A 56,226-nucleotide genomic window follows, 5' to 3' on the forward strand; every position below is an offset into this window, starting at 1 on the left:
AACGCCGCCCCGAACACCACGAAGCCATGGTCCGCTGGGCCATGATCCACACCATCAGCAAGCGCCTCACTCGCTAGTTCAGGAACAGGCTCTCAGACTGTGCTTGCCTTCGGTGGCAGTCTGGAGAATGTCCCCGACTGGCCGGAGCCAGCTCGCTCGAAGCTGTCGGCGGAGCCGCGCCCGGAGCTAAGACTACTGTCGACGGGGGCAGAGGTTTGAGCAAGTGACTGCGTTTGTACATCGCTGCGGTCTGGTCATGGCTGCTCTGTCCTCACTCCACCGACTATCAACAGGTTGAAGGGGTGAGGACAGAGGCTCTCCCGGCTAGTTCGATGCAGATGGCCAGCGCACGGTGACCACTACGGCGTCCGTGATGGCTTCCCAGGAGTGGTCGATGCCGGGGCCCCAGACCGCGTAGTCGCCTTGCTTGGCGAGGTCGACGGTGCCTTCGGTGAGGTGCAGGCGGAAGTGGCCTTCGACGAGGAGCAGCATCGTCGTGCGCTGGTCGTCGGTGGTCCATTCGGGGCGCTTGTCGCCGGCGGGATGGGTGCCCCACTTGACTTCGAGGTCCTTGGTGGAGCGGACTCCGCCTTCGGCGGGGTCGATGAAGTGGCCGAGCAGCCAGCCGCGGGTTTCGCTGCCGTCTTCTGCAGCGTTTCCGTGGTGCCAGTTGCGGCTCACTACCGAACCTCCCATTCGATCGACGGCAGACTCACCCGGTCGCCGCCGATCTGGGCGAGCCGTCGAAGTCCTTGCAACAGGGCGAAGAGCCCTTCGTTGCTCCACGCTACATCAGCGATGAGCTCGGAAATCAGGTCGCCGTCACGGCTCGAGTACTGGTGCAGGCCCGCCGCTTCCCAGTTGGCTTCGACCCGGCCTCCGTAGCGCTCCCAGAACTCCTCGTCGTCGATGACGATCAGGCTGGCGAACTCGAAGTTGCCGTTCAGGAGGTTCAGGCCGAACCCGGTGCACTCCATGCGGAGCCGGCTGGGGTCCTCCATGAGCCATCGCATCGGCTCCGACACCCGGCTCGGGTGCATCGGGTCGGCGGAGCGCTGCTCGTTGGTCGTGTTGTCGATCTCGTCTCGGCCGAAGAGCTCTTCCTCGACTTCCCGCCGCAGAGTCGCGCCGATCTGAGCGTCGACGCGCAGATCGGTCATCGGCTGGTGGAAGCCCTTGGGGATGACCGCCAGCCGGCGTGCTGCGTTGAGCACGTTGCCCGAGCGCTCTTGCACCAGGAGCACGTAGTCGGCCTCGCCACGGAACGGGCTGGCAGGCCGGGCGATCGCGAACAGTGCGAGCGGCCCGCCGGCGCAGAGCCGGTTGGCCACGTCGGTCACCGAGTCGGTGTCGGGCAGGTATTCGTCGCGAAGCGGCAGCGACTGGTGGGCCGTCGTGGCGTCGGCTGAGATCGCGTCGATCAGCTCGCCCTCGAGCAGGTCCATGGTGACCGCGTACTCGACGAACCGCGACGTGCCCACCAGCCCGTTGATCGCGTCCGGCGATGGGGAGATGTCGAGCAGGCGGTACAGCGGTTTGTCGACCAGCCGCGTCCCCATGGCCAGGGTCTCGGCGAGTCGTTGCGCTGCGCGGCCGGCAGCGCCGGGGTCGAGTTCGGCGAACATGTCGCGCGCTGAGTTCGTGGCCTTGAGCCGGTCGTGCGCCGCGAACAGCGGGCACGCGAGATCGAGCCAGTCAGGGCAGGTCAGAACGCTCGTCTCGGTGCTGGCATCGTCGTAGCGGGCCGCGTACCGGCCGTGCTCGCCGGTCTTCGTGCCGTAGTACCTGCCGAGCACTTCGGCGATGCTGCGTTGATCAACGCGTCCCCGGCGGCCAGCCCTGTCCTCCAGCTCGCTCACGTCGAGCCGGGCCAACCGCGATGCGACCTCCCTGCGCGCGGTCCCGGGCGTCCATCCGGCGTGCTCGTCCAGCCATTCGAGAGCAGAGCCGATGTCGGGATCAGCGCTGAGGCGCTTCTCGGCATCCGCCGCCGCGGCCTCATCGACCGCCGGCTCTGCGGGCGCATCGGCGGTGTCCTTCAGCAGCTCCGCGAACCGGTTCTTGATCGCGTCGTCTTCCTGGGCCAGGGCGGTGTCCAGGGTGCGCTGCATCTCCGACTGCGGCCGGCGGTTCGGCTTCTCATGCCAGCCGGCGACCGTGCGCAAACCGATCCCCAGGTGGGAGGCGAACTCGTCGTTGCTCATCCGCATGGCGGCCTGCAGCGCGCAGGCGGTTCGCCCCGTCCAAGTGGACACCAAATTCATCGCGTCCGGCCCTCCGCGGTGGGTTTGTGCACTGGTTGAGCATCGTTTGAGCACTGGCTGAGGGGTTTTTCCGCATCGGTTTCCCGGCCGCTTCGGCCTGGAATTGAAGGCATGGAAAACGAAGCGATCAGCAAGCGGAACCACCCGGCGCTAACGGTTCTTGCGGACGTGCTCGATGACCGTCGCGAGGTCGCCCTTGAGGTCGTCGAGCCGCTCGGTGATCTCCTCCATGCGCTGCTCGAGCGAGTCCAAGCGGGACCAGACCGTGTCGGCGCTGTCCGAGATCGGTTCGTCGGCTTCGGGCGGCTTTCGGCCCTGCAGCAGGAAAAGCAGGTGCTGGGGGTGCCAGCCGAGCGCGATCGACAGCGACTCCAGCGTGCGGGCGCTGCGTCTGCGCTCCACCACGTGGTGCTGGATCTCGCGGACGATCGCCTGCGAGACGTTCGAACGCTCCGCGAGCTCCCGCTGTCGCCAGCCGAGCTCGTTCACGCGCCCGTTGATGGCCTTGGCGACCGCCGCCCAGTCTTCCGACACCTATTCCTCCGCGCTCCGCCTCCGCGCAGAGGTTAGCCGTTCCGTGACGCATTTCGTGACATGACCGCGCCTGAAAAGGCGCGGCCCGGAATTCTCATGCTTATTGAGAGCTGAAATCAGTAAATAACTGATGAAATCAGCTTCCAAATCTTCTGAAGGGCTTTCTCCGATGGGTACCTCCACGTCGAAAAACGGCCGCCGCGACTTTTACTCGGTCCGCCGGGCCGCCTGGATCCTCAACCTCCACCCGTCCTCCCTCTCCCGCGCGATCCGAGTCGGTGAACTGCGAGCCGAACGCAGGAGCGGTCGACTCGCCATCCCCGCGAGCGAGTTGACCCGACTCCTGGCCGGGGCAGCGGCGTCCCAGGGCGGAGGTCGGAAGTGATGACCACCTACAACGACCTCTGGCTGATCGGGATCGCGTGGCGCTTGGATCGCCTGCGCTGGGCGCCGACCCAGCTGCTCGGTGACTGCGTCCGCGGGAACGGGCTCTGCATGAGGGAGTTCCCGGCCGAGCCCGCGTGGCAGGACCAGCGTCTGACCGACCGCGAACTCGCCGGCGCGATGTGCCAGGGCTGCCGGGTCGCCGACGAATGCCTCGAACTGGAATTCCGCACCGGAGGCGCCGACACCGTCGGCGTCTGGGGCGGGATGTCCGCGGACGACCGTCGGGAACTGCACCCGCACTGGCTCCGCCGCGGTGAGCGTGCTGAGAGGGGTGTTGACCGATGATGCTCCAGCTGACTCCCGTGGAAGTCCTGGCCGTGCTCGGCGGCTTGCTCGCACTGGTCGTGGTGTGGCGGGCGAGCGCCAAGGCGACCCGGCGAGCGAGCGAAGCCGCGCGGTCGAGCGTCCGGCTGATGTCCCTGACGGGGCGGGTGCTGGTCACGGCTGCGGCGATCGTCGGCGTGCAGTGGATCGTGATCAAGCACCCCGGCAGCGAAGGCCTGCTGCTCGCAGTGCTCGGTGTTCCGGCTCTGTTCGCGTCGTACACGCTGACCAGGGCGCTGACCGTGACCGCCGTCGAGATGCCGCAGCAGAAGAAGGGGCGGCGCCGATGAGCGCGCCGCAGACCGCGGGTGAGCGGCGCCGGCCGCTCACCCGCCCCGACGCCGAAGTCGTTGAGCAGGTTCGCAAGCAGGTCGACCGGTTGTGCTGGAGCGGAATCCTGCTCGGCCTTGCGTTCACCATGACCAACGTCCAGAGCTTCGCCGCGAACGGTGCTCCGGTTTGGTCGCTGCCGTGGCTGGCCGCGTGGCTGCTCGACCCGATGGTGTCGCTGGTGCTGCTGGCGATCCTGCGGGCCGAGCAGGTCACGGCCCGCTGCGGGATCCGCACCGGTGGCTGGGTTCGTGGTGCCAAGTGGTTCACGCTCGCGGCCACGTACGTCATGAACACCTGGGGTGCCTACGCGGCTCGCAGCGCGGACATGGTGGTGCTGCACTCCGTGCCGCCACTGGTCGTCTTCGTCGCGGCCGAGGCGGTGACCGACCTCCGCGACAAGCTCACCGCAGCCGTCCGCGCGGCGTCCGTGAACGCCGACAGCGAGTCGGCGCCGGAACCGGTTGTCCGTCGTTCACCGGATCCCAAGCGGCGCATCACCTTCGACGAGTACCTCGGCCGAGCTCGCGAGGAATGGCGTCCGGACATCACCGTCACGCCGGCCTGGATCCGCGAGGTCACAGGTTGTTCGCGCGGACTGTCGTCCAGGCTCGCGGCTGCTCTGACCGCGGAGGTGGAGCAGCGATGAACGAGAACACGACGCCTGCCTCGGCGGTGACGGGAGAGGTGGAACGGCACATTTTCGACGCCGAGCTCATCGATGAGGTCCCGGAACCCGAACCGCAGCTCACCCGTGGGCAACGGTTCATGAACTGGTGGCTGCGTTCACCGCGCGTGCCCGCCGGGTTGAAGTCGCGCCGAGCTGCCAAGCACGCGCTCGTGGACGCGTTGGCGTTCTTGATCCGAGCGCCTTGGCGGTTCATCCGGTCCGTCGGACGGGGGCTCGTGGCCGCGGTTCGCGGTTGGCGGCAGTGGGTCCGCGTTCACGACTACCGCGAGGCCGCCGAGCAGTCCGAGAAGCTGGCCGACAAGTTCGTGGAGATCCGCGAACTCACCCTGTTCCGCTGGAAGGTGACCGGTGCGGTCGTGTTGGCCGCCGGCGCTGTGCTCGCTGTCGGGTGCGCCGTGTACGGCGGACGTGCCATGTGGGCCGCGCTTGGGCTCACTGCGATCGCACTGGCCGTGTACGGACGCAGGAAGGACGGGGCGCCCGGGCGCAAGCCCGTGCTCGCCGGGCCCCGGACGCTGACCTGGACCATGGATCCGCAGATGCTCGTCGACGCGTTCCGGGACGCGAAGCTGATCGGCAAGGACGAGTCGCTTCGCCTCGTCGAACGCGCAGCCCACGACGGCTCCGGTTGGGCCGTCACCGTCGACCTCCCGGCGACGCGCAAAGCTGCCGACGTCCTCAAGCGTCGCGACGCACTCGCATCGGCACTGGCCGTGGACGAGCTGCAGCTGATCGTGGAGCGAGTCCGGGGGAGAGGCGGTCATGCCGGCCGGGTGTTCCTGTGGGTGGCGGACGAGGACCCGTACTCAGGTCCCGCGCTGCGGTTCCCGCTGCTGGACATGGAGTACTGGGATGCCTGGCGAGCCATTCCGTTCGGACGGGACGCTCGCAGTCGTCGGATCGACCTGCAGCTCGTGTGGACGTCGCTGATCGTCGGATCGATCCCTCGGCAGGGCAAGACCTGCGCCAGTCGGTTGCCCGCTGCGGGCCTGATCCTCGACCCGTTCACGCAGCTGTACATCTTCGACGGCAAAGGCGGAAAGGACTGGCAGGCAGCCGAAGCAGTCGCCCACCGCTACGTCTGCGGCGATGAGCAAGAACAGGCCGAAGCCGTCCGCGACCACCTGGTCGAGCTGGTCGCCGAGGTGCAGGCGCGGTTCTCCCGGATGTCCGCGCTCGACGACGAGATCTGCCCGGAGTCGAAGATCACCCCGGCCATCTCGCGGGATCGCGAACTGGGCATGCCCATCACCGCCGTGATCATCGACGAGGTTCAGGTCTACCTGGAGAACCCGGCCAAGGAGGAAGTCGGAGGCAAGAAGACGACTCTTGGCGCTTACATCGCGGATCTGCTGACCTACCTCGCCCGGAAGGGGCCGGCCGTCGGGATCGTGGTCGTCCTGGCCACGCAGCGACCGGACTCCACCACCATCCCGTCCCGGCTGCGCGCAGTGCTGGGCTCGCGCTTCGCACTCCGGGTGATGGACTGGCGGGACTCCAACATCGTCCTCGGCGAGCAGATGAACACCCGGGGCTTCGACGCCTCGACGCTGCTGCCGAGCCACAAGGGCGTGGGCATCCTCCGACCCGATGGCGAGGCCGAATCCGGTGGCGACGCGGTCGCGGTGACCGTGCGGACCTTCTACATGGACAACGCCGGGTGGAGGTCCATCTGCGAGCGCGGCCGGGCGCTGCGCGAGGCCGCGGGAACGCTGAGCGGCCATGCGGCCGGTGACGACAGGCCGCGGGCGATCGACCGGGCGGCGGTCGTCAAGGCGCTGGGCACCGGGTCTGGTGGATCCGACCGCGCGCTCGTGGACCTGCCTGAGCCGCTCGCGTCCGTCGTGGACCACCTCGGAGACGAGCTCGACCAGCGCGAGTTCGTGCCGAGCGCCGAACTGACCGAAGCACTGGAAGTCGATCCCGGCACCTTCGCCAAGCAGATGGGACAGCTCGAGTGCCGACCGACCAGACACCGCATCCCCGATCACACCGGGGATCTCCGGCGGGTGCGCGGGTACTTCACCGCCGACATCCGCGCCGCTGTCGAGCGCATGTCTGATGAAATCAGCTCGAACGGTGAGGCGGAGGCTGATCAGGAATGACAGCCGACGGCCGGAAGGCCGATCCCGTCACGGTTCGGGTTCCCGACGAGTTGCCTGTACTGACGCAGGAAGCGAGCCGCATACTGCTAGCGGTACTGATCGAGCTGACCGAGGTCGAGGCTCTGGAACGACCTCTGGACGAAGGGAACACATGACTGCTGAAATCAGCGGAGATCCCTGGTCGACGCTGGACGATCTTCTCGGCGTCGACGCGGTTGAACCTGTTGAGGAGGGGATCGGTCCGGTGGCGTTCTACGGGCGCTGCTCGACCGAGGACAACCAGGACCCCGAGACATCGCTGGGGTGGCAGCTCGGGAACGCCAGCAAGTTCGTCGAGCCGTTGGGCGGCACGATCGCGGCCGAGTACTTCGACATCGGCCAGTCGCGGTCGGTGCCCTGGGAACGGCGTCACGAGGCTCGGAGGCTGCTCACGGCGTTGAAGGACCCGAACCGCGGGTGGAACGCGGTCGTGGTGGGTGAGGGGACGCGGTGCTGGTTCGGCAACCAGTTCTCGCTGATCGCTCCGAAGTTCGCCGCTTACGGGGTTGAGCTGTGGGTGCCTGAGCTCGGTGGGAAGTTCGACGCCCGGAACCCGTCGCACAAGATGCTGATGAACGTGCTCGGCGGGATGAGCGAGTCGGAGCGTCAGCACGTTCAGGCGCGGGTGCGAGCGGCGATGGACGCGCAGGTGCTCAACGAAGGACGTCACCAGGGCGGCCGGGCACCGTACGGCTACAAGGTCGTCGATGCCGGTCCGCACCCGAATCCCTCGCGGGCGGCTGACGGGTATCGGCTGAAGGTGCTCGCGATCGACGATGAGGTCGTGGATGTTGTGCGCCGGATCTTCTCCGAGTACCTGGGCGGCAGGGGTGATCGAGCGATCGCCAATGGGCTCAACCGCGACGGCATCCCCTGTCCCTCGGCTCGGCGCCCGGAGCAGAACCGGCATCGTCTGGCTGATGGGTGGCAGGGCAGCACGGTCAGGGCGATCTTGGACAACCCGCGCTACACGGGCTACGCGTTCTTCGGCCGGTGGACGCGGCAGGAGACGCTGCTCGACCCCGACGACGTAGCGGCGGGCCACGTGATCAGATTCCGGCGAGCCGGTGCCGAGTCGGTGGTGAGGTCGCGCAAGCCGGCTCACCCGGAGATCGTGTCGGTGGAGACCTTCGTCGAGGCTCAGTTGCGAAGGCGCTCCAGGGCAGCGGGTGGGTTGGCTGCGCGGCGCAAGCTCGAGCGCGGACCGAAGAGTTCGACCAAGCGTGCCTACCCGCTGCGCGGACGTGTCCGCTGCGCCTACTGCTCGCGTCGAATGGAGGGGAGTCCTCGGGGGCCGCGCACCTACTATCGCTGCTCGGCGCGCACGCTCGTGCCAGGTTCGGCGGTGTTGGAACGTCACCCGAAGAACGTGTACCTGCCAGAAGCGCCGGTGGTGGAACTGCTCAACGCCTGGCTCGGTGGTCTGTTCGATCGGGCCAACCGGGACCGCACCGTGGCCGGCCTCTTGGAATCTCAGCGGAAGGGTTCTTCGTTGAACGAGCGGGAGGTCGTTGAACAGCGGCTGAATGATGCGGAGCGGAAATTGCGGCGGCTGCAGGACGCGATCAAGGCCGGAGTCGATCCCGTGGCTCTGGTCGAGTCGGTCAACGAGGCCCAGGCGGAGAGGGAAGCCGCTCAGGCCGAGCTCGCCAACGCGCCGAAGCCCGACGCTCTGACCGATGCCGATCTCCACGCTGTGCTCGACTCGCTCGGTGATGTCGGGAGAGCGTTGAACAGGGCTGACCCGTACAAGCTGCAGGAGCTCTACGAGAAGATCGGCCTGGAAATGACCTACGACCCAGATTCGAGGTCGGTCGAAACCGCCGTGAATCTGGGCCGTAGTGTTAGTGCGCGTGTCCGAGGGGGGACTTGAACCCCCACGCCCATTAGTAGGGCACTAGCACCTCAAGCTAGCGCGTCTGCCATTCCGCCACTCGGACATCTCGGGTCACCGCCGTTTCCGGGGCGTTCCCGCTGTGTTGTGTTAATAGATTAGCTCATGGTCAACAGGCCCGTGCAGGGACCCCCCTCTTTGCGTCTCGGGTGATAGAAATGCCTGGTGAGCGAGCACAACGGGATCTCCGGTAGTGATCAGGAAGCGGGGTTGGCGCTGGCGCAGGACGAGGTCGTCCAGCTGGCCAGCGACCTCATTCGCATCGACAGCACGAACACGGGTGACGCCGACACCCTCGTGCCCGAGCGGGCGGCGGCCGAGTACGTGGCCGAGAAGCTGAGCGAGGTCGGGTACGAGGTGACCTACGTCGAGGCCGGCGACCAGGTGGGGCGGGCGAACGTGGTGGCGCGGTTGCCCGGGGCCGACCCGTCGCGGGGCGGACTGCTGGTGCACGGGCACCTCGACGCCGTGCCCGCGGATCCGGCCGAGTGGTCCGTGCACCCCTTCTCCGGGGCCGTGCAGGACGGCTACGTGTGGGGGCGCGGGGCCGTGGACATGAAGGACATGCTGGCGATGAGCCTGGCCATCGCCCGCCGCTACAAGCGCGACGGCATCGTGCCGCCGCGCGACATCGTCTTCGCGTTCGTCTCCGACGAGGAAGCCGGGGGCTTCCAGGGGGCGCAGTGGCTGGTGGATCACCGGCCGGAGCTGTTCGAGGGCTGCACCGAGGCCATCAGCGAGGTCGGCGGGTACTCGCTGACGCTCAAGGACGGGGTCCGGGCCTACCTGGTGCAGACCGCCGAGAAGGGCATCCGCTGGCTGAAGCTGCGGGTGCGGGCCCGGGCGGGGCACGGGTCGATGGTGCACTCCGACAACGCCGTCACCCAGCTGTCCGAGGCCGTGGCCAAGCTGGGGCAGCACCGGTTCCCGCTGATCATGAGCGACAGCGTGCGGGAGTTCCTGGACGGGGTCAGCGAGATCACCGGCTGGGACTTCCCCGAGGACGACCTCGAGGGCTCGGTGGCCAAGCTCGGCAACATCTCCCGGATCATCGGGGCGACGCTGCGCGACACCGCCAACCCGACGATGCTCACCGCCGGGTACAAGCACAACGTCATCCCCTCGGTCGCCGAGGCGGCGGTGGACTGCCGCATCCTGCCCGGCCGGGAGGAGGCCTTCGACCGGGAGCTCGCCGAGCTGCTGGGCCCCGACGTGGAGCGCGAGTGGGTCGGGCTGCCGCCGGTGGAGACCAAGTTCGAGGGCCGGCTGGTCGAGCAGATGCAGGCCTCGCTGCTGGCCGAGGACCCCGGCGCCAAGGCGCTGCCGTACATGATGTCCGGCGGGACCGACGCGAAGTCCTTCGCGCGGCTGGGCATGAACTGCTACGGCTTCGCGCCGCTGCAGCTGCCCGCCGACCTGGACTTCTCCGCGCTGTTCCACGGCGTCGACGAGCGGGTCCCGGTCGACGCGCTGAAGTTCGGCGTGCGGGTGCTGGACCGGTTCATCCGCAACAGCTGACTGTCGGTGGCGTCTGGTTTCATCTCCCGTAGTTGATCATCGTTTCGGGAGGTGTCGCGTGGACCTGGCGCGCTTGGTGGAGAGCTACCTGGAGCACCTGCAGGCTCGGAAACTGGCCGCCAACTCGCTGCGCGCCTACCGCCGCGACCTCGAGTCGGTGGCCGGTGAGCTCGCCGAGCTCACCGGCACGCCGTCGGACCGGCTGCCCGTCGCCGACCTCGACGCCTCGGTGCTGCGCTCGGCGTTCGCGCGGTTCGCCGCCCAGCGCTCGGCGGCGACCGTGACGCGGGCCTGGTCGACGTGGAACGGGTTGTTCGGCTTCGGCGTCATCGAAGGCGCCGTGCCGGGCAACCCGATGCAGGTGGTGCCCAAGCCTCGCAGCGCCCCGGCCACGCCCAAGCCGCTGCAGGGGGAGGAGACCCCGGAACGCCTGCTCAAGCAGGTCGCCTCCGGGGTCCGCAAGGCCCGCAACCCGTGGCCGGAGCGGGACCTGGCGATCCTGGCGACGCTGCTGTGCACCGGCGTGCGCTCGGCGGAGCTGCTGGAGCTGACGGTGGCGTCGCTGGCCGGGCGCGGCGGCGACCGGCGGCTGCACGTGCAGGGCAAGGGCGGCAAGAGCCGGTCCATCCCGATCGAGGACAGCCTCGACGGGCTCATCCAGAACTACCTGCGCACTCGCAAGCGCCGCTTCGGCAACCGGCTGCCCGGCGCCGAGCCGCTGTTCGTCGACCACCGCGGCGAGAAGCTGCAGCGCGGCGGCCTGCAATACCTGGTGCGCCGGTCGTTGCAGGCCGCGGGCGTGTCCGACCGGGTGCAGCCGGGGGCGATGGTGCACGCGCTGCGCCACACCTTCGCCACCCGCCTGGCCGAGGACGGTGCCAGCGCCGCCGAGATCGCCAAGCTGCTGGGGCACTCCTCGATCAACTCCAGCCAGACCTACATCGACGTCACCGCCCGCGAGCAGCGTCTGTCGGTCAAGGCCAACCGGACCCACCGGGTCCTCGGAGAACTCGGCTAGCCCCAGGCCGCGGTCTCGGCGAGGCCGATGCGGGCGCCCCACGGGTCGGTGAGCAGCATCGTCTTGCCCAGCACCGGGTGGGTGCGGCGCTGGACCTCGCCGTCGCGCTCGGCGGCGTAGCGCTCGATCTCGTCGAGGTCGGTGACCGCGAGGTAGCACAGCCAGCCCGCATCGGTGGTGCCCGCGCTGCGCCCGGCCACGGCGCGGCCCGCCGAGGTGTAGGTGTTCCCCTCGACCTCCCAGCCGAGGGTGTCGGCCCAGAACGCGTCGGCGCGGGCGGTGTCGGTGGTGGTCAGCTCCGCCCAGCACGGTTCTCCCGGGCGCGGTTCCGGGGCCATCGGGCCGTGCTGGGCGCGACCCTTGGTGACCTGGGCGAGCGCGTCGTCCGGGCCGGTCAGCGAGCAGTCCATCGGCGCTCCGGCGAACACCAGCCGGAACCCGGTGCTCTCGTCGGCGCGGGGTTTGCGGATGAACGCGCAGCGGCGGTTGCCGACCCAGCAGTCCAGGCCGGGACCGGCCGGGACCGGGGACCAGTCGAGGACGGCGCGGTAGAAGAAGGCAGCATCGATCGGGTCGGGACTGAGCAGGTCGACGCGGCGCAAGCCGCGGACCGCGGGACGTGCGGGCACCGTCGTTTCCTCGCCACCGGGGTTCATCTCATCTTGCCACCCGGTCATGTCGTCTCAATGCTCCGTTTGCCCCGGGGCCGGGGCGGGTTCCTCGGTGATCAGCGGAGGCGTTCGAGCTCGGCGGCCACGTCGACGACCTGGGCGGCGAGCTTGCGCACGTCGGCGTGGTCGGCGTCGTCGTCGACCGCGGTCACCACGTCCTCGGCCGCGCAGCGCAGCTGGAACAGCCGGTCCTGCAGGTCGGCGAGCTCGACGGCCGAGAGCACGACCGAGTCCTCGGGGAGCCCGCCGCGCTGGACCGCCGTGCGCCGCTCGTAGGCGCGCTGCCGGCACGACTGGGCGCAGTACAGGCGCGGCCTGCCCTGGCGCCCGGAATCGGGCACGCGCCTGCCGCACCAGGCGCAGTGCCGCACCTGGCGAGCTCGTCGGGTCGGCTCGACGGGGTTGTCCACGCTGATCACGTTAGTCAATCCCGGTGATCTTCACCGACCCGCCACACCGAGGTGACGTCCACCGGCCGGTCACCCGGCGGTCACCTGGGTGAGGGACAGTGGGACGCGTGACGCATCCCTTCCTGGACGGGCCGTGGCCGCGCGCGTTCGCCCACCGCGGCTGGCACCTCGGCGATCTCGCCGAGATGGAGAACTCGCTGAGCGCGTTCCGCGCCGCCGCGGACGAGGGCTACCGCTACGTCGAGACCGACGTGCACGCCACCGCCGACGGCGTCGTGGTCGTCCACCACGACGCGAGCCTGCAGCGCACCACCGACCGGACGGGGGAGATCGCGCGGCTGCCGTTCTCCGAGGTCTCGCGCGCCCGCATCGGCGGCCGGGAACCGGTGGCGAGCCTGGACGCGGCGCTGGAGGAGTTCCCGGACCTGCTGTTCAACATCGACGTCAAGGCCGACAGCGCCGCCGGACCGGTGCTGCGGACCCTGCGCAGGCACAACGCCTGGGACCGGGTGTGCCTGGCGTCGTTCGACGACCGGCGGCTGAGCCTGCTGCGCAAGGTCGGCGGCGAGCGGTTGCTGACCTCCACCGGTCAGCGCGGGGTCGCGGCGCTGTGGGCGTGCTCGCGGGCCGGGATGTGGTTCCGGCACAAGCTCATCCGGGGAGCGGCGGTGCAGGTGCCGGTGCGGCACCAGGGCCTGGAGGTCGTCGACGAGCGGTTCGTCGCGCTGGCGCACCGCTGGGGCGTGGAGGTCCACGTGTGGACCGTCGACGATCCGGCGGAGATGCGGCGGCTGCTGGATCTCGGCGTGGACGGGCTGGTCACCGACCGCCCCGACCTGCTGAACCGGCTGCTGCGCGAACGCGTTCTCGGATAACCGGAAGAAACGTGTGCGAGTGCGTCTCATGCGCACTCCGGTTGCCAGTATGGTGCCTCCAATCGAGTGATCCACTCCGCCGGAGGACCGAACGGGATGAGCGTGATGGACAGCGAAGCGGGACCCGGGTCCGCGCAGCGTCGCCGGGAACAACGCGGGTGGTGCTGGTACGACTGGGCGAACTCGGTGTTCCCCACGTCGGTCACCACCGTCTTCCTCTCGCTGTACCTGACCTCGGTGGCCACCGCCGCCGCCAAGGCCGACGTCGCGCGCAACGGGCTGGGCGCCTGCGCCGGCGACAACTCGCTGGTCCACTGCGACATCTCGCTGCTGGGCCTGACGTTCCCGGCCGGGTCGCTGTGGGGCTACCTGCTGTCGGTGGCCACAGTGGTGCAGGTCGTGGTGCTGCCGATCACCGGCGCCATCGCCGACCGCACCCAGAACAAGCGGCTGATGCTGGCGGTCTTCGCCTTCGGCGGCGCGGCCACCACCGGACTGCTGGCGCTGGTCGCCGGGCAGAACTGGCAGCTGGGCGTGGTGCTGTTCATCGTCGCCAACATCTGCTACGGCGCCTCGATCGTCGTCTACTACTCGTTCCTGCCCGAGATCGCCGACGCCGACGAGCGCGACCGGGTCTCCACCCGGGGCTGGGCGATCGGCTACCTCGGCGGCGGCACGGCGCTGGCGCTGCACCTGGTGATCTACCTCGGGCACGACTCGGTGGGCCTGTCGGAGTCGGCGGCGGTGCGGCTGATCTTCTTCTCCTCGGGCATCTGGTGGGCGGTGTTCACGCTGCTGCCGCTGACCGCTCTGCGCCGCCACCAGGCGCCCGAGGGCGGTGAGAAGGGGGCCGCCGCGGTCACCGCGGGCTTCAAGCAGCTGCTGCACACGCTGCGCGAGGCCAGGCACTTCCCGCTGACTCTGGCGTTCCTGGGCGCCTACTGGATCTACACCGACGGCATCTCCACGGTCTCCCAGGTCTCGGCGCAGTACGGCAGCCTGGAGCTCAAGCTGCCGCAGGACTCGCTGATCGTGACGCTGCTGATCGTGCAGTTCATCGCCTTCGTCGGCGGCGTGCTGCACGGGGTGCTGGCCCGCCGCATCGGTGCGAAGAAGACCATCCTGGTCAGCCTGGCGTTCTGGTTGCTGGTGCTGGTGGCGGCCTACTTCGTGCAGGCCGGGCAGCAGATGCAGTTCTACGGGCTGGCCGTGGGGATCGGTCTGGTCCTAGGGGGCACCAACGCGCTGTCCCGTTCGTTGTTCAGCCAGATGATCCCTCCGGGCCGCGAGGCCGAGTACTTCTCGCTCTACGAGGTGGGGGAGCGCTCGACGTCGTGGCTGGGGCCGCTGGTGTTCGCCGGGGTCGGTCAGGCCACCGGTTCGTTCCGGCTGGCGATCATCTCGCTGGTGATCTTCTTCGCGGTCGGCCTGGTGCTGGTCGCGCTGGTGCCGGTCCGCCGGGCCATCGAGGCGGTGGGCAACCGCGCGCCGGAACTGCTCTGAGTCATGTGCGCAGCGTGATCAGGCGTGTTCGCCTCGCGATCGCGCGCGCGTTGCTCCATGCTGGTGATCTAGGTGGTGCGGGGAATCCGCGAAAACGGAATATGCCAGTACGCTGCGTTGTGATCACGGGGAGGATCATGGCACTACGAGCAGTCACGCCCAGGGCAGGTCCATCGGCCGTACGGGTCGTGATCTGCATCCCACAATGACTAACAATCCGGGGTCCTGCTTGGCGATGGTGACCGGACATCTGGCACTATCACCCGTTCGAACCCACCTGTGGATTGCTGTCGGGAGGCCACGTCACGAACGTGCCCCGGCCGCGTCCCTAGGAGGACGGCCGTCGTTGACGGGTGAACAATGTCACCGACGGCGACCAGCAGCACGACACCGGGAACAGGCGACGGGTACTCCGTCGTTGCACAGGGTGAGCACAACCGCTCGGGAACTGCGCCCGAGCCGAAGGGAAAGGAACCGTCATGGCCGACCGCGTTCTGCGTGGCAGCCGGCTCGGAGCTGTCAGCTACGAGACCGACCGTAACCACGACCTCGCACCGCGCCGGACGGTGCGCTACGCCTGCCCCAAGAGCCACGAGTTCGAGGTGCCCTTCTCCGACGACGCCGAGGTCCCGCCGACTTGGGAATGCCGCCTGCACGGCACCGAGTCGAAGATCATCGACGGCAACGAGCCGGAGCAGAAGAAGAGCAAGCCGCCGCGCACCCACTGGGACATGCTGCTCGAACGGCGCACGATCCCTGAGCTGGAAGAGCTGCTCAATGAGCGGCTGGACCTGTTGAGGACTCGTCGGGGTCGTTGATTTTTTGATATTCGCATGGCAAGCGCCCGGGCTGATTTTGCGGCTCGGGCGCTTACGTGTGTTCGGGGTTGGGTTTAAAGATCAACTACTCTGTGGTCTTGTTGCTTGGCGGTGCGGGTAGCGGAACCTGACACGCCTTCTGGCTCCGGGATCCGAGGCTTATGTATGCCAATACACGGCGCGTCGGCTGTCCTCCCCAGAAGACGTGTCAAAACCCGCGGCGGTGCAAGCGTCTGAGGTGGTGAAAGAGAAAGCGCCTTCGGCGCTTGCCTGACGTCACGGGAGTAGTTGTCGGGCTGTTTGCGCTGCTTGTTGTGTTCTTCTGCGGAGGCCCCAGCTGGTGACCCTGAGCAGGGCTTCTCGGACGATGTTGGCGTCCATCTTGGACGTGCCGAGTTCTCGTTCCACGAAGGTGATGGGGGCTTCTGCTACCTGGAAGCCCGCTTCTACCGCGCGCAGGGCCAGGTCCACCTGGAAGCAGTAGCCCTGGGAGGCGACGTTGTGCAGCTGGAGGGTTTCCAGGACCTCTCGGCGATAGACGCGGTAGCCGGAGGTGATGTCGTTGATCGGGACGCCCAGGGCCAGCTTGGAGTAGAGGTTCGCGCCCCTAGACAGGAACTCGCGGTACCAGGGCCAGTTCACCGTGCGGCCGCCCGTGACGTAGCGGGAGCCCAGGACCACGTCGGCGCCCGTGCCGCGCTCGCCGAGCATGCCGACCAGGCGCGGCAGGTCCTCCGGGGCGTGCGAACCGTCGGCGTCCATCTCCATGATCGCCGTGTAGTCGCGGGCCAGGGCCCACTCGAAACCGGCGACGTAGGCGGCCCCCAGACCGGCCTTCGCCGTGCGGTGCAGGACGTGCACCCGGTCGTCGTCGGCCGCCAGCCCGTCGGCGACCTCACCGGTGCCGTCGGGGCTGCCGTCGTCGACGACCAGCACGTTCGCCGCGGGCAGCGCGTCGAACAGCCGCCGCACGATCGGCCCCAGGTTCTCCCGCTCGTTGTAGGTCGGGATCACCACCAGCACCTTCTCGGCCGGTGCTCGCCTCGTCATCCACATCCTCCTAGCCGGTCGTCGCCGACCGGCCGCGCACTCGTTCGTCGATCAGGCGCCGGACTTCCGCGACCGCCACCCGGCGGCCGCGATCGCGCCCACCCCCAGCACCGCCAGTGTCCACATCGGAACCGAACCGAGCTCGGTGGCCGGGGTCCGATTCGCTCGCAGCGCAACGTCGGCGATCAGGTTCTGCTCGGTGAACAGCTCCGTCTGCGCGGTCACCGACCCGTCCGGCGCCACCACCGCGCTGACCCCGCTGGTCGCGCCGACCAGCACCGAGCGGCCGGTCTCCACCGCGCGCAGCCGCGACATCGCCAGCTGCTGGTAGCTCATCTCCGAATGGCCGTACCAGGCGTTGTTCGTGGGCACCGCCAGCAGCGTGGCGCCCCGCGCCGCGGCCGGGCCGAACACGTCGTCGTAGGCGACGTCGTAGCAGACGCCCACGCCCAGCTTCAGGCCCGCGACGTCGAGCACGCCCGGCTGATCGCCCGGGACCATGTCGGACTGGAAGCGGTCCACGAACGGGCTGACCAGGCGCGCGACCTCGCGCATCGGGATCGTCTCGGCGAACGGCACCAGGTGCTGCTTGATGTAGCGGTCGCCGAAGCCGGTGTCGGGGTCCCAGCGCACGATCTCGTTGTGCAGCTGCCCGTCGCGGTCCTGGCCGAGCCCGCCGACGACCAGCGGCACGCCCAGCCGGGAGGCGATCGCCGACAGCTCCGGGTCGCTGCGCGCCGGGCCCCAGCTGCCCACCTGCTCCGGGAACAGCACGAGATCGGGCTTGGGCACCCGGCCGGCGCGCACGTCGTCCACGAGCTTCTCGGCGGCGTGCACGTGGTTGTCGTGCAGCACGTCGTCCTCGTAGAGCAGGCCCAGCCCGAGGTTGGGGGCGTTGCCCTGGACGATCGCCACCCGCGCGGTCCCGGCGTTGGCGTCGGTGCCCACCAGCGGCCAGCACGCCAGCCCGCCCAGCAGCGGCACCGCGATCGCGGCCACCGGCACCGCCCAGCGGCGCGGGGCGCGGATCAACACCGCCAGGCCCGATCCGGCCAGGGCGACGGCGAAGGAGACCAACGAGGCACCGCCGATCGCGGCCAGCGACAGCATCGGACCGGTGTCCTGGGTGAAGGCCAGCCTGCCCCACGGGAATCCGCCGAACGGGAACGCCGAGCGCACCGACTCGGCGGTGACGAACACCGCCGCCATCCACACCGGAGCCGCCGGCAGGCGGCTGACCAGCGCCATCCCCGCCCCGCCGAGGCCGATGAACAGCGCCTCCACCGCGGCCACGCCCAGCCAGGGCCAGGGGCCGAAGTCGGCGCCGAGGAAGTCCTGCAGCCAGCCCAGCAGCGGCAGCAGGAACGCGAAGCCGAACACCAGGCCGTAGCCGAAGCCCGCGCGCGCCCTGCGGTGGCGCACCACGGCGCCCAGCACCGCGATCGCCAGCGGCGCCACCCACCAGGCCTCGCGCGGCGGTGAGCCCGCGTAGAGGGCGAACCCGGCGGCGATCACCGCGACGAGGCGCAGCGCCCACGCGGCCCGCGGTCCGGGAGTGCGTCGAACCGGCTGCGCGACGTCCTGCGCAGGAGCCGTGGGGACTACCACCCGATCAACCTTCTCGGAGCTCTCGGCCCCACCCCGGGACCACCAACGTTGCCGGCGCACCCCAGGCGCGCCTCGACCCAAATGTACGCGCCGGACCGCGCGCTCCCGCCCCGGCCGTCGTCACACCGGCAGCAGGGTGGAGACGAGGTGGGTGAGGCGGCGGGTGTTGCGGCACTCGTGCATCTCGGCGATCGCCGCGTACTCCAGCGCCGCCGAATCGCCCGTCGACCAGCGGTTCTCCGGTTCCGGGTTGAGCCAGAACACCCGCCGGGAGCGCTCCTTGATCAGGTGCAGGGCCTCCAGGTTGGGGTTCCAGCCGTTGGTGCGGGCGTCGCCGAGCACCAGCACCGAGGTGCGCGGCCCGACCGCGTCCAGGTGGCGCTCGGTGAACTCGCCCAGCGCCTGGCCGTAGTCGCTGCTGTCGTGCCAGCCGGTCACCTCGGCCTCGGTGAGCACGCGGCGGCCGAGCTCGGCGGGATCGGCGGCGCCCGGTTCGACGAGGTGGGTGACCTCGTCGGTGCGGTTGACGAAGGCGAACACCCGCACCTTGCTGAACTGGTCGTGCAGCGCTTGGACCAGCAGCATCGTGAAGTTCGCGAATCCCGCCACCGAGCCGGACACGTCGCACAGCAGCACGAGCTCCGGGCGGGCCGGGCGGTGGTTGCGGTAGGCGGGGCGCAGCGGGACGCCGCCGGTGGACAGCGAGCGGCGCAGGGTGCGGCGCAGGTCGATGCCGCCGCGGCTGGCGCGGCGCCGCCGGGCGGCCATGCGGGTGGCGAGCTTGCGGGCCAGCGGTTGCACGGCGCGGCGCAGCTCGGCGAGCTGATCGCGTCCGGCGTTGAGGAAGTCGACCTGGTCGGCGCTGGGGGTGATGGCGTGCTTGGCGACGTGGTCGGTGCCGCGCAGCTCGGCGGAGCGGCGGCGCGCCTCGGTGCGGACCTTCTCGCGGAAGCCGTCGATGCGGCGGCGGATCTCGTCGCGGTCGAGCCGGTCGGTGAAGTCCTCCTCGGTTCCCGCGCGCATGGCCGCGAGCACGCGGGCCAGCAGCGTCTGCGGTTGCAGCCGCTCCAGCGTCTGGTGCGCTGACCAGCCCTGCGGTCCGCCTTCGCCGCCGAAGCCGCCGAGTGCGTCCACCGCTTCCCCGGCCAGCTGCGACAGGGCGCCGGAGTCGTCGTCGGCCAGCGCCTGCACCAGCCGCTGCTCCAGGTCCTCGGGGTCGCCGTCGCGGGCGCTCTCGGGTGCGCCGACGCCGCTGGGGAAGTAGAGGTCGAAGGCCGCGTCGAAGACCGTGCGCTGCCCGTCGGTGCGCAGCAGCGCGGCGGCCAGGCCCTCGCGCAGCCGTTCCCGGTCGGCCAGGCCCAGGACCTCGGCGGCCGCGGCGGCGTCGACGGTCTCGCCCGGGCCGATGCGCACGCCCTGCTCGCGCAGCGCCCCGGCGAAGCCGACCAGGCGGGCCCGCAGGCTCACGGCACGACCAGCTTCTCGGCGGCCCTCCGGACGTCGTCCTGGTGCTTGAGGACCACGCCGAGGCTGTCGCGCACCACGTCCTCGTCGAGGGTGTCGGCACCCAGCGCCAGCAGCGTGCGGGCCCAGTCGATCGTCTCGGCCACCGACGGCGACTTGCGCAGCCCCATCCCGCGCAGCGCCCCCACCAGCTCCACCACCGAGGAGGCCAGCGCCTCGTCGAGGCCGGGCACCTTGAGCCGCAGGATGCGCTGCTCCAGCTCGGGGTCGGGGAAGTCGATGTGCAGGAACAGGCAGCGGCGCCGCAGCGCCTCCGAGAGCTCGCGGGTGGCGTTGGAGGTCAGCACGGCGAACGGCCGCCGCGAGGCGCTGACCGTGCCGAGCTCGGGGACGGTGACCTGGAAGTCGCTGAGCACCTCCAGCAGCAGGCCCTCGACCTCGACGTCGGCCTTGTCGGTCTCGTCGATGAGCAGCACCGTGGGCTCGTCGCCGCTGATGGCCGTCAGCAGCGGCCGGGGCAGCAGGAACTCCTCGCTGAAGATGTCGGTGCGGGCCTCGTCCCAGGTCTCGTCGCGACCGGCGGTGATGCGCAGCAGCTGCTTGGCGTGGTTCCACTCGTAGAGCGCGCGGGCCTCGTCGATGCCCTCGTAGCACTGCAAGCGGACCAGGCGGGCCTCGGCGACGGTCGCGACGGCCTTGGCCAGCTCGGTCTTGCCGACCCCGGCCGGTCCCTCGACCAGCAGCGGTTTGCCGAGCCGGTCGGCCAGGAACACCGTGGTGGCCACGGAGTTCGAGGCGAGGTAGCCGGTTCCGGCCAGCTGCTCGACGACGTCGTCCACCGACTCGAAGATGCCCGTTCCGACGTCGCTCACCGCGCGCTCCCCTCACCGAGTGCCGTACCGAACGGTTGCTCAGTTCGCGCGGCGATGTCCCGCGGAAGTGATGCCGGTCACCCGCAGCGGAAGGTGATCTCGTGCAGGCCGGTCGCGCCGTCGGGGATGACGCCCTGGCGCGCCTCGGTCTGCGGGGTGCCGGTGCGGTCGGTGGCCCGGCACTGCACGACGTGCTCGCCCGGCGCCAGGTCGAGCCTGGCCCGCCACATCCGCCAGGTGTCGCGGCCGACGTCGGTGGCCAGTTCGGCGGGCTGCCACGGCCCGCCGTCGACGCGGATCTGCACGGCGTCGATGCCGGTGTGCTGCGCCCAGGCGATCCCGGCGACCGTCACCGGACCGGCCGGGACCTGCGCGCCCCGCTGCGGGCGGTCGATGCGGGACTGGGTCTTGATCGGGCCGAGCTGCGACCAGCCGCGCTGCTGCCAGTAGGCCTGCCGGTCGAAGGTGGTGACCTCGGCGTCGACCAGCCACTTGGTGGCCGAGACGTAGCCGTAGAGGCCGGGCACGACCATCCGCACCGGGAACCCGTGCCGGGTGGCCAGCGGCTCGCCGTTCATCTCGAACGCCAGCAGCGCGCCCCGGTCGGCTTCGAGCAGCACGTCGACGGGCGTGCCCGCGCTGTAGCCGTCGCTGCTGGTGGTGATCAGCTGCTGCGCGCCCGGCCGAACCCCGGCCTCCAGCAGCAGGTCGCACACCGGCACGCCGACGAAATGGGCGGTGGAGATGAGGTTCCCGCCGACCTCGTTGGACACGCAGGCCAGCGTGATCGTCCGGGATTCCAGGCGTCGGTTGAGCAGGTCGGTGAACGACAGGTCGAGTTCGCGCTCGACCATGCCGTGCAGCCGCAGCCGCCAGTCCTCGGCGCGCAGCCGGGGCACGACCAGGGCGGTGTCGATCCGGTAGAAGTCGCGGGTGGGGGTGAGGAACGGCGGGGTGCCGTCGGCGACGAAGTCGGCGCCGGCCGGGATCGCGGGTGCCGGCAGCTTCGGCAGCCGCGCGGCCACCTGCTGCTGCGAGGTGGCGGTGCCGGACTGCTTGGTGGTTCCGGCGACACCGGCCAGCCCGGCGCCGACCACGACCAGCCCCGAGGTGGCCAGGAACCGGCGGCGCTCGAACTCGGTGGGCTCCGGTCGTGAGCCGAGCCGGTGCAGCCCGGCGAACACGCCCACTCCCACGATCAGCGACACCACCGCGGGCAGCGCGGCGCCCTCGGGCCGGCTCAGGGCGGCGGCGAGGCCGACGAGCCCGAACGCGCCGATGATCAGCGCGCCCGGCAGCACCCGGTTCCGCGACAGCAGCCCGGCGGCCACGGCGAGGGCGGCGATGACCACGGCCATGCCGGTCAGCAGCGCGATCTTGTCGGCGGTGCCGAACAGCGCCACCGCGAACTCCTTCACCCCGGGCGGCACCAGGTCGATGAACGCGCCGCCGACGGCGACCGGGGGAGAGGTGCGGGGATCGCCGAAACCGGCCACCAGGTGCCCGGCGGCCAGCGCCGAGCCCGCCGCGATGAGTCCGATCGCGGCCGCCCGGCCGCGGGAGAGCGAGGTCATGGCTCCATTCGAGACCTGTCGCCAGCGAAGCGCCAGGGGCGGGGGCGAGGCGTAAGGGAGCCGAAAGTTCTTGTGGATCGATGACATCGCGGCCCGATCGCTCCCGGCCCGGCCGGTGCGGTCCTAGCGTCGGGGCGTGCGCATCCTGCTGACCGGCGCCGCCGGCTTCATCGGCTCGGCCGTCGCCGACGCCCTCACCGACCGGGGTCACGAGATCGTGGCCCTCGACGCCCTGCTGCCCCAGGCCCACGGGACGGTGCCCGACACCCGATTCCCGTTGGTGCGCGGCGATGTTCGCGACGCCGAGCTGCTGCGGGGCCTGCTGCCCGGGGCCGACGTCGTGTGCCACCAGGCCGCGATGGTCGGCCACGGCGTCGACCCCTCCGACATGCCCGGCTACGCCGCCCACAACGACCTCGGCACGGCCGTGCTGCTGGCCGCGATGCACGAGACCGGGGTCCGGCGGCTGGTGCTGGCCTCCTCGATGGTCGTCTACGGCGAAGGCCGCTACCGCTGCGCCGAGCACGGCCACGTCCGCCCCGGGCAGCGGCGTGCCGAGGACGTCGAGGCGGGGCGGTTCGAGCCGCCGTGCCCGCGCTGCGGGAGGCCGCTGACCAGCGAACTCGTGCCCGAGGACGCGCCGCTGGACCCGCGCAGCACCTACGCCGCCACCAAGCTCGCTCAGGAGCACCTCGCCGCGGCGTGGGCGCGGCAGACCGGGGGAGATGTGCGGGCGCTGCGCTACCACAACGTCTACGGGCCGGGGATGCCCAGCGGCACGCCCTACGCCGGGGTGGCCTCGCTGTTCCGGTCCGCGCTGCACCGGGGTGAGGCGCCGAGGGTGCTGGAGGACGGGCGGCAGCGACGCGACTTCGTGCACGTGCGCGACGTGGCCGCCGCCAACCTCGCGGCGGCGGAAACCCCTGCGCCGCAAGGGGAACTGGACGCGGTCAACATCTGCTCCGGAACCCCGCGCACGATCGGTGACCTCGCCGAGTCCCTCGCCTCGGCCTGCGGCGGTCCGGCGCCGGAGATCGTCGGCGGGGCGCGGCCGAACGACGTCCGCCACGTCGTGGCCGATCCCGCCAAAGCCCGCCGGGTGCTGGGGTTCCGGGCGCGCGTCGGCTTCGCCGACGGGGTGCGCGAGTTCGCCGCGGCGCCGCTACGCGACGCCGTCGGCCAGGGGTAGCCGGACCTCGAAGCGGCAGCCGGGGCCGTGGTTGCGGGCGTGGATCTCGCCGCGGTGGGCCTGCACCAGTCCGCGCGCGATGGCCAGTCCCAGCCCGGCGCCCTGCTCGCCGTCGCCGCGGGCCTGATCGCCCCGGTAGGCGACCTCGAAGACCCGCTCCAGCTCGGTGTCGGCGATGCCGCCGCAGGCGTCGTCGACCCGCAGCCACGCCTGCGCCCCGTCGTAGCCCGCGGAGAGCACCACCGAGCCGTGCGGCGGGGTGTGCCGGATGGCGTTGGACAGCAGGTTGCGCACCACCCGCGCCAGCTCGGCGTCGCTGCCGGACACCACCGGCCACTGCTCGGTCTCGGTGGCCAGGCGCACGCCCCGCCGCTGCGCGCGCGGGTTCTCGGCGGCCACCGCCTCGCTGACCACGTCGTGCAGCGGGACCGCGCCGAGCTCCAGGTGCAGGGCGCCCGCGGTGATGCGGGAGAGCTCGAAGAGGTCGTCGACCATCCGCGACAGGCGTTCGGTCTCGCCGCGGATGCGGTCGGCGTAGGAGCAGACCTCGCCGCGCTCGTCCACGACGCCGTCGGCCAGGGCCTCGGCCATCGCGCGGATGCCCGCGAGCGGGGTGCGCAGGTCGTGGCTGATCCAGGCGACCAGCTCGCGCCGTGAGGCCTCGGCGGCGCGCTCGCGGGCGCGGGCCTCGCGCTCCCACACGCTGCGGCGCGCGATGGTGCGGCCCAGCACGACCGCGATCGGCACGGTGATCACGCCGACGGCGGTGCAGATGACCACCACGGTGGTGAGCAGCGGGCCGAACATGAACCCGGTGACGCCCAGGACCCCGGCCAGCGTCGCCGCCAGCGGCACGACCACCAGCACCGTCAGCGTGGTGGCCAGCGAGCGGTGCCGCAGCAGGTACAGCAGTCCGGCGCCGATCAGCGCGACCGGCAGCGACAGGCCGATCGCGTAGGGCGCGACGTGGGTGAGTTCGGTGAGCAGGTCCATCAGCCGGCCTCGGGGTCGTAGCGGTAGCCCACGCCCCACACGGTGCTGATCCGGTCGGGGCGGTCCGGGCGCGGCTCGATCTTCTCCCGCAACCGTCGCATGTGGACGGTCACGGTCGACTGGTCGCCGAAGTTCCAGCCCCACACCGATTCCAGCAGCTCGGCCCGGGTGAAGGCGCGGCGCGGGTGGCGCATGAGGTGGGCCAGCAGGTCGAACTCGCGGATGGTCAGCGACAGCTCCACCCCGTCGAGGGTGCAGCGGCGCGCGCCCGGGTCGAGCACCAGCGAACCGTCCACGATGGACTCCTGCGCTGCCGGGGGCGCGTGGGTGGCGCGGCGCAGCACCGAGCTCACCCGCAGCACCAGCTCGCGGGGGCTGAACGGCTTGACGACGTAGTCGTCGGCGCCCAGCTCCAGGCCCGCGACGCGGTCGGATTCCTCGCCGAGCGCGGTGAGCATCACCACCGGCACCGGCCCGTGCTCGCGGACCCGTCGGCAGACCTCCGGCCCGCCCAGGCCGGGCAGCATCAGGTCCAGCACGATCAGGTCCGGTCTGCGCTCGGCGTGGCAGCGCAGCGCCTCCTCGCCGTCCCCGGCGAGGAACACCTCGTAGCCGGCGCGCTCCAGGTAGCGGCGCACGACGTCGCGCACCGCGTGATCGTCGTCGACCACCAGCACCCGCATCCCCATCACCATCCCGTCGCGATCAGGTGCTCGACGGCCAGCGCCGTCACCGCCTGCGCGCCCAGCCACCAGCGCCGGGAGGCGGCGGGCAGCAGCGCACCCGCCACAGCGAACCACACCCCAAACGGCAGCCAGATCCGCTCGACCTCAGCCTTGCTCAACCCCGACGCGTCCGCCACCACCACGGCCACCCCGGCCGCCACCACCAGCCACCGCGCCGGGGAGGAGTTGCGGGAGAAGGCGGTCGCGGCGAGCGGCCCGGCGGAGAGCAGGAGGGCGCCGAGGTTGCCGAAGACCCAGTAGGCGTAGGGGCGGCGGGCGAACTCCCCTTGGTGGTAGCGCTGGATCACCAGGTCGTAGCCCTCCGGCCACCAGAACCCGGACGCGGTGAACGCCGCCACGACCAGCGCCACGCCCACCGTGGCGAGCAGCAGCGAGCGCCAGGAGCGGGTGAGCGCGACGACCGCGAGCGCGAGCACGGCGACGAGCGTGAGCCCGTAGCTGAGGTACAGCGAGAAGCCCAGCACCGTCCCGGCGAGCAGCGCGCGGCGGTGCGCGAGCAGCGCGATGCCGACGGCGGTGACCCCGGTGAACAGCCCGTCGGCCGACACACCCATCCACACCGCGCCGGGGAACAGCACCACGAACGGCACCACCGCGCGGGCCGTCGGCTCGTCGGCCAGCGCCTTGACCGTCGCCGGGACCGCGACCGCGGCCAGCGCGCCGACCAGCAGCGTCACCACCGACGCCCAGGTGCCGCCGCCGAGGCCGAGGCGGTCCAGCCAGGTGTAGACCAGCAGCACCCCGGGCGGATGTCCCGACACGTGCACCGTCCACGACCCGGGCTGACCGGCCAGGACGTGCCGGGTGAACTCGCCGAGCATCACGCCGATGTCGTGCACCCGGGGCACGTCGTGCAGGTACTCGGTCCAGTCGGTGAGCCGCTCGGTCACCCCGCCGCGCCACCCGCCGACCAGCGCCAGCGACACCGTCCACGCCAGCGCCGCCGCGTAGCTCGCCGCCAGCAGCCGGCGCCACGGCAGCCGCGCCGACACCGCCGGGCCCCAGGCGATCACGGCTACGGCGACCGCCACGGCCAGGGGAGTTCCGGGGCCGACGTGCGGTGCCCAGAACCCGAACAGCGGGGCGGCGTCGGCGTGCAGCGGCACACCGGTGCGGTTGAGCAGCGCACCGGTGATCGCCGTGGCGGCGACCACCAGCGCGGCGGCGGTCAGGGCGAGCAGGTCGGCGCGTCGGGGCACGGCCGTGAAGGTAGCCGCGCACCGGAGCGATTCCCACGTGTCGCGGCGATCCGTCAGAACCTCGTAAGAACTTCCCCGGCGTAAGGATTCGGTAAGCGCCGCAGCGGTTTTCGCGTCGTCCACTGTGCGCTTGCATGGGTTCCGTGAACGAAGTCGACGTCGTGCTGCCCTGCCTGGACGAAGCCGCCGCCCTGCCGGAGGTGCTCGCCGCGCTGCCACCCGGGTACCGGCCGCTGGTGGTGGACAACGGCTCCCGCGACCGGTCCGCGGCGGTGGCCGCCGGCCTCGGGGCCACCGTGATCGCCGAACCCCGCCGCGGCTACGGGGCCGCCGTGCACACCGGACTGCTCGCCGCGCGCACCGAGATCGTGTGCTTCACCGATTGCGACGGGTCCCTGGACCCGGCGGTGCTGCCCGAGCTGGTCGCCCGGGTGCGGGCCGGGGCGCAGCTGGCGGTGGGCCGCCGCGTCCCGACCACCCCGGGTGCGTGGCCCTGGCACGCCCGCGCGGGCAACGCGCTGATCGCCGCGCTGCTGCGGCGCGACGGCGTGCCGGTGCACGACATCGCCCCGATCCGCGCGGTCCGCCGCGCCGACCTGCTCGCCCTCGGGGTGACCGACCGCGCCTTCGGCTACCCCCTGGAACTGCTGCGCCTGGCCGGGCGCGCCGGGTGGCGGATCGCCGAGATCGACGTCGACTACCGGCCCCGGGCGGCCGGCACCCGCTCGAAGGTCTCCGGATCGGTGCGCGGCACCTGGCGGGCCACCCGCGACATGGCGCGGGTGCTGCGATGACCGCGCTGCTGATCGTCGCCAAAGCGCCGGTGCCCGGGCTGGCCAAGACCCGCCTGTGCCCGCCGGCCACGCCCGAGCAGGCCGCCGAGCTCGCCGCGGCCGGTCTGCTCGACACCCTCGACGCCGTGCTGGCCACCCCGGGCGCGCACCCGGTCGTCGCCCTCACCGGCGACCTCGACCGCGCCGCCCGCGCCCCGGAACTCCGGGAACGGCTGAGCGCCACGACCCTGCTGACCCAGCGCGGTGCGGACTTCCCGCACCGCCTGGCCGCCGCCCACGCCGACACCGCGCGGCTGGGGCTGCCGGTGCTGCAGATCGGCATGGACACCCCGCAGGTCACCCCCGCGCTGCTGGCCGAGGCGTGCGAGCGGCTGCGCGGCGCGGAGGCCGTGCTCGGCCCGGCGACCGACGGCGGCTGGTGGGCCATCGGCTTCCGCGACCCCGGCGCGGCCCGGCTGCTGGCCGGGATCCCCACCTCCCGCGCCGACACCGGCCGCCGCACCCTGCACGCGTTGCGCGGCGCCGGTCTGCGGGTGGCCGCTCTGCCCGAGCTCACCGACGTCGACACCATGCCCGACGCCCGCGCCGTCGCCGCCGCGATCCCGGGCAGCCGCTTCGCCGAGGCCCTGGCCGGGTGCGTGCGGTGAGCGGCGAGTTCGACACCGCCCTGCGCGGCGCGACCGCCTCCCTGCGCACCAGCGACGGCGCGATGCTGCCGCTGCCGGGTCGGCGCTGGAACGCCGAGCCCGACGCCGCCGACCGGTACGTCCTCGCCGCCTGCGGTGGCCCGGTGCTCGACGTCGGGTGCGGGCCCGGCAGGCTCGCCGCCGCCCTGACCGTCCGGGGCGTGCCGTGCCTCGGCATCGACAGCTCGCCGCTGGCGGTGGCGATGACCCTGCGGCGCGGGGCGATGGCGCTGCGCCGCGACGTCTTCGGCCCGTTGCCGGGCGAAGGCGTCTGGAGCGAGGCGCTGCTCGTCGACGGCAACATCGGCATCGGCGGTGATCCCCGGGCGCTGCTGGAGCGGATCCGCCGGGTGCTGCGGCCCGGGGGAGCGGTGTGGGTGGAGGTTGAACCGCCCGGGGCCGGGATCTGGTGCGGCACCGGCACCGTCGTCGACGCCGCCGGACCGGGCCGCAGCTTCGGCTGGGCGAGAGTGGGAGCCGAGGTCGTCGCGGGTCTGGCACCCGGGTTCACGACGCGCGTGCTGGAGGTCGAGCGGCGCTGGTTCGCGGAGCTGCGCAGCACGTCTTGACCGGTGCCGACCGGGGAACGAAGATCGCCGCCTGCGTGGAACAATAAGTCCAGTGTGGACGATCGGAAAAACGGTACCGGCGAGGATGAATCGGACGTAGTGCGCCAAAGGTCCTCGTCGGGCTGTGATTTTGCTCCAAATGGCGTGTTTTTCCGCCCGAATTGCTCGGGTTCGTCCCGCTGGTCTCATTGGGGCCGGTTTTCCATACAGTATTCTGCATGCACTTGTCCGGTTCTCGGATGAGCGCGCAGCAGTCGGTGTGAGGGGACGCGCATGAACTTCCCGGTGTGGGTGTGGGCGGTGACGCTGATCGCGCTGCTCGGCCTGATCGCGGCCGACCTGCTGATCGTGGGCCGGCGGCCGCACGCCGTCGGCGTCAAGGAGGCCAGCCTGTGGGTGGCCTTCTACGTCGCCCTCGCGGCGATCTTCGGCGGGCTTCTGTTCGCCTTCGCCGGGTCCACCAGCGGCGCGGAGTTCTTCGCCGGGTACGTCACCGAGTACAGCCTGTCGGTGGACAACCTGTTCGTCTTCGTGATCATCATGTCCCGGTTCGCGGTGCCCCGCGAGCACCAGCACCGGGTGCTCTACATCGGCATCCTGATCTCGCTGGTGCTGCGCGCGGTCTGCATCGCCGCGGGCGTGGCCGTGCTCGCCGCGTTCAACTGGGTGTTCTACCTGTTCGGCGCGTTCCTGATCTACACCGCGATCAAGGTCGCCCGCGACGCCGGCGACGACTCGGAGGACGACGACGGCAGCGGCATGATCCGGGCGCTGCAGAAGTTCGTGCCCACCACCGACACCTACGACGGCGGCAAGATGGTGACCCGCGTCGACGGCAAGCGGAAGTTCACCCCGCTGCTGCTGGTCGTGGCCGCGCTCGGGCTGGCCAACGTGATCTTCGCGCTGGACTCGATGCCGGCCATCTTCGGGCTCACCAAGGACGGCTTCATCATCTTCACCGCCAACGCCTTCGCGCTGATGGGGCTGCGGCAGCTGTACTTCGTCATCGGCGGCCTGCTGGACCGGCTGATCTACCTCAGCTACGGGCTGGCGGTCATCCTCGGCTTCATTGGCGTGAAGCTGATCATCGAGGCGCTGCACGGCTCGCACGTCGACGAGATCCACTTCGCCGTCCCCGACATCGGCATCGCCGCCTCGCTCGGGTTCATCGTGCTCACCCTGGCCATCACCACCGTCGCCAGCCTCGCCCGCTCGCGCACCAAGCGGCAGCCCGAGGAACCGGCACCTGAACCGGTGACGAGCGGGGCCGAAGCGGAATAAAGCACGCCGCCCGGCGTTGTCCGGGCATGGCGCGCAAACCGCCGGAACGGGTCCTGGCCGAGCACCGGGACGAGGTGCAGCACCGCATCGAGTCGCTGCAGCGGCACCTCGCGTCCATCGTCGAGCAGGCGGCCTGGACCACCAACGACGACGAGCACGACCCCGAGGGCGTCACCATCGCCTACGAGCGCGCCCAGACCCAGGGCCTGCTCACCGACGCCAAGGAGGAGCTCGCGGCGCTCGACCAGGCGGCCCAGCGCATCGAGTCCGGCACCTACGGCCAGTGCGAGCGCTGCGGCAAGCGCATCAGCCGAGAACGCCTCGAAGCCCTGCCCGCGGCCACGCTCTGCATCCGCTGCGCCTCGGCTCGTCGCTGAGGGTCAGTCCTTGCCGGCCGCGAGCCGGGACAGGCGGGTGGGGGTGGGCCAGCGGACGTGGTGGACCCAGCCGGCCTTCTCGAACAGCCAGATGACCCGCGCCGAGATGTCGATCTGACCTCGCTGCACGCCGTGCCGGGCGCAGGTCGGGTCCGCGTGGTGCAGGTTGTGCCAGGACTCGCCCATGCTCAGGATCGCCAGCGGCCAGAAGTTCGCGGCCTTGTCGCGGCTCTTGAACGGTCGCTCGCCCACCAGGTGGCAGATGGAGTTCACCGACCAGGTCACGTGGTGCAGGAACGCCACCCGCACCAGACCGGCCCAGAAGAACGCCGTGAGCGCGCCCCAGGCGGTGCCGGTGATCAACCAGCCCATCAGCCCGGGCAGCAGGAACGTCGCCACCGTCAGCGGGCCGAACAGCTTGTGCACCAGGCGCATGTCGGGGTCGGCCAGCAGGTCCGGCACGAAGCGCTCCTGGTTGGTCAGGTCGCGTTCGAACACCCAGCCCATGTGCGCGTGCCAGAACCCGCGCACCAGCGCCGCGGGGGAGGTGCCGAACGCCCAGGGGGAGTGCGGGTCGCCCTCGCGGTCGGCGAAGGCGTGGTGGCGGCGGTGGTCGGACACCCAGTGCAGGATCGGCCCCTGCACCGCCATGCTCGCCACCACCGCGAGGGTGATGCGCAGCCAGCGCTGGGCGCGGAAGGCGCCGTGGGTGAAGTAGCGGTGGTAGCCGACGGTCACGCCCAGGATGGTCAGCACGTACCAGCCCGCGGCCAGCGCCACGTCCCACCAGCGCAGCCCCCAGCCCCAGGCCAGCGGCACCGCCGCCAGCAGCGCCAGGAACGGCCCCAGGATGAACACGTACACCGACAGTTGCGGGCCCCACGGCCTGCGGCCGGCCAGGACGGGTTTGGGTCCGGTGATCTCGGCGGCGTCCAACTGGCTCTCCTCACCTCGGGTGCGGCGGGCCCGCACAGTTCACCCAACCCCGGCAGCGCTGGTGATCGCAAGAAACCGGGCCGCAAGCGGCGGTGAACTCCGCACGACCGGTACGTCGCATTCGGTAGGACGGGTGTCGCTCCTGAGCCGACGACGCGAGCCGCGGTCGAGCCGATGCTGGTCTCACCGACGAAGAAGGTGAGCAGAGATGGTGACCGAACTCCTGATGCAATGGGGACCCGGCGGTCCCGGAATGGGCGGGCACGGAGGTGGCCCGTTCTGGATCTTCGGACTGGTGTGGCTGGTGCTCATCGCCGCGCTGATCGGCACGGTGATCTACGCGCTGCTGCGCAGGACCCGTCGTCCCTCGGCGACCGAGAGCGCCCGCACGATCCTGGCCGAGCGCTACGCCCGTGGCGAGCTCACCGGCGAGGAATACCGAGAACGCCTCGGCGAACTCCGGTGATCTGGTGAGGGCTCCGGTGATGTGGTGGGGACTCCAGTGATGTGGTGAGGAGACTCCGATGATGTGGTGGGAGGGGACAGTTTTCATGAAAACTGTCCCCTCCCACGGCCACGAGAGACCCCCACGAGGATTCCGTCCCCCACGAGTGGGGAAGTTTTCATGAAAACTTCCCGGTCTCCGGGGGTGGACAGTTTTCATGAAAACTGTCCACCCCTTCAGCAACGTGAGGTGAGTTCCTCGTCCGCGGGGGACGTCGTCGTGTCAGTTGTTGCGTGCGGCCTGGCGCGAGCCGGGCGCGGAGAGCCGACCGCGGGCGTTGACCAGCGCGGTTCGGGCGTTGGCGCGCTCGCCTTGAGCGAGGTGCTCGGCGGCGGAGCGCACCGCGGTCACCGCGTCGGCCGACACCTCGATCTGCGGGTGCTCGTCGAGCAGCCCGACAGCGCGGGTGAGTTCCTGGCGGGCGCGGTCCGCCGGGTTGTTCGGCTTCGTCAGCAGGTCGATGAGGGCTGTGTCCACCGCGTCGCGCAGGGCCGCCTCGGTCGAGCTGTGCGGTAGTGCAGTCACGGGCCGGGAGTCTATGCGCTGAACGGCACAATTTTCGTCGCCGATGATCACCCACATGGGTGGATCTCGTCGTCTTGGTGCAACGGAGCGCTGAAACAGGCCCGTCTTTTGTTGCTTTTCCTTCCGAACTCTCACCCAGAAAGTGATCGCTGCGCGTCACCGCGAATACGCGCGGGTGAACACGGGGTGGTCCGGTGTCCGCGTGCGCATTTCGCCTGGGTAGGCATCTTTCGGCGGTTTGTCCGATCTTCCTGTGCGCTGGCGCACACTTAGTTGCGTCATGCAACTAACTTGTTATCGTCACTGTCTGTACCGATTTCTGCTCAGCGCGTTCTGCGCGAGTAACCGGAACGAATGAGGCCCCCGGGGTGGCGCGGGGCCGGAAGGGGTGCAGCGTGACAACTGGCCAGCAATGGGACATCGTGACCAGCGTCGGTCTGACCGCGCTGGGCGTGGCGGCCGCTCGGGCGCTGGAGACCCACCGCGAGGACCGGCTGATCTCCGACCCGTACGCGGCCGCGTTCGTCAAGGCCGCCGACGCACCGGCACCCATGCCGACCTCCCCGGCCGAGGTCGCGGCGCTGCCGGAGGACTCCATCTGGGCGCAGGCCAAGATGGAGGACTACATGGGCGTGCGGTCCCGCTGCTTCGACGACTTCTTCCTCGAGGCGGGCCAGGCCGGGATCCAGCAGGCCGTGATCCTCGCGTCCGGGCTCGACGCGCGCGCCCAGCGCCTGGACTGGGCGGCGGGCACCACCGTGTTCGAGATCGACCAGCCCAAGGTCCTGGAGTTCAAGCAGACCGTCCTCGACGGACTCGACGCGGCGCCGAAGTGCGCCCACCGGCCGGTGGCGATCGACCTGCGGGAGAACTGGTCGGCGGCGCTGACCGAGGCCGGGTTCGACCCGTCCAAGCCCACCGCCTGGCTGGCCGAGGGCCTGCTGCCGTACCTGCCCAAGGAGGCCGAGCAGCAGCTGCTGGAGACCATCGACCGGCTCTCCGCGCCGGGCAGCCGGCTGGCCGTGGAGGACTTCGCCAACGTCGGCCAGATCTTCGAGGACGAGAACATCGCGGACTTCGGCAAGGAGTGGGGCCTGGACATGCGCGAGCTCCTGCACTCCGACGACCGTCCCGAGGCTCCCGACGTGCTGCGCGGGTTCGGCTGGAAGACCGAGGTCGAGGGTTCCGAGGCCAAGGCCGCCCGCTACGGCCGCGACCTCTCCGGCCTGTTCGGCCAGATGACCCACGCCAGCCGCTTCGTCGAGGCGCACAAGCCCGAGTGAGTCCGGTGTCCCCGAAAGAGTCCGCCGCACGGGCTCTTTCGGGGAAAACCCGATGGCCGCCCTCCGATGCGCCTAGCATCGGATCCATGGCGGAACAGGACTGGGACATCATCAGCGGCGTCGGCCGCACCGCGCTGGCCGTGGCGACCCTGCGCGCCATCGAGACCCACCGCGCCGACCCGCTCATCGACGACCCCTACGCCGAGACCCTGGTCCGCGCGGCCGGTCAGGGCGAGGCCTTCCCGACCACACCGGAGGCCCTGGCCGCGCTGCCCGACGACGAGCGCGGCTGGGCCGCGCGCATCGACCACTACGTCGGCGTCCGCTCCCGCGTCTTCGACGACGCCCTGCTGGAGGCGACGCGCGCCGGAGCGCGCCAGGTCGTGGTCCTGGCCGCCGGACTCGACGCCCGGCCCTACCGGCTCGACTGGCCCGCGGGCACCGTCGTCTTCGAGCTCGACCAGCCGAAAGTCCTGCGGTTCAAACGAGAAGTCCTCGCCGACGTCGAACCCGCCTGCGACTACCGGCCGATCGGCATCGACCTGCGCGAGGACTGGCCCGCGGCCCTGGCCGACGCGGGCTTCGAGGCCGCGACACCCACCGCGTGGCTGGCCGAAGGCCTGCTGTCGTACCTGCCCGCCGAGGTTCAGCGCCGGTTGCTGGCCTCGGTGTCCGAGCTGTCCGCGCCCGCCAGCCGGGTGGCCGTCGAGGAGTTCCGCGACACCGCGCAGCTGCTCGCCGACCCGCAGGTCGCCGAGTTCGGCCGCACGCAGGGCATGGACCTCAACGAGCTCGTGCACGCCGGGGAACCCGCCGCCGAGGTGCTCGACGAGCTCGGCTGGCTCAGCCGGGTCGAGGCCAGCGGCGACGCGGCCACCCGCCTCGGCCGCGATCCGGGCCTCGCGGCGGGCCCGATGTTCGGCATGACCCGATTCGTGACCGCGGTGAAACCCGGGTGAAGACGATCACCGAGACCGGGCTTGCAAGATCGGAGTAGCCTGGGACTCCGACAGTATCCGCGAGCGAAACGGGTGAGCTCGGTGTTCTTCACAATTCTCGGGTGGATCGTCTTCGGACTGATCGCCGGCTTCATCGCCCGGGCCATCGTGCCCGGCAAGGACGACATCGGCCTGCTGATGACGATCGTCGTCGGCGTCGTCGGTTCCGTGGTGGGCGGCTTCCTCGCCGGCCTGTTCACGGTGGGCCTGCGCGGTTTTCACCCCACCGGCTGGATCGGCTCCATCATCGGTGCCGTGATCGTCCTGGTGATCTACAACCAGATCACCGGTCGCAAGCGCCGCATCCGCTCATAGTTTGCGGCCGACGCCCGCGAGCGCGGTGAAGCGCTCCGGGTTGTCGCCGACCTCGGAGGGCGAGACCGGTCGCCACTGGGGCAGGAACACCAGCCCCGGTTCGACCAGCTCGAAACCCTCGAAGAACTCGCCGACCTCGACTCGCGAGCGGAACGTCATGGGAGTGGCGGTCCGCTGCTTGTAGAGGTCGGCGTGTTCGTCCGCCATGTCGGGTCGTCCTTCGGCGGTGGCGTGCGAGATCGCCAGGTAGCCGCCCGGCGCCATCGCGTCCCGGTAGCGGGCGATCATCTCGCGCGGGCGGGACTCCTCATCGACGAAGTGCAGCAGCGCCACCATCATCACCGCCACCGGCTCGTCGAGGTCGAGCAGAGCGGCGACCTCGTCGGAGTCCAGCACCTGGTCGGGTTCGCGCGCGTCGGCGCGCACGATGTCGGCGTCGGGGTTGTCGGCCAGCAGTTTCTTGCTGTAGGCCACGGCCACCGGGTCGGTGTCGACGTAGACCACCCGCGTGCCGGGCGCGGCCAGCTGCGCCACCTCGTGCACGTTGCCCACGGTCGGGATTCCCGAACCGAGGTCGAGGAACTGGCGGATTCCCCGCTCGACGCAGAAGTGCACGGCCCGGCGCAGGAACGCGCGGTTAGCCTGCATGATCTGCGGCAGCTCCGGCCACAGCGCGATCGCCTCGTCGCCCATCTCGCGATCGACGGCGAAGTTGTGGCTGCCACCGAGGTAGTAGTCGTAGACGCGCGCCGCGTTCGGCTTGCTCACGTCGACCTCGTCGGGCTCGGTCATCGCACCCCCTCACGGCTGGGCGGCGGTGGGCCCGCCACCCAGCCGTGATGCTAATGCCCGGTCGGTCCGGATCGAGGTCAAGCGGCGGCCACGGTTCGGTTGCCAACCCGTACCGCCGCGCCGGGCTCAGTGCTGGGTGAGCATCGTGCGCATCGAGTCGATCTCGGCCTGCTGACCGATCATGATCTCGCGGGCCATCTGCCGGGTGTCGGGGAAGCTGCCCTTGTCGACCTCGGTTCGGGCCATCGCCACCGCGCCCTCGTGGTGCTTGATCATGAGCATCAGGAACTTCTGGTCGAATTCCGAACCGCGGGCCTGGTCCAGGGCCGTCATCTCGTCGCTGGACATCATCCCGGTCATCGCGTGACCGCTGTGGTCGCCGTGACCGGTCGCGTTCCAGTCGCGCAACCAGCCGTTGAGCCGGTCGATCTCGGGTCCCTGCGCCGCCTCGATCCGCGCGGCCAGGTCCTTGATCTGCTGGGACTCGGCGTGGGTGGCCGCCATCCGGGACATCTCCAGCGCCTGCTGGTGGTGCGGCACCATGCCTTGGGCGAACATCACGTCGACGCCGTTGTGGGCGGGTGCCGGGGGTGCGGTCTGAGCCGGGGGAGCGGCCGGGGTCTCGGGCTGACCGCAGCCGGCCAGGAAGGACAGGGACAGGGCGGCGCCGAGGGCGGCGACACCCGTGCGGGCGTGCTTCATCGCTAGAACTACCTCGTGTTCGCTGGGACTGGTCGGGCGTGACCGGCCGGGCCGGTCCGGTGCCGATCAGCGCCGGAGTACGCAGAGCGCGGCGAGCCGCCGAGGTAAGGGATCCGGTGGGCGCGCCCGTTCCAGGGTGCGCCGGAAGCGAGGCGGGGGCATCTCGGCGATCACGCCGAGGTCGGCGCGCAGGCGCGGGGCCAGCAGCGCGAGGAAGGACGCGGCCACGGCCAGGCACAGGTGCAGCAGGCCGTGCGCGGGGGAGTCGTGGTCGGAGGCGGTGAGCTCCGAGGTGAGCTGGACCTGCGCGGTCGCGGGGTGCCGGTGGGGCTCGTGCTGGGCGGGCACGTGGTGCATGAGCACCACGCCCAGGGCCAGGACCAGCAGCAGGGCCCAGCGCAGCGCGGTCGGGCGCACGAGGGGAACCGTCAGGACTTGACCAGGCGCGCGATCGCGTCGCTGGCCTCGCGGATCTTGGCGTCGGCCTGCTCGCCGCCCTCGGACATCGCCTCGGACACGCAGTGCTTGAGGTGCTCGTCGAGCAGGCCCAGGGCCACGGCCTGCAGCGCCTTGGTGGTGGCCGAGACCTGGGTGAGCACGTCGATGCAGTACTCGTCGTCGTCGATCATGCGCGCCAGTCCGCGCACCTGACCCTCGATGCGACGCAGTCGCTTGGCGTAGTCGTCCTTGTTGTGGGCGTAGCCGTGCATCGAATTCCCTCCCCGGACCGGTGGGCCCACCACCTTTATACCCCAGGGGGGTAAGTCGGGCCAGTCAGAGGAACTCGCCGCGCACCGCGGACTTGTCGGCGGGGGCGTCCTGCTCGGTCCGGCGCAGCCACAGCCAGCCGCCGAGCTGCACGAGCGCGGCGCCGCCGGTCAGCGCGACCGCGATGATCGCGTACACCTGCCAGCCGGTGATCACGCCCAGCACCACCGCGACGACGAAGAACAGCAGCGTGCGCACCAGCAGCACGCCGAGTTGGTTCTTGCTCACGACCCACCTCCGGCGTCCGAGTCTAGGCGGCGGAGCCGGTCCTCCCGGCCGGGCGGGCGGCATTGACGCTGCGTGTCCGGCTGCTTACTTTTGATGACAGCTGTTCTCACATCGATCGGAGCGTGGACATGCCCGAGCCGCTGGGACCGGATTCGTTGATGTGGCGCTACTTCGGCGACTGGCGCGGGCTGCTGCTGGCGCTGTGGGCCGGGTCGATGCAGAACATGCACCCGCAGCTGGGGGCCGGGGTGGAGGAGCACTCCGAGTTCTTCGACGAGCGCTGGGAACGGCTCTACCGGTCGCTGTACCCGATCGGCGGGGTGGTCTACGACGGGCCGCGCGCGGCCGAGACCGCCAAGCTGGTGCGCGGCTTCCACAACGGCATCAAGGGCGTGGACAAGCACGGCAGGCCCTACCACGCGCTCAACCCGGAGACGTTCTTCTGGGCGCACGCGACGTTCCTGGTCATGCCGATCCTGATCAACGAGCGCTTCGGCACGCCGCTGAGCGAGGCCGAGAAGGCGCAGGTCTACGCCGAGGGCGTGCAGTGGTACCGGCTCTACGGCATGAGCATGCGCCCGGTGCCCGAGGACTGGCCGAGCTTCCAGCGCTACTGGGACCACATGTGCCGCGAGGTGCTGGAGGTCAACCAGGCCACCCTCGACGTCCGCGACATCGCCCGCATCCGCAAGCCGCCGCTGCTGCGGTGGCTGCCGGACCCGCTGTGGCGGCTGCTGCGCCCGCCGACCGTGCGGATGATGCTCTGGCTCACCACCGGCTGCTACGACCCGCCGGTCCGGGAGAAGCTGGGTCTGCGCTGGACCCGCCGCGACGAGCTGCTGCTGCGCGCGGGCGGCCGCGCGTTCGGGCTGCTGTGGAAGCTGGTCCCGTTCCGCTTCCGCTACCACCCGCGGGCCCGCGCGGCCTGGCACCGCGCCCAGGGCCGTCGCTCCGCCGACGCGCCGCTGGTCGAGACCCCGCCGCGCAACTACCCGCCGCTGCACAAGCGCGACGACCCGAAGCACTACTTCCCGGCCGACGTCAGCTGACCGGGACCTCGCGGCCTTCGGCGGCCGAGCGGTAGCAGGCGTCGATGATCTCGGCGCGGCGCAGGGCCTGCGAACCGTCGTTGTCCGGCCACTGCTCGGGCGAGCCGAGCAGCCGGACGAAGTTCTCCACCACCGCCGCGTGCGCCCGGCCCGGCTCGGCGGCGGGCTGGTAGTCGGCGATCTCGCCGTCGACGTCGCGGAACACCCGCAGGTCGCCGACCGCCTTCTTGGCCGCGCCCACCGCGCGCAGCTCGGCGCCGCCCTCGGTGCCCAGCACGCTGAAGTCCAGCAGGTCGGTCGGATCGCGGAAGGCCGCCCACGAGGTCTCCAGCGCCAGCGCTCCGCCGCCTTCCAGCCGCAGGAACGCTGAGGCGAAGTCCTCCACCTCGAAACCGCCCCGGGCGCGGGCGGTTTCCCAGTTCATGCCGCCGACGCCGCGACTGCCCAGCTCACCGGAGGTGATCGCGCTGACCGACTCCACCACCGGCTCGCCCAGCAGGAACAGCGCGTAGTCCAGGACGTGCACGCCGATGTCGGCCAGCGGCCCGCCGCCGGCCATCTCGCGGCTGGTGAACCAGCTGCCGATGGTCGGGATGCCGCGCCGCCGCATCCACGAGGCCTTGGCGTAGTAGGGCCGCCCCAGCTCACCGCTGCCGATGATCCGGCCGAGGGTCTGCACGTCGCCGCGCAGCCGGTGGTTGAACGCCACGTCGAGCACGCGGCCCGCCGAGCGGGCGGCCTCGACCATCTGCCTGGCCTCGACACCGTTGCGCGCCAGCGGTTTCTCGCTGAGCACGTGCAGCCCGCGCTTGAGCGCGGCGACGCCGATCGGCGCGTGCAGGAAGTTCGGGACCGCGACGCTGACCGCGTCCAAGTCCGGCAGCTCGATCAGCTGCTCCCAGCCCTCGAACAGGTGCGGGACGCCGTAGCGCTCGCCCAGCGAGGCGACCACGTCGGTCTCCTGCCCGGCGATCGCGGCGATCTCGACGTCCGGCAGGGCGTCGTAGGCGGCGAGGTGCTGCTGACCGGCCCACCCGGCGCCGATGACGCCGACTCGGAAGGTGGGGGAAGGGTTCATGGAGGAACTCCCTGGAACGTCTCAAGCCGCGCGACCGCACGGCCGGTGCGGTGGCGTGAGACGGATCAGATGGTTGCCGCGCGGACCCGCTGTGTCAAGGGTTTTCGCGCACCAGCGCCGGAATGCCGCCCGGTGAGAGGACGTCCTCGATCCCGGCCACCACCGCGCCCGCCACCCCGGCGGAACGCCCGAGCGCGCTGTTGGCCAGCGACAGGTTCCGGGTCGCCAGCGGCAGCGCCCGGCGGTAGACCACGCCGCGGATCCCGGCCAGCAGGTCGTCGCCGACCGAGGTGATCAGTCCACCCAGGACGATCCGCTTCGGGTTGTAGAAGTGCACCAGCATCGCCACCACCTCGCCGATGGTGGCCGCCGCCGCGCGGATCGCCCGCACGGCCAGCGCGTCGCCGTCGCGCAGCAGTCGCACCAGGTCGTCGATGGTCTCCGGCCCGCCGGAGCCGGTGCGCAGCGACCGCAGCACCGCCGCCGCGGAGGCCACCGCCTCGACGCAGCCGACGTTGCCGCACTGGCAGACCACGTCGTCGGCGCCGGGAACCCGGATGTGCCCGATGTCGCCGGCGGCGCCGTCGGAACCCCGGTGCAGCTCGCCGGTCGCCGAGACGATGCCGCCGCCGATGCCGGTGCCGATCTTGAGGAACAGCAGCGGCGACTCCTCGGGCGGCAGCGCCCGCGCCTCGCCCAGGGCCATCAGGTTCACGTCGTTGTCCACCGAGGCCGCGCAGTCGAACCGGCCGGCCATCGTCTCGCCGACCGGGAACCCGTCCCAGCCCGGCATGATCGGCGGCCGCACCGGCCTCCCCATGCGCGAGTCCACCGGCCCCGGCAGGCCCATGACCAGCGCCTTGACCCGGTCGCCGGTGATCCCGGCGCCGCTGACCAGCGAGCGCAGGTGCTCGGTGAGCACGTCCAGCGAGCGCTCCGGGCCGATCGAGAGGTCCAGCGCCACGTGCCGCTCGGCCAGCACCTCCTGCCCGAGGTCGGCGACGGCCAGGCGGGTGGAGTGCGCGCCGACGTCGGCGGCCAGCACCACCCCGGCGCGCGGGGCGAGGCCCAGCCGGTGCGCCGGTCGTCCCCGGCCGCCCGCGCCGATCGCGCCGCGCTCGACGACGACCCCGGCGCCGAGCAGTGCGTCGAGGTGGCTGTTGACGGTGGAGCGGGCCAGACCGGTGCGCTTGACCAGCTCGGCCCGGCTCTCGGCCGCGCCGGAGGCGATGAGCCTGGTCAGGCAGCTGAGCACCAGGTTCCCGTCGGCGCGTCCGGACGTGCGCGGCACGGTCAGCCGGACCGGATCCCATCCCATGCCGGTACCTCCCCGTCGGTTTTCGGGCCGATTTATGACCGAAAAGAAAATAAACAATAGCTCTTGTCGGCTGAAAAGGCGGGCCCTAGCGTGAGTGGCGAGGAGAAAACGGGCGTGAGACACCCGTCGTTGTCCTGAATTCATCGATCGATCGGGGGAGACGAGCGCGTGAGTCCTGGTTCGAGCAGGCGCGGTGCGGCCGTCGTGGGCGCCGGGATGATCGGCGCCGTGCACCGGCGCTCCGCGCTGCTGGCCGGGGCCGAGGTCGTCGGCGTGCTGGCCTCCAGCCCGCAGCGCTCCCTGGAGAAGGCGGGGGAGTGGGGCGTCGGCGCCTACGCCTCCTTCGAGGAGGTGCTGGCCGACGAGCGCGTCGACGTGGTGCACCTGTGCACCCCCAACGCCACCCACGCGCCCTTCGCCGAGGCCGCGCTCGCCGCCGGCAAGCACGTGATCTGCGAAAAACCCCTGGGGATCTCGCTGGAGGAGGCCGAGCGGATGGCCGCCGCGGCCGAGCGCAGCGGGCTGGTGGCCACCGTGCCGTTCGTCTACCGCTACCACCCGCTGGTGCGCGAGCTGCGCGCCCGCAGGCAGGCCGGCGAGTTCGGCGACTGGCACCTGCTGCACGGCAGCTACCTGCAGGACTGGATGCTCGACCCGGACGCCTCCGGCTGGCGGGTCGACCCGGCCGAGGGCGGGGCGTCGCGGGCCTTCGCCGACATCGGCTCGCACTGGTGCGATCTCGTGCAGTGGGTGTCGGGGGAGACCTTCACCGACGTCTTCGCCGAGTTCTCCATCGCCGTGCCCACCCGCCCGGCCACCGGCGGCGCCAGCTTCACCGGACCCGCCGGCCAGGCCGGCGAGCGCGTCGAGGTGCGCACCGAGGACACCGCCGCGCTGCTGCTGCGCACCGCCACCGGCGTGCTCGGCACCGCGACGATCTCGCAGGTCGCGGCAGGCCGGAAGAACCGGCTGTGGTTCGAGCTCGACGGCTCGCGCGGCAGCGCCGTGTTCGACCAGGAGAGCCCCGAGCAGGTCTGGCTCGGCGGCGCCGACGGCAACCGCGTGCTGGTGCGCGACATCGGCACCGGATCCGCCGAGCAGCAACGGCTCTCGAAGCTGCCCGCCGGGCACGCGCAGGGCTACGCCGACTGCTTCGACGCCTTCGTCGCCGACACCTACGCGGCCATCGACGGCGAGAACCCCGAAGGACTGCCCACTTTCAGCGATGGACTCCGCTCGGCCCGCCTGATCGACGCGGTCCTGCGCGCGTCCTCGGACGGCCACTGGACGAAGGTGTGACGATGCGACTGGGAATGCTCACCGCGTGCCTCCCGCAGTGGAGCCTGGAGCGGATCGCCGGATGGGCGACCGACAACGGCTACGAGGCCCTGGAGGTCGCGGTCTGGCCGGGCACCGGCGGCCGCGACTTCGAAGCCGCCCACCTGCCGGTCGCCGACTTCGGCCCGCAGCAGGTCGACGAGACCAAGGCGCTGTTCGAACGCCACGGCCTGGAGCTGTCGGCGTTCGCCTACTACGAGAACAACCTGCACCCGGATCTCCGGCGCCGCGAGGAGATCCGCACCCACCTCAAGCACGCCATCGACGCGGCCCAGGCGCTCGGCGTGCCCCACGTGGGCACCTTCATCGGCCGCGACTGGACCAGGTCGGTGGCCGACAACCTCGCCGAGGGGCAGCGGGTGCTGCCCGAGCTGGTGGACTACGCCGGTGAGCGCGGGGTGAAGCTCATCGTCGAGAACTGCGTCATGGAGGGCTGGCACCCCGACGGCTACCCCGGCAACCTCGCCTACTCGCCGGAGCTGTGGGAGTGGATGTTCTCCCTGGGCTTCTACCTCAACTGGGACCCCTCGCACCTGACCTGGATCGGCATCGACCCGGTCGAGACCATCGCGCCCCACATCGACCGGATCGTGCACGCCCAGGCCAAGGACGTCGAGCTGGACCCGGTGGCGCGCAACCGCTACGGGTTCTTCGGCAAGGTCGACAAGGGCGACAACCCCTTCGACATGGGCTGGTGGCGCTACCGGGTCCCCGGGCTCGGGCAGGTCGACTGGCCCAAGGTCGTCGACCGGCTCTACGAGCACGGCTTCACCGGAACCCTGTCGGTCGAGCACGAGGACCCGGTGTGGGGCGGCGACGACGAACGCATCACCCAGGGCCTGCGCATCGCCCAGCGCACCCTCCGGCCGCTGATCGTGGGCTGATCCCTCCCGGAGAGGAACGAGATCCCGTGCCGACACTGTCCGTTCAGCTCTACAGCGTCCGCGAGGAGCTGGCCGCCGACCAGCCCGGAACCCTCGCGCGCCTCGCCGAGATCGGTTTCCGCCACGTCGAACCGTTCGGCCTGGGGTCGCTGACCCGCACCCAAGACGAGCGGCTCGCTGCGGCCCGCAAGCTGCGCGCCGACCTCGACGCCGCGGGCCTGGCGGTCTCGGCGACCCACGCCGCCCTGCCGAGCGTCGCCGAGCTCGCCGAGGAGTGCGCCGAACTCGGCGCCGACACCGCGTTCATCCCGCACCCGCGCCAGGTCCCGGGTTTCGGCGAGGAGACCTTCGCCGACACCGCGAGCCTCGACGCCTTCGCCGACGCCCTCGGCCAGGCCGCCGCCGACGCCCCGCCCGGGCTCTCCCTCGGCTACCACAACCACTGGTTCGAGTGGGCCCCGCTGCCCGGAGGCCCCGCCTACGACCGCTTCTGGCGGCGCACCCATCCCGGCCTGCGCGCCGAGCTCGACGCCTACTGGGCGCTGGCCGCGGGCGCCGACCCGGTCGCGGTGCTGCGCTCGCTGGGCGAGCGCGCGGTCGCCGTGCACCTCAAGGACGGCCCGGCCACCCTCGACGCCCCGCAGACCCCGCTGGGCACGGGCGCCCTCGACGTCGTCGGCCTCGTCGACGCCGTCCGCGAGATCCCCTGGCACGTCGCCGAGATCGACACCAGCTGCCTGGACTCCTACGTCCTCCTCACCAGCAACACAGCCGTCCTGCGAACCCACGGCTCCACCTTCGCCTGACCTCGTCAGCGGCTCAGCAGCAGCACGTTCCACGACAGCGGCGGCAGCCACCTCGCGGTTGACCCGGTTCGGTTCAGGCCCGGGAGTCGGCGACCGGGACGCCGAAGTCGGGTGTCCCGTCGGGTTTCCAGGTGAACGGTTGTGCTCGGGTGTGCCGGTTGGGGTCGAACAGCGGGTCGCCGTCGACGTGCTCGTAGGGGCGGGCGTGGTAGACGAGGACGTCGGTGCGCCCGTCCTCGGCGACGGTGAAGCTGTTGTGCCCCGGGCCGTACTGCCCGGTCGCGTCGCTGCTGGTGAACACCGGTTCCGACGCCTTCGTCCAGGACGCCGGATCGAGGAGATCGCTGAAGGACTCCGCCGTCAGCAGTCCCATGCAGTAGTTGCTGTCGGTCGCGCTGGCCGAGTACGCGACGAACACGCGCCCGTTGCGCTCGATGACCGCGGGTGCTTCGTTGACCGCGTAGCCGCGTGTCTCCCACTCGTAGGTCGGCGTCGACAACCGCGCGGGAGTTCCCGCGAGGGTCCACGGGTCGCTCATGGGGGCGAGGTAGAGGTTGCTGTTGGTGTTGATGCCCGGTTCGCGCTGCGCCCACGCCAGGTAGCGGGTGCCGCCGTGGGTGAAGGTGGTGGCGTCCAGCGCGAAGGTGTCCCACGCGGTGACGATCTGGCCCTTCTCCACCCAGGTCCCGGTGAACGGGTCGGCAGCGGCGTTCTCCAGCACGTACATCCGGATGTCGAAGAAGTCCTCCGACCGCCCGGCGGCGAAGTAGAGGTACCAGCGGCCATCGACGCGGTGGATCTCCGGCGCCCAGATGTAGCCGCCCATCTCGCCGCTCTCGTGCCTGCGCCACAGCACCGACTCGGACGCCGTCGACAGGTCACCGATCGTCCGGGCCCGGCGCAGCACGATCCGGTCGTACTCCGGCACGGTCGCGGTGCAGTAGTAGAAGCCGTCGGAGTGCCGCAGGACGTGCGGGTCGGCGCGCTGCCGCAGCAGCGGGTTCGGGTAACCGGCCGCGCCGGCGGCCGAACCCGGCAGCGCCGCGACGGCACCGGCGGCCAGCGCACCGGCCAGGACGCCGCGTCGTGAGAGCTCGTGCATGGTCGTCCTCCTGTTACGGGTGGATGCGCAGGAACGTCGCGGAGTGCGGCGGGAACGTGTAGGTGAAGCTCGAAGCAGCGCCGTCGAAGGTCGACTCGACCGGGCGGATGGGCTGCGAGCCGGCGGTGTTGATCGCCTCCGGATCGCCCTGCAGCGTGGTCACCTGGGCGCGCGGGTTCACCTCGCGGCCGAGGTCGATGCGGGTCGGAGCCGGGTTGGGCTGGGCGTTGACGACCTTGATGAGGAGACCGCCGGTGGCCTCGTCGCGGGTGACGACCTGCCGGAACTCCGGGGTATCCATGGCGGTGCTGGGCACGACCCGGTCGCCGTCGTTGGTCATGAACAGCTTCTGCACCTCGTAGTTCGGCGAGCCCCACGACCGCTGGTCGTCGAACCAGATCATGTCCGGGAGCCACTGCACCGAGTCGGAGCGGGCGAGCAGGGGAGCGTAGGAGGCCATCCGGACGACGTCGGCGTTGCGCTCCAGCCCGGTCATGTAGGCGGCCTCGGCCAGGGCGTTGCCGAACTTCTCGTCCTTCGAGGCGTACTCGCCGACGAACACGGAAGGTCCGTTGCGGTCGTAGGAGTCGTAGCGGTGCTGGTTGGCGAGGAACCACTGCGGGTCGTTGTAGTAGTGCTCGTCGACCACGTCCACGTCGTGCTGCCGGTTGAGCTCCCACGCGCGGTCGAAGGTCCCGCCTTCGGCACTCGGACCGGAGTTGCTGATCACCGCGATCTCCGGGTGGCGCTGCTGGATGGCGTCGCGGAACCGATGGACTTCATGGTGTCGCCGTCCCCGCCGGCGAAGAGGTTCCAGTAGCGCAGCTCGCGCGAGTCCCGGCCCCACCCGGCTCCGCCGAACGCGCCTGCGCCGAACCCGCACCCGCCGAGGAGCCCCGAGGCGAGCCCGGCGCCTCCCAGCGCCGCTCCGGCGAGCAGCGTTCTCCGGTTCACCCCTGGTCGGTCCACGAGTCCACCTCCGCGACAGCGCTGTCCGGATGTTCGGCATTTCGAACTATGTCCGATTGGAGCCGTCGAACAAATTAGGTGCCGATCAACGCCCGGTCAATGAGCCGTTCAGGGGGCCTCCTCCCGGGTAGGGGACAGTTTTAGTGAGAACTGTCCATGATCAAGATCCCTTTTGTCCGGACAGTTTTCACTAAAACTGTCCCCTGGTGACGTTCGAGCGCGACGGAACCGACTGCGGTCGGGGTGCCGTTGCGGCGGGTTGGGGGTTGGTGAGCGGGGGCGTGGGAAGATGGGCGCTGGTGAGCGAGGTGTCGATCTTGGGGGAGTGGTGAGGGCGCGGATTCCGGTGGTCGTGCTGGCGGGCTACTTGGGCTCGGGCAAGACGACGCTGCTGAACCACCTGCTGCGCAACGACGACGGGCGCCGGATCGGGGTGCTGGTCAACGACTTCGGCAGCATCAACGTCGACGCGATGAACGTGGCCGGGCAGGTCGACGCGACCGTGTCGCTGGAGAACGGCTGCCTGTGCTGCGCGGTCGACGTTGACGGCGTGGACCGGATGCTGGAGAAGCTCGCCCACCCGGGCGCTGCGCTGGACGCGATCGTGATCGAGGCCAGCGGCATCGCCGAGCCGACCCAGCTGGTCCGGCTGGTGCTGTCGTCGCAGAACCCCGGCATCGAGTTCGGCGGCCTGGTGGAGGTCGTCGACGCCGCCGAGTTCGACGACACCCGCGCCCGGCACCCCGAGCTCGACGACCACGTGCGCCTGGCCGACCTGGTGGTGGTCAACAAGATCGACCGGGTGGCGGAGGCCGAGCGCGAGCGGGTGATCGGCGAGGTCCGCGAGCTCGCCGAGGGTGCCGTGCTGGCCACCGAGCGCGGCCGCATCGCGCCGGGAATCCTGTTCGACGACCCCGCGATCCGCGATTCCGGCGGCGCCCGGCAGCTGTCCTTCGCCGACCTGGACGACCACGACGACGACCACAGCCACCACATGCACGCGGTCTACGAGTCGATGGAGTTCACCACCGACCGGCCGTTGAACCCCTCGGCGTTCCTGGACTTCCTCAAGGAGCGCAGCCGCGGGGTCTACCGCATCAAGGGCCCCGTCGACTTCGGCGCCTCCGGCGAGGACCGCTGCTTCCAGTTCCACGCGGTCGGCGTCTTCGCCGCCTTCACCCGGATCCGCTGGAAAGGCCCGCGCTCCACCCGCCTCGTCCTGATCGGCACCGACCTCGACCCCGCGAGCCTGCGCGCCCGCCTGGAATCCTGCGTCGACCCGACCCCGGACGTCGTCGACCGCATGGGCGTGCTCAACCTCGCCCGGCACCTGGACGACGACGGTTCGTCCGCGCAGGAGCCGTGGGACGTCGAGGCCGGCTGAACCGCTCGCACACCGAAGGGACCATCCGCGTGTACCCGGAGATCGAACCGCACGAGACCGGAACGCTCGAGGTCGGCGAGGGGCACCGGCTGCACTGGGAGGTCTGCGGCAATCCCCAGGGCAAGCCGGCGGTGGTCCTGCACGGCGGCCCCGGCTCCGGGAGCACCGCCGGGACGAGGCGGTTCTTCGACCCGGAAGCCTACCGGATCGTGCTGTTCGACCAGCGGATGTGCGGGCGCAGCACCCCGCACGCCGCCGAGCCCGACGCCGACCTGTCGGCCAACACCACCGAGCACCTGATCGCCGACCTGGAGCGGCTTCGCGTCCATCTCGGCATCGAGCGGTGGCTGGTGGAGGGCGGTTCCTGGGGTTGCGTGCTCGCGCTCGCCTACGCGCAGCGCCACCCCGAGAGGGTGTCGGAGATGGTGCTGTGCGCCTTGGCGACCGGGCGGAGAGCCGAGACCGACCTGCTCACCCGGGATCTCGGTCCGCTCTTCCCGGACGCCTGGGCCCGCTTCCGGGCCGGTGCTGGTGAGCCGGACGGTGATCTCGTCGAGGCCTACCACCGGCTGCTGATGCACCCGGATCCGGCGGTGCACCGCCGGGCCGCCCGCGACTGGTGCGCGTGGGAGGACGTGCTCGTCCCGGAAGCCCCGCCGAACCCGAGGTTCGCCGACCCGGACTTCGCGCTGGGATACGCGCGGATCGTCACGCACTTCTGGCGGCACGGCTCGTGGCTGGAGGACGAACAGCTCCTGCGCGGAGCCGGGGCGCTGGCCGGGATTCCGGTGACGCTCGTGCAGGGAAGGCTCGACCTCGGCAACCTGCTGGGCACTCCCTGGCAGCTGGCCGCGGCCCTGCCCGACGCCGAGCTGACGATCGTCGACGCCGGCCACCGCGCCGCGGGCGCTCTCGCCGAGGCGGTCGTGAAAGCCACCGACGCGTTCCGGTCCTGATCATCACGGACGCGAAAACGACTATCTCTCGCGTTTTTTGGATCGGATCACTCCTTCGGGCGGCTGTTGATCCAGGATCTTTATTTCGCCGAGCGAAGGCGGACAAGTCGATATTGAATCGGCGGTTGGCGGGTGATCAGCCACCTGATCGCGGGGGACCCGCGAATGTCCGGGGGAGAGCTGCGGATGCGTGGTCGGCATCGTCGTGGACCGTTCGCGGACGGACCGGCTCGTCGCCGGTTCTCGCTGCTGCTGGTGCTCGCCATGGTGCTCGGGATGGCCTCCACCGCGCAGCTGGCCGGTCCGCCCACCGCGGAGGCCGCGGCGCCGAACGGGTACGTGCCGCTGCCGAACTGGACCATCGCCAGCAACGAGAACGCCACGACGACCATGCCCGGCAACGCCGCGGGCCTGGGCACCGTCACCGGCCACAACGACAGCTACCTCTCCCAGGCGATGTGGGCCGGCACCGACAACTGGAGTCTGGACGGGGTCATCGTTCCGCGGTTGCTGCCGACGCAGGACTCCGTGACCCGGTACGGCAACCCGTGCGTGCAGGGCAAGCCGGTCAACCAGATCAACCAGTGCAGCGCCCACGGTTTCACCGTCACGCTGCCGCGTCCCCTGGTGGACCCAATCATCGCCATCGGAATGGGAGGCGGGGGCTGGAACTCGCCCTCCGCGTGCACCCAGAACTGGTACGACGTGGGCGTCACCTCCATCAACGGTGCGGCGCCGACGGCCGGTGCGGTGACCGCGCCCTACGGCACCGGCAACTACGCCTTCGCCGGAAACCGCCTGTCGCTGCCGCAGTCCTACGTGAACAACCGGTGTGACGCTCCCACTTCGCCGGTGGTGTACCTCCAGCTCAAGGGGCTGGTGACGAGCTACAGCCTGGACAACTACTACATGGGCGCGGTCACCGCGAACCCCACCGGGGAGCAGGTGTCGGCGTCGGCCATCGGTGGTCTCCGCACCAACACCTACGCGCCGCCCGCCGACCTGTCGATCAGCAAGACCGGGCCCGCGAGCGCGGTCAACGGCGGGCCGATCCAGTGGTCGATCAACGTCACCAACAACGGCCCGCAGCCCTCGCACGGGTTCATCGTCCGCGACGCGGTCCCGGCGGGCGTGACCAACCCGTCGCTGGTGTCCGCTCCGCCGGGATGCACCTTGACCGGCAGCGATCTGTACTGCTCGGCCGCTCCACCCAGCTGCACGATCAGCCCGGACGCGACGGTGACCACCTGAGCCGATCTCTCGTGCACCACGCCGACCGGCGCCAGCGTCCCGGTGCTGGCCTCGGGCGCGCAGTTCGGGCCGATCGTGATCCGCGGCAACGCTCCGGCGACCGGGACCTCGGTCACCAACACCGCGAGCGTGGCCGGGGCCGACGTGGATTCCAACACGGCCAACAACACCGCGAGCGCCACCACCAGCCTGACCGCGCAGGCACCGGCGCTGACCGTGCAGAAGACCGCCAACCCGACCAGCGTCACCACCGCGGGCGCGCCGATCGTGTACTCCTACCGGGTCAGCAACATCGGGAACGTGCCGCTGACCGGGATCTCGGTGGCCGAGACGGCGTTCACCGGGACCGGGCCGCGACCATCGGCGTCGTGCCCCGCCACGTCCCTCGACCCCGGCGCGTCGATGACGTGCACGGCGAACTACACCGCGACCCAGGCCGACGTGGACCGCGGCTCGATCGTCAACACCGCGGTCGCCAACGGCACGAGTCCCGCCGGAGTCGCGGTCGTGTCCCCGCCCACGACCGCGACCGTGACCGCGGCGGCGTCCCCGTCGCTGACCGTCGCCAAGACCGCGAGCCCGTCGGACGCCGCGTCGTTCACCGTCGGCCGGGTGATCACCTACTCCTACCGGATCACCAACACCGGCAACGTCACGCTCACCAACGTGCGCCCGACCGACACCGCCTTCAACGGCTCCGGCCCGCGCCCGACGCCGACCTGCCCATCGGGTGCCGCCTCGCTCGCCCCCGGCGCGTCGGTGACCTGCACCGCGACCTACACCGTCACCCAGGCCGACGTGGACCGGGGGTCGCTGACCAACACCGCGACCGCCACCGGCACCCCGCCGTCCGGGTCGTCGCCGCCGACCTCCCCGCCGTCGACGGTGACCGTGCCGGGTGATTCGGCGCCCGCGCTGACGGTGCGCAAGTCGGCCTCGCCGACCACGATGAACGCCGCCGGGAACACCATCACCTACCGGTTCCTGGTGACCAACACCGGCAACGTCACGCTCAACTCCGTCTCGATCGCCGAACCCACCTTCACCGGCACCGGCGGGGCTCCCGCCGTGACCTGCCCGTCCGGGCCGCTGCTGCCGGGTGCCCAGACGACCTGCACCGCGACCTACTCGGTCACCCAGGCCGACATGGATCGCGGCACCATCGACAACACCGCGACCGCCAGCGCCGTCGCACCCGATGCCACCCGGGTGACCTCGGCGCCGTCCTCGGCGCGGGTCACCGCCGACCGCGCTCCGGCGCTGGCCGTGGTGAAGTCGGCGACGCCGACGACCGTCACCGCCGCCGGGGACGCGGTGAACTACTCGTTCCGGGTCACCAACACCGGCAACGTCAGCCTCGACACGATCACCGTCGCCGACACGCAGTTCTCCGGCACCGGCACGCCACCGGCCCCGTCCTGCCCGCCGGGCGTGCTCGCCCCGGGCGCGTCGACGACGTGCACGGCGAGCTACACCGCCACGCAGGCCGACATCGACGCCGGATCGATCTCCAACACCGCCACCGCCTCCGGCCGCGACCCCACCACCGGCAACGGCACGACCTCGCCGCCGTCCTCGGCGACGGTGATCGCCGACGCCACCCCGGGCCTGAGCCTGGTCAAGACCGCCGACCCGACCCGCGTCACCGCCGCCGGGCAGACCGTCACCTTCGGCTTCCTGGTCACCAACACCTCGGCGGTGACCCTCAACGACCCGCAGATCGCCGAAACCGACTTCACCGGGAGCGGTCCGGCGCCCGCGCCGACCTGCCCGTCGGGTCCGCTCGCGCCGGGCGCGCAGGTGAGGTGCACCGCCACCTACACCACGACGCAGGCGGACGTGGACCGCGGCTCGATCGTCAACATCGCCACCGCCTCGGCCACCCCGCCCTCGGGCTCGCCGGTGGTCTCCGACCCGTCGACGGTCACCGTGACCGCTGCGGCGACACCGGGCATCACCGTCGTGAAAACGGCCACGCCGCAGTCGGTCTCGGCCGCCGGGCAGACCGTGGACTACGCGTTCCAGGTCACCAACACCGGCAACGTCACGATGAACTCGGTGGGGATCACCGACACCGAGTTCACCGGAACCGGGCCCGCCCCGGAGGTGTCGTGCCCATCGTCGACGCTGGCGCCGGGCATCTCGATGACCTGCACCGCGAGCTACACCGCGACCCAGGCCGACATCGACGCCGGCGGCTTCGACAACACCGCGACCGCCACCGGAACCCCGCCCGGCTCGACCCCGCAGACCTCACCGCCGTCGAGCACCACCGTGACGGCCGAGCGGGCCGCCTCGCTGGCGCTGGTGAAGTCGGCCGATCCGTCGGTCGTCAACGCCGCCGGGCAGACCGTCGACTACTCGTTCCTGGTGACCAACACCGGCAACGCGACGGTCAACGACCTCGCCGTGACCGAGACCGACTTCTCCGGTTCCGGACCGGCCCCGGAGGTGTCGTGCCCGACGGATCCGCTGGCCCCGGGCGCCTCGACCACGTGCACCGCGAGCTACTCCGCCACGCAGGCCGACATCGACGCCGGGTCGATCACCAACACCGCCACCGCCGGCGGCACCGATCCGGCCGGGGACCCGGTCACCTCGCCGCCGTCGTCGGCGACCGTGGTCGCGGCGGTCGAGGGCGACATCAGCCTGTTCAAGTCGGCGAACCCGGAGACCGTGAGCGCCGCCGGTGACCAGGTGACCTTCGAGTTCCTGGTGACCAACGTCGAGAACGTCACGCTCAACGCCATCCGCGTCGACGAGGTCGAGTTCACCGGCACCGGAACGCTGTCGCCGATCACCTGCCCGCCGGGTCCGCTCGCCCCGGGCGAGCAGCGCACCTGCACGGCGACCTACGCGGCGACGCAGGCCGACATCAACGCCGGATCGGTGACCAACACCGCCACCGCGTCGGGCACCGAGCCCGACGGCACCGACGTCACCTCCGAGCCCGCGTCGGTGGTGGTGACCGCCGAGGCCGCTCCGGCGATGACGGTCGTCAAGTCCGCGCAGCCGCAGACGGTCACCGCCGCGGGCCAGACCATCGACTACTCGTACCAGGTCACCAACACCGGCAACGTCACGGTCGACGGGGTCTCGGTCACCGAGACCGACTTCACCGGCACCGGACCGGCACCGACTCCGTCCTGCCCTGACGGCCCGCTGGCGCCGGGCGAGTCGACGACCTGCACCGCCTCCTACACCGCGACGCAGGCCGACATCGACGCGGGCGGCATCACCAACACCGCCACCACGACCGGCACGCCGCCGGGCGGACCACCGGTCACCTCACCGCCGTCGACCTCGACGGTGACCACCGATCCCTCTCCGGCGCTGACGGTGGCCAAGACCGGAGAACCGGCCACGGTGAGCGCGGCGGGCCAGACGATCACCTACTCCTACGAGGTCCGCAACACCGGGAACCAGACCGTCACCGACGTCGCCGTCGACGAGAGCGGCTTCACCGGCACCGGACCGGCCCCTGCGGCGACGTGCCCGACGACGACGCTCGCGCCGGGGGAGTCGACGACCTGCACCGCCACGTACACCGTGACGCAGGGCGACATCGACGCGGGCGGGGTCACCAACACCGGTGTCGCCACGGCCCAGCCGCCCGGCGGGGCACCGCCGGTGAGCTCGCCGCCGTCGACGGTGACCACCGGAGTCGAGCCGAACCCGTCGCTGGCCGTGGTGAAGTCGGCGACGCCGACCCACGTCGCCCGCGCCGGTGACGTGATCACCTACCACTTCGAGGCCACCAACACCGGCAACGTCACCCTCACCGGCGTGCGCCTCGACGAGGCGGCGTTCACCGGCACCGGGGACCTGGGCCCGGCGACCTGCACCGGCGGGCCGACGCTCGCACCAGGGGAGAAGCGGATCTGCGACCTGGAGTACGCGGTGACGCAGGCCGACATCGACGCGGGGTCGATCTCCAACGGCGCCACGGCCTCCGGTCAGCCGCCGTCGGGCGCGCGGGTGACCTCGCCTCCGGCGTTCGCGACGGTCACCTCGGACCCGGCACCGGCGATCATGGTCGACAAGACCGCCGATCCGACCACGCTCACGGGGGCCGGCCAGACCGTCACCTACTCGTTCCTGGTGACCAACAGCGGCAACGTGACGCTGCACGACGTCGGCATCCGGGAGACCGGCTTCTCCGGCAGCGGCCAGCTCCCGCCGGCGAACTGCCCGACGACCTCGCTGGAGCCCGGTCAGCAGACGACGTGCACGACGTCCTACGCGGCGGCGCAGACCGACGTCGACCAGGGCTTCATCGCCAACTCGGCGGTGGCGGTGGGCACCGGACCCGGTGGCGCGGAGGCGATGTCGGAGCAGTCGGCCGCGCGCGTGGAGATCCCGCCGCAGCCCGCGCTGTCGCTGGTGAAGACCTCGGACCCGACGACCGCGAGCGCCGCCGGCGACCAGGTGACCTTCGAGTACGCGGTGACCAACACCGGCAACGTCACCCTCAACGGCGTCGGCGTCGGCGAGACCGAGTTCTCCGGAACCGGGCAGCCGCCGGTGCCGACCTGCCCGCCGGAGGCGGCGGTGCTGGCGCCGGGCGCGACGGTCACCTGCACCGCGAGCTACACCCTGACCCAGGCCGACGTGGACGCGGGCGGCACCACCAATACCGCCGTCGCCGGTGCCACCCCGCCGGGAGGCCCGCCCGCGGTGATCTCGCCGCCGTCGACCTCGACGGTGACGGTCGACCCGGGACCGGGCCTGTCGGTGGTGAAGTCGGCGAACCCGTCCTCAGTGGACTCCGCCGGTGACGTGGTGACCTACGAGTTCGTGGTGACCAACACGGGCAACGTGACGATGGAGGACGTGTCGGTCGCCGAGACCGATTTCACCGGCACGGGTCCGGCGCCGGTGGCGACGTGCCCGCCGGGTCCGCTGGCACCGGGCGCGCAGACGACCTGCACCGCGCCGTACACGGTGACGCAGGCCGATGTGGACGCCGGTTCGATCAGCAACACCGCGACCGCCACCGGTGAGCCGCCGGGGTCGGACACCCCCATCCCGCCGTCGCCGCCGTCGTCGACCACGGTGACGATCGACCCGGCCCCGGGCCTGTCGGTGGTGAAGTCGGTCGACCCCGCCGGGCCGGAGTCCTTCGCCGTCGGTCAGGAGCTCACCTACACGTTCGTGGCCACCAACACCGGCAACGTGACGCTGCACGACGTGGCGATCGACGACGAGGACTTCTCCGGCAGCGGCGGGCTCGGCGAGCCCACCTGCACCGGCGACCCCGCCTCGGTCGCCCCGGGCGAGCAGATCGTGTGCACCGCGACCTACGTCGTGACCCAGGCCGACGTCGACGCGGGTGGTGTCCGCAACTCGGCCACCGCCACCGGCATCCCGCCCGCACCCGGGTCGCCGCCGGTCACCTCGCCGCCGTCGCAGGTCGAGGTCCCGCAGGACCCGCAACCCGGGCTCTCGCTGGTCAAGACCGCCGACACCGAGCACCTGACCGGGCCGGGCCAGGTGATCACCTACTCGTTCCTGATCACCAACACCGGCAACGTCACCCTCGACCGCGTCGCCGTCGACGAGGGCGAGTTCACCGGCAGCGGCCCGCTGTCGCCGGTGACCTGCCCGGACGAGGCCGGATCGCTGTCGCCCGGCGAGCAGGCCACCTGCACCGCGACCTACACCGTCACGCAGTCCGATGTGGACCGGGGCGAGCTGACCAACACCGCGACCGCGGGCGGCACCCCGCCCGGGGGCGGCGGCACGACCTCGCCGCCGAGCTCCGCCACGATCACCGGCGACGCGAAACCGGTGCTGGAGGTCCTCAAGACGGCGCACTGGGTGGACGACAACGGTAGTGGCGTCGTCGATCTCGGCGACCGGATCGCCTGGACGATCACCGCGACCAACACCGGCGGCGCCACGGCGACCGACGTCGTCGTGTCCGACCCGACCGCGGGAGCGGTGACCTGCCCGGCCACCACCCTCGCGCCGGGCGAGTCGATGGACTGCACCGCGCCCGACCACGTCGTCGACGAGGCCGACGTGGCCGCGGGCGAGGTCGCCAACACCGCGATCGCGACCGGGCGCGGACCCGGCGGCGACCCGGTGACCTCGCCACCGGCGAGCTCGACGGTCGAGGTCGGCCGGCCCGGCACCCCGCCCGGTCCGCAGCCGGAGGAACCGGGCGGACCCGGCGACCTGGCGACCACCGGTCGTGACGTCGGACTGCTGCTGGCCCTCGCCGGGGCGCTGCTGGCCTTCGGCGGACTGCTCTTCTCCGGTGCGCGGCGACGCCGCCGGAGCTGATCGAGGAGGAGAGGAAACGTGATGCGCCGGAGTTGCGCGCTCGCCCTGGCGGCCGGAGTCGCCGCCCTCGCGCTGGGCGGTTGCGGGACGGAGGACCCCGCACCGGAACCCAAGGCCGTGGAGAAGCAGGGCACGCCCGGCCTGCCGAAGGGCGTGTCCGTGGCCACCGACGTGCCGGTGGACGTGCCCAACAACCCCGAAGTCCGCAGGAACGTCCAGCTCGCGCGGTGCGAGAAGACCGAGACGGGCTGGCGGGCCGCGGGCACCGCGCGCAACCCCGGGCAGCGGGCGAGCACCTACGCGGTCACGGTGTTCTTCACGACCGACACCGCCACGGTCATCGGCACCGGCGCGGCCCGGGTCGACGTGCCCGCGGGCGGGAAAACCGACTGGGAGGTCGCGGCCGACTTCACGGCCCCGGACAAGACGCTCTGCGTGCTGCGCGGCGCGGGCTGAGGCCCGGCGGGCGACTCGGTGCGCGGTGCGACCTTTCGCGAGGGTAGGTACTCTCGCGTGAACCGTCGGTTGAGCTCACGACCGCTGTCGTTCCGCTGCGGGAACGCGCGCGAGGCGCACCGGACGCGCCGGTCTCCCCACCGGTGCCCGGCTCCCGGGTGCGCGCGGGACGAACTCCTGTTCCTCCGGGGCGCGAACGCACGCGCCCGCGCAACGGCACGAGGGGGTAGTGGTGTCCAACGCCGACAGTCCGGGCCCGGTGCCGCCTCAGCGGGGCGGTTCCCGGCGCGCGCCGGGGCCGGCGCCCGGGGCGTTACGGGTGCGCGTGTTCCAGCCCGGTGAGGGCGTCGTGGTCGTGCAGGTCGAGGGCGAGCTGGACCTGGCCGCGCGGAACCTGCTCACCGGCCCGCTCAACGAGCAGCTGGAAGCCGCGGTGACCGTGCTGGTGCTCG

General features: G+C 71.2%; 55 protein-coding genes and 1 tRNA gene (1 of these 56 only partly in view). 30 read left to right on the forward strand and 26 right to left on the reverse strand.

Going from position 1 to position 56,226, the window contains the following annotated elements; translation table 11 throughout:
- Nucleotides 1–324 precede the first annotated feature (324 nt).
- The 3 genes from BM424_RS19610 to BM424_RS19620 all read right to left on the reverse strand — a co-directional run bounded on the left by BM424_RS19610 (nt 325) and on the right by BM424_RS19620 (nt 2,798).
- Nucleotides 325–696, reverse strand: coding sequence for a signal peptidase I (locus BM424_RS19610; protein ID WP_093420185.1), 372 nt, complete (start codon nt 694–696; stop codon nt 325–327).
- Nucleotides 681–2,264 (reverse strand): transcriptional regulator, encoded by a 1,584-nt coding sequence (locus tag BM424_RS19615; protein WP_093420187.1) that lies wholly within the window; start codon nt 2,262–2,264, stop codon nt 681–683. Before BM424_RS19615 ends, BM424_RS19610 begins: the two co-directional genes overlap by 16 nt.
- 150 nt (nt 2,265–2,414) lie before the next feature.
- Nucleotides 2,415–2,798 carry a helix-turn-helix domain-containing protein gene (locus BM424_RS19620; RefSeq protein ID WP_093420189.1) on the reverse strand — a complete coding sequence of 128 codons (384 nt, stop codon included), beginning with the start codon at nt 2,796–2,798 and terminating at the stop codon, nt 2,415–2,417.
- Between the two features lie 384 nt (nt 2,799–3,182).
- Between BM424_RS19620 and BM424_RS19630 the strand changes: the two genes are divergently transcribed.
- The 5 genes from BM424_RS19630 (at nt 3,183) to BM424_RS19650 (ending at nt 8,607) form a co-directional block, all read left to right on the forward strand.
- Nucleotides 3,183–3,530, forward strand: coding sequence for a WhiB family transcriptional regulator (locus tag BM424_RS19630; protein WP_093420193.1), 348 nt, complete (start codon nt 3,183–3,185; stop codon nt 3,528–3,530).
- A complete protein-coding gene (locus tag BM424_RS19635) occupies nt 3,527–3,859 on the forward strand; it encodes a hypothetical protein (protein ID WP_093420195.1) in 333 nt (110 codons plus the stop codon). Before BM424_RS19630 ends, BM424_RS19635 begins: the two co-directional genes overlap by 4 nt.
- The gene (locus BM424_RS19640; protein WP_093420197.1) at nt 3,856–4,548 is read left to right on the forward strand and encodes a hypothetical protein; all 693 of its coding nucleotides are present in this window, start codon (nt 3,856–3,858) and stop codon (nt 4,546–4,548) included. The genes BM424_RS19635 and BM424_RS19640 overlap by 4 nt, the downstream gene beginning before the upstream one ends.
- Nucleotides 4,545–6,695 carry an FtsK/SpoIIIE domain-containing protein gene (locus BM424_RS19645; RefSeq protein ID WP_093420199.1) on the forward strand — a complete coding sequence of 717 codons (2,151 nt, stop codon included), beginning with the start codon at nt 4,545–4,547 and terminating at the stop codon, nt 6,693–6,695. The genes BM424_RS19640 and BM424_RS19645 overlap by 4 nt, the downstream gene beginning before the upstream one ends.
- Nucleotides 6,696–6,846: 151 nt before the next feature.
- Nucleotides 6,847–8,607: a recombinase family protein gene (locus BM424_RS19650; protein WP_093420201.1), complete on the forward strand. Its 1,761-nt coding sequence runs from the start codon at nt 6,847–6,849 to the stop codon at nt 8,605–8,607.
- On the opposite strand, the gene BM424_RS19655 is transcribed toward BM424_RS19650, so the two are convergent.
- A tRNA-Leu gene (locus BM424_RS19655) sits at nt 8,589–8,674 on the reverse strand. The genes BM424_RS19650 and BM424_RS19655 overlap by 19 nt on opposite strands.
- A gap of 119 nt (nt 8,675–8,793) precedes the next feature.
- Between BM424_RS19655 and BM424_RS19660 the strand changes: the two genes are divergently transcribed.
- Nucleotides 8,794–10,146, forward strand: coding sequence for a M20/M25/M40 family metallo-hydrolase (locus BM424_RS19660; RefSeq protein WP_093420203.1), 1,353 nt, complete (start codon nt 8,794–8,796; stop codon nt 10,144–10,146).
- A 58-nt stretch (nt 10,147–10,204) separates the two neighbouring features.
- Entirely contained in the window at nt 10,205–11,164 is a 960-nt protein-coding gene (locus BM424_RS19665; RefSeq protein ID WP_093420205.1) for a tyrosine-type recombinase/integrase, read from the forward strand.
- Here the strand turns inward: BM424_RS19665 and BM424_RS19670 are convergent.
- Together BM424_RS19670 and BM424_RS19675 are read right to left on the reverse strand one after the other, a co-directional pair.
- Nucleotides 11,161–11,793 carry a VOC family protein gene (locus tag BM424_RS19670; protein WP_245775987.1) on the reverse strand — a complete coding sequence of 211 codons (633 nt, stop codon included), beginning with the start codon at nt 11,791–11,793 and terminating at the stop codon, nt 11,161–11,163. The genes BM424_RS19665 and BM424_RS19670 overlap by 4 nt on opposite strands.
- A gap of 98 nt (nt 11,794–11,891) precedes the next feature.
- The gene (locus BM424_RS19675) at nt 11,892–12,245 is read right to left on the reverse strand and encodes a hypothetical protein (RefSeq protein ID WP_093420650.1); all 354 of its coding nucleotides are present in this window, start codon (nt 12,243–12,245) and stop codon (nt 11,892–11,894) included.
- A 107-nt stretch (nt 12,246–12,352) separates the two neighbouring features.
- Between BM424_RS19675 and BM424_RS19680 the strand changes: the two genes are divergently transcribed.
- The 3 genes from BM424_RS19680 to BM424_RS19690 all read left to right on the forward strand — a co-directional run bounded on the left by BM424_RS19680 (nt 12,353) and on the right by BM424_RS19690 (nt 15,441).
- Complete coding sequence (locus BM424_RS19680; RefSeq protein ID WP_093420209.1) at nt 12,353–13,120, forward strand: glycerophosphodiester phosphodiesterase family protein; 768 nt, start codon at nt 12,353–12,355, stop codon at nt 13,118–13,120.
- 96 nt (nt 13,121–13,216) lie between these two features.
- A complete protein-coding gene (locus BM424_RS19685) occupies nt 13,217–14,623 on the forward strand; it encodes an MFS transporter (protein ID WP_093420211.1) in 1,407 nt (468 codons plus the stop codon).
- A gap of 479 nt (nt 14,624–15,102) precedes the next feature.
- Nucleotides 15,103–15,441 carry an RNA polymerase-binding protein RbpA gene (locus BM424_RS19690; protein WP_093420213.1) on the forward strand — a complete coding sequence of 113 codons (339 nt, stop codon included), beginning with the start codon at nt 15,103–15,105 and terminating at the stop codon, nt 15,439–15,441.
- Nucleotides 15,442–15,717: 276 nt separating this feature from the next.
- Here the strand turns inward: BM424_RS19690 and BM424_RS19695 are convergent, their stop codons facing one another.
- The 5 genes from BM424_RS19695 to BM424_RS19715 all read right to left on the reverse strand — a co-directional run bounded on the left by BM424_RS19695 (nt 15,718) and on the right by BM424_RS19715 (nt 22,009).
- Nucleotides 15,718–16,491: a polyprenol monophosphomannose synthase gene (locus BM424_RS19695; RefSeq protein ID WP_245775988.1), complete on the reverse strand. Its 774-nt coding sequence runs from the start codon at nt 16,489–16,491 to the stop codon at nt 15,718–15,720.
- A gap of 51 nt (nt 16,492–16,542) precedes the next feature.
- Nucleotides 16,543–18,099: an apolipoprotein N-acyltransferase gene (gene lnt / locus BM424_RS19700; RefSeq protein ID WP_093420217.1), complete on the reverse strand. Its 1,557-nt coding sequence runs from the start codon at nt 18,097–18,099 to the stop codon at nt 16,543–16,545.
- 120 nt (nt 18,100–18,219) lie between these two features.
- The gene (locus tag BM424_RS19705; protein ID WP_093420219.1) at nt 18,220–19,566 is read right to left on the reverse strand and encodes a vWA domain-containing protein; all 1,347 of its coding nucleotides are present in this window, start codon (nt 19,564–19,566) and stop codon (nt 18,220–18,222) included.
- Nucleotides 19,563–20,435, reverse strand: a complete 873-nt coding sequence (locus BM424_RS19710) for an AAA family ATPase (protein ID WP_217649767.1) — start codon at nt 20,433–20,435, stop codon at nt 19,563–19,565. Before BM424_RS19710 ends, BM424_RS19705 begins: the two co-directional genes overlap by 4 nt.
- Nucleotides 20,436–20,512: 77 nt before the next feature.
- Nucleotides 20,513–22,009, reverse strand: a complete 1,497-nt coding sequence (locus BM424_RS19715) for a molybdopterin-dependent oxidoreductase (protein WP_093420221.1) — start codon at nt 22,007–22,009, stop codon at nt 20,513–20,515.
- A gap of 136 nt (nt 22,010–22,145) precedes the next feature.
- Between BM424_RS19715 and BM424_RS19720 the strand changes: the two genes are divergently transcribed.
- A complete protein-coding gene (locus tag BM424_RS19720; protein ID WP_093420223.1) occupies nt 22,146–23,198 on the forward strand; it encodes an NAD-dependent epimerase/dehydratase family protein in 1,053 nt (350 codons plus the stop codon).
- Here BM424_RS19720 and BM424_RS19725 read toward each other — a convergent pair.
- Genes BM424_RS19725 through BM424_RS19735 form a run of 3 tightly spaced genes read right to left on the reverse strand, consistent with a single transcriptional unit; the run spans nt 23,172 to nt 26,136 of the window.
- Nucleotides 23,172–24,191, reverse strand: a complete 1,020-nt coding sequence (locus BM424_RS19725; protein WP_093420225.1) for a sensor histidine kinase — start codon at nt 24,189–24,191, stop codon at nt 23,172–23,174. The two genes, BM424_RS19720 and BM424_RS19725, sit on opposite strands and share 27 nt — an antisense overlap.
- Complete coding sequence (locus BM424_RS19730; RefSeq protein WP_245775989.1) at nt 24,191–24,874, reverse strand: response regulator transcription factor; 684 nt, start codon at nt 24,872–24,874, stop codon at nt 24,191–24,193. The genes BM424_RS19725 and BM424_RS19730 overlap by 1 nt, the downstream gene beginning before the upstream one ends.
- Before the next feature lie 5 nt (nt 24,875–24,879).
- On the reverse strand, nt 24,880–26,136 hold the full coding sequence (locus BM424_RS19735) for a hypothetical protein (protein WP_093420229.1): 1,257 nt from the start codon (nt 26,134–26,136) through the stop codon (nt 24,880–24,882).
- Nucleotides 26,137–26,270: 134 nt separating this feature from the next.
- Here BM424_RS19735 and BM424_RS19740 point away from each other — a divergent pair, with 134 nt between their 5' ends.
- The 5 genes from BM424_RS19740 to BM424_RS19760 all read left to right on the forward strand — a co-directional run bounded on the left by BM424_RS19740 (nt 26,271) and on the right by BM424_RS19760 (nt 29,843).
- A complete protein-coding gene (locus BM424_RS19740; protein WP_093420231.1) occupies nt 26,271–26,930 on the forward strand; it encodes a glycosyltransferase family 2 protein in 660 nt (219 codons plus the stop codon).
- Entirely contained in the window at nt 26,927–27,577 is a 651-nt protein-coding gene (locus BM424_RS19745) for a TIGR04282 family arsenosugar biosynthesis glycosyltransferase (RefSeq protein ID WP_093420233.1), read from the forward strand. Before BM424_RS19740 ends, BM424_RS19745 begins: the two co-directional genes overlap by 4 nt.
- Nucleotides 27,574–28,185, forward strand: coding sequence for a class I SAM-dependent methyltransferase (locus BM424_RS19750; RefSeq protein WP_245775990.1), 612 nt, complete (start codon nt 27,574–27,576; stop codon nt 28,183–28,185). Before BM424_RS19745 ends, BM424_RS19750 begins: the two co-directional genes overlap by 4 nt.
- A 273-nt stretch (nt 28,186–28,458) precedes the next feature.
- Complete coding sequence (locus tag BM424_RS19755; protein WP_093420235.1) at nt 28,459–29,466, forward strand: TerC/Alx family metal homeostasis membrane protein; 1,008 nt, start codon at nt 28,459–28,461, stop codon at nt 29,464–29,466.
- Nucleotides 29,467–29,492: 26 nt separating this feature from the next.
- Nucleotides 29,493–29,843: a TraR/DksA family transcriptional regulator gene (locus tag BM424_RS19760; RefSeq protein WP_093420237.1), complete on the forward strand. Its 351-nt coding sequence runs from the start codon at nt 29,493–29,495 to the stop codon at nt 29,841–29,843.
- Between the two features lie 3 nt (nt 29,844–29,846).
- Here BM424_RS19760 and BM424_RS19765 read toward each other — a convergent pair whose 3' ends face one another.
- A complete protein-coding gene (locus BM424_RS19765) occupies nt 29,847–30,779 on the reverse strand; it encodes an acyl-CoA desaturase (RefSeq protein WP_093420240.1) in 933 nt (310 codons plus the stop codon).
- A gap of 208 nt (nt 30,780–30,987) precedes the next feature.
- Here BM424_RS19765 and BM424_RS29520 point away from each other — a divergent pair, with 208 nt between their 5' ends.
- On the forward strand, nt 30,988–31,245 hold the full coding sequence (locus BM424_RS29520; RefSeq protein WP_093420244.1) for an SHOCT domain-containing protein: 258 nt from the start codon (nt 30,988–30,990) through the stop codon (nt 31,243–31,245).
- A gap of 261 nt (nt 31,246–31,506) precedes the next feature.
- On the opposite strand, the gene BM424_RS19775 is transcribed toward BM424_RS29520, so the two are convergent.
- On the reverse strand, nt 31,507–31,809 hold the full coding sequence (locus tag BM424_RS19775) for a hypothetical protein (RefSeq protein WP_093420246.1): 303 nt from the start codon (nt 31,807–31,809) through the stop codon (nt 31,507–31,509).
- A gap of 395 nt (nt 31,810–32,204) precedes the next feature.
- Between BM424_RS19775 and BM424_RS19780 the strand changes: the two genes are divergently transcribed.
- From BM424_RS19780 to BM424_RS19790, 3 genes are all read left to right on the forward strand, one after another.
- Nucleotides 32,205–33,092 (forward strand): class I SAM-dependent methyltransferase, encoded by an 888-nt coding sequence (locus tag BM424_RS19780; RefSeq protein WP_093420249.1) that lies wholly within the window; start codon nt 32,205–32,207, stop codon nt 33,090–33,092.
- Nucleotides 33,093–33,178: 86 nt separating this feature from the next.
- Entirely contained in the window at nt 33,179–34,051 is an 873-nt protein-coding gene (locus tag BM424_RS19785; protein WP_093420251.1) for an SAM-dependent methyltransferase, read from the forward strand.
- An 81-nt stretch (nt 34,052–34,132) separates the two neighbouring features.
- Nucleotides 34,133–34,405: a GlsB/YeaQ/YmgE family stress response membrane protein gene (locus tag BM424_RS19790; RefSeq protein ID WP_093420656.1), complete on the forward strand. Its 273-nt coding sequence runs from the start codon at nt 34,133–34,135 to the stop codon at nt 34,403–34,405.
- On the opposite strand, the gene BM424_RS19795 is transcribed toward BM424_RS19790, so the two are convergent.
- From BM424_RS19795 to BM424_RS19815, 5 genes are all read right to left on the reverse strand, one after another.
- Complete coding sequence (locus BM424_RS19795; protein ID WP_093420253.1) at nt 34,400–35,197, reverse strand: SAM-dependent methyltransferase; 798 nt, start codon at nt 35,195–35,197, stop codon at nt 34,400–34,402. The two genes, BM424_RS19790 and BM424_RS19795, sit on opposite strands and share 6 nt — an antisense overlap.
- Before the next feature lie 126 nt (nt 35,198–35,323).
- Nucleotides 35,324–35,899, reverse strand: coding sequence for a DUF305 domain-containing protein (locus BM424_RS19800; RefSeq protein WP_093420255.1), 576 nt, complete (start codon nt 35,897–35,899; stop codon nt 35,324–35,326).
- Between the two features lie 66 nt (nt 35,900–35,965).
- A complete protein-coding gene (locus BM424_RS19805; protein ID WP_093420258.1) occupies nt 35,966–36,316 on the reverse strand; it encodes a hypothetical protein in 351 nt (116 codons plus the stop codon).
- Between the two features lie 11 nt (nt 36,317–36,327).
- Nucleotides 36,328–36,609, reverse strand: a complete 282-nt coding sequence (locus BM424_RS19810; protein ID WP_093420260.1) for a metal-sensitive transcriptional regulator — start codon at nt 36,607–36,609, stop codon at nt 36,328–36,330.
- A gap of 64 nt (nt 36,610–36,673) precedes the next feature.
- On the reverse strand, nt 36,674–36,895 hold the full coding sequence (locus tag BM424_RS19815) for a hypothetical protein (protein ID WP_093420263.1): 222 nt from the start codon (nt 36,893–36,895) through the stop codon (nt 36,674–36,676).
- A gap of 128 nt (nt 36,896–37,023) precedes the next feature.
- Here BM424_RS19815 and BM424_RS19820 point away from each other — a divergent pair, with 128 nt between their 5' ends.
- Nucleotides 37,024–37,944 carry an oxygenase MpaB family protein gene (locus BM424_RS19820; RefSeq protein WP_093420659.1) on the forward strand — a complete coding sequence of 307 codons (921 nt, stop codon included), beginning with the start codon at nt 37,024–37,026 and terminating at the stop codon, nt 37,942–37,944.
- On the opposite strand, the gene BM424_RS19825 is transcribed toward BM424_RS19820, so the two are convergent.
- The gene (locus BM424_RS19825; RefSeq protein ID WP_093420265.1) at nt 37,937–39,022 is read right to left on the reverse strand and encodes a Gfo/Idh/MocA family protein; all 1,086 of its coding nucleotides are present in this window, start codon (nt 39,020–39,022) and stop codon (nt 37,937–37,939) included. The genes BM424_RS19820 and BM424_RS19825 overlap by 8 nt on opposite strands.
- Before the next feature lie 94 nt (nt 39,023–39,116).
- Nucleotides 39,117–40,340, reverse strand: a complete 1,224-nt coding sequence (locus BM424_RS19830; RefSeq protein WP_093420267.1) for an ROK family transcriptional regulator — start codon at nt 40,338–40,340, stop codon at nt 39,117–39,119.
- Between the two features lie 168 nt (nt 40,341–40,508).
- On the opposite strand from BM424_RS19830, the gene BM424_RS19835 reads away from it, so the two are divergent.
- The 3 genes from BM424_RS19835 to BM424_RS19845 are packed head-to-tail and all read left to right on the forward strand — an operon-like array spanning nt 40,509 to nt 43,368.
- Nucleotides 40,509–41,639: a Gfo/Idh/MocA family protein gene (locus BM424_RS19835; protein WP_093420270.1), complete on the forward strand. Its 1,131-nt coding sequence runs from the start codon at nt 40,509–40,511 to the stop codon at nt 41,637–41,639.
- Nucleotides 41,640–41,641: 2 nt separating this feature from the next.
- The gene (locus BM424_RS19840; protein WP_093420273.1) at nt 41,642–42,562 is read left to right on the forward strand and encodes a sugar phosphate isomerase/epimerase family protein; all 921 of its coding nucleotides are present in this window, start codon (nt 41,642–41,644) and stop codon (nt 42,560–42,562) included.
- Between the two features lie 26 nt (nt 42,563–42,588).
- Nucleotides 42,589–43,368, forward strand: a complete 780-nt coding sequence (locus BM424_RS19845; RefSeq protein WP_093420275.1) for a sugar phosphate isomerase/epimerase family protein — start codon at nt 42,589–42,591, stop codon at nt 43,366–43,368.
- A 73-nt stretch (nt 43,369–43,441) separates the two neighbouring features.
- On the opposite strand, the gene BM424_RS19850 is transcribed toward BM424_RS19845, so the two are convergent.
- From BM424_RS19850 to BM424_RS29525, 3 genes are read right to left on the reverse strand one after another with little or no spacing between them, the layout of a single operon-like run.
- On the reverse strand, nt 43,442–44,470 hold the full coding sequence (locus BM424_RS19850; RefSeq protein WP_093420277.1) for a glycoside hydrolase family 43 protein: 1,029 nt from the start codon (nt 44,468–44,470) through the stop codon (nt 43,442–43,444).
- 13 nt (nt 44,471–44,483) lie between these two features.
- Nucleotides 44,484–45,200, reverse strand: coding sequence for an alpha-L-arabinofuranosidase C-terminal domain-containing protein (locus tag BM424_RS19855; RefSeq protein WP_245775991.1), 717 nt, complete (start codon nt 45,198–45,200; stop codon nt 44,484–44,486).
- Nucleotides 45,197–45,439, reverse strand: a complete 243-nt coding sequence (locus tag BM424_RS29525; protein WP_245775992.1) for a hypothetical protein — start codon at nt 45,437–45,439, stop codon at nt 45,197–45,199. Before BM424_RS29525 ends, BM424_RS19855 begins: the two co-directional genes overlap by 4 nt.
- Nucleotides 45,440–45,764: 325 nt before the next feature.
- Between BM424_RS29525 and BM424_RS19860 the strand changes: the two genes are divergently transcribed.
- From BM424_RS19860 to BM424_RS19885, 6 genes are all read left to right on the forward strand, one after another.
- On the forward strand, nt 45,765–46,823 hold the full coding sequence (locus tag BM424_RS19860; protein WP_093420281.1) for a CobW family GTP-binding protein: 1,059 nt from the start codon (nt 45,765–45,767) through the stop codon (nt 46,821–46,823).
- 29 nt (nt 46,824–46,852) lie between these two features.
- Nucleotides 46,853–47,779 carry a prolyl aminopeptidase gene (gene pip / locus BM424_RS19865; protein WP_093420661.1) on the forward strand — a complete coding sequence of 309 codons (927 nt, stop codon included), beginning with the start codon at nt 46,853–46,855 and terminating at the stop codon, nt 47,777–47,779.
- A 186-nt stretch (nt 47,780–47,965) separates the two neighbouring features.
- Entirely contained in the window at nt 47,966–49,030 is a 1,065-nt protein-coding gene (locus BM424_RS19870) for a DUF11 domain-containing protein (RefSeq protein ID WP_175548179.1), read from the forward strand.
- Between the two features lie 42 nt (nt 49,031–49,072).
- The gene (locus BM424_RS19875) at nt 49,073–55,318 is read left to right on the forward strand and encodes a DUF7507 domain-containing protein (RefSeq protein WP_093420286.1); all 6,246 of its coding nucleotides are present in this window, start codon (nt 49,073–49,075) and stop codon (nt 55,316–55,318) included.
- 21 nt (nt 55,319–55,339) lie between these two features.
- Nucleotides 55,340–55,774, forward strand: coding sequence for a hypothetical protein (locus BM424_RS19880; RefSeq protein ID WP_093420289.1), 435 nt, complete (start codon nt 55,340–55,342; stop codon nt 55,772–55,774).
- Nucleotides 55,775–56,093: 319 nt separating this feature from the next.
- Nucleotides 56,094–56,226: the start of an STAS domain-containing protein gene (locus BM424_RS19885; RefSeq protein ID WP_175548180.1), read on the forward strand. It continues 188 nt past the right edge of the window; only the first 133 of its 321 coding nucleotides appear in the window; its start codon is at nt 56,094–56,096; its stop codon lies off the right edge, out of view.

Origin of the sequence: Saccharopolyspora flava, assembly GCF_900116135.1 — a bacterium.
GTDB classification, from domain to species: domain Bacteria; phylum Actinomycetota; class Actinomycetes; order Mycobacteriales; family Pseudonocardiaceae; genus Saccharopolyspora; species Saccharopolyspora flava.

What these genes read in the sequence shown, in the direction of transcription:
- BM424_RS19800 (WP_093420255.1), bottom strand. Translation starts at nt 35,899, where the DNA reads ATGAAGCACGCCCGCACGGGTGTCGCCGCCCTCGGCGCCGCCCTGTCC.
- BM424_RS19640 (WP_093420197.1), top strand. Translation starts at nt 3,856, where the DNA reads ATGAGCGCGCCGCAGACCGCGGGTGAGCGGCGCCGGCCGCTCACCCGC.
- BM424_RS19820 (WP_093420659.1), top strand. Translation starts at nt 37,024, where the DNA reads ATGCCCGAGCCGCTGGGACCGGATTCGTTGATGTGGCGCTACTTCGGC.
- BM424_RS19645 (WP_093420199.1), top strand. Translation starts at nt 4,545, where the DNA reads ATGAACGAGAACACGACGCCTGCCTCGGCGGTGACGGGAGAGGTGGAA.
- BM424_RS19785 (WP_093420251.1), top strand. Translation starts at nt 33,179, where the DNA reads ATGGCGGAACAGGACTGGGACATCATCAGCGGCGTCGGCCGCACCGCG.
- BM424_RS19715 (WP_093420221.1), bottom strand. Translation starts at nt 22,009, where the DNA reads ATGACCTCGCTCTCCCGCGGCCGGGCGGCCGCGATCGGACTCATCGCG.
- BM424_RS19760 (WP_093420237.1), top strand. Translation starts at nt 29,493, where the DNA reads ATGGCGCGCAAACCGCCGGAACGGGTCCTGGCCGAGCACCGGGACGAG.
- BM424_RS19825 (WP_093420265.1), bottom strand. Translation starts at nt 39,022, where the DNA reads ATGAACCCTTCCCCCACCTTCCGAGTCGGCGTCATCGGCGCCGGGTGG.
- BM424_RS19840 (WP_093420273.1), top strand. Translation starts at nt 41,642, where the DNA reads ATGCGACTGGGAATGCTCACCGCGTGCCTCCCGCAGTGGAGCCTGGAG.
- BM424_RS19630 (WP_093420193.1), top strand. Translation starts at nt 3,183, where the DNA reads ATGACCACCTACAACGACCTCTGGCTGATCGGGATCGCGTGGCGCTTG.
- BM424_RS19850 (WP_093420277.1), bottom strand. Translation starts at nt 44,470, where the DNA reads ATGCACGAGCTCTCACGACGCGGCGTCCTGGCCGGTGCGCTGGCCGCC.
- BM424_RS19755 (WP_093420235.1), top strand. Translation starts at nt 28,459, where the DNA reads ATGAACTTCCCGGTGTGGGTGTGGGCGGTGACGCTGATCGCGCTGCTC.
- BM424_RS29520 (WP_093420244.1), top strand. Translation starts at nt 30,988, where the DNA reads ATGGTGACCGAACTCCTGATGCAATGGGGACCCGGCGGTCCCGGAATG.
- BM424_RS19740 (WP_093420231.1), top strand. Translation starts at nt 26,271, where the DNA reads ATGGGTTCCGTGAACGAAGTCGACGTCGTGCTGCCCTGCCTGGACGAA.
- BM424_RS19685 (WP_093420211.1), top strand. Translation starts at nt 13,217, where the DNA reads ATGAGCGTGATGGACAGCGAAGCGGGACCCGGGTCCGCGCAGCGTCGC.
- BM424_RS19610 (WP_093420185.1), bottom strand. Translation starts at nt 696, where the DNA reads ATGGGAGGTTCGGTAGTGAGCCGCAACTGGCACCACGGAAACGCTGCA.
- BM424_RS19880 (WP_093420289.1), top strand. Translation starts at nt 55,340, where the DNA reads ATGCGCCGGAGTTGCGCGCTCGCCCTGGCGGCCGGAGTCGCCGCCCTC.
- BM424_RS19830 (WP_093420267.1), bottom strand. Translation starts at nt 40,340, where the DNA reads ATGGGATGGGATCCGGTCCGGCTGACCGTGCCGCGCACGTCCGGACGC.
- BM424_RS19745 (WP_093420233.1), top strand. Translation starts at nt 26,927, where the DNA reads ATGACCGCGCTGCTGATCGTCGCCAAAGCGCCGGTGCCCGGGCTGGCC.
- BM424_RS19635 (WP_093420195.1), top strand. Translation starts at nt 3,527, where the DNA reads ATGATGCTCCAGCTGACTCCCGTGGAAGTCCTGGCCGTGCTCGGCGGC.
- BM424_RS19870 (WP_175548179.1), top strand. Translation starts at nt 47,966, where the DNA reads ATGCGTGGTCGGCATCGTCGTGGACCGTTCGCGGACGGACCGGCTCGT.
- BM424_RS19615 (WP_093420187.1), bottom strand. Translation starts at nt 2,264, where the DNA reads ATGAATTTGGTGTCCACTTGGACGGGGCGAACCGCCTGCGCGCTGCAG.
- BM424_RS19795 (WP_093420253.1), bottom strand. Translation starts at nt 35,197, where the DNA reads ATGACCGAGCCCGACGAGGTCGACGTGAGCAAGCCGAACGCGGCGCGC.
- BM424_RS19650 (WP_093420201.1), top strand. Translation starts at nt 6,847, where the DNA reads ATGACTGCTGAAATCAGCGGAGATCCCTGGTCGACGCTGGACGATCTT.
- BM424_RS19695 (WP_245775988.1), bottom strand. Translation starts at nt 16,491, where the DNA reads ATGACGAGGCGAGCACCGGCCGAGAAGGTGCTGGTGGTGATCCCGACC.
- BM424_RS19725 (WP_093420225.1), bottom strand. Translation starts at nt 24,191, where the DNA reads ATGGACCTGCTCACCGAACTCACCCACGTCGCGCCCTACGCGATCGGC.
- BM424_RS19690 (WP_093420213.1), top strand. Translation starts at nt 15,103, where the DNA reads ATGGCCGACCGCGTTCTGCGTGGCAGCCGGCTCGGAGCTGTCAGCTAC.
- BM424_RS19730 (WP_245775989.1), bottom strand. Translation starts at nt 24,874, where the DNA reads ATGCGGGTGCTGGTGGTCGACGACGATCACGCGGTGCGCGACGTCGTG.
- BM424_RS19810 (WP_093420260.1), bottom strand. Translation starts at nt 36,609, where the DNA reads ATGCACGGCTACGCCCACAACAAGGACGACTACGCCAAGCGACTGCGT.